Origin of the sequence: Micromonospora sp. CB01531 (assembly GCF_001905095.1) — a bacterium.
Taxonomy (GTDB): domain Bacteria; phylum Actinomycetota; class Actinomycetes; order Mycobacteriales; family Micromonosporaceae; genus Micromonospora.
The window spans coordinates 226,120-283,790 of sequence record NZ_LWLS01000001.1 but is presented as its reverse complement, the minus strand read 5'-3'; the positions used below and the strand labels follow the sequence as shown (position 1 = coordinate 283,790).

The window sequence follows — 57,671 nt, the reverse complement described above, 5'->3', positions numbered from 1 at the left end:
CAGGAACTGCCGGCCGGGTCGCAGGCGACCACGGTGACCGCCGGCGGTCGGGCCACCCGCGCGGTCGGGTCGTCCGGCGTGAACGAGATCACCTGGCGGCTGCGGTTGCCGGCGCGGAGCACCACCACGTTGAACACCGCGCTCAGCACGACCACCCAGGGGCGGTCGGTGACCGCGCCGGCCTGCGCGTACGGGACCGACGGGACCCGGCCGTACGACTGCGCCACGGCGACCTGGACGGGACCGGGCGTTCCCGTGGCGAAGGTGACCGCGGCCCCGGTGTGGCGGCGACCGCCGGTGCTGCTGGGCGCGCTCGCCGCGGTCCTGGTCGTCACCGTCGGCGTGCTGTTGTGGTGGTGGCAACGGCGCCGGCAGCGCTCCCGCGTGGCGACGGGCACCGGCGATTCGGCCCTCGCCCGCGGCGCGGGCGGCCCGGCAAGCCCCGCCGCGAGTGGCCCGGCGGCGGGTGCTCCGGCAACCCGTGGGACGGACGGTCCGGTGCACCCCGGAGCGGGCAGCCCGGCGGACCGCGGGACTGTCTACCCGCGCCCGGCCATGCCACCGCTGCCCGGGCAGCGTCGCAAGCCGCCGGTCTGGCTGCTGGTCGGGGTCGCGGCGGCGGTGCTGGCCGGCCTGGTCGGGGTGGGCGCGTGGACGGCCACCCAGCGGGTCTCCGCGATCGACACCAACAAGCAGCCGACCAGCGGTGCGTGGATCGGCCGGAGCGTCACCGGGGCGGTCGGCGTCCCGCTGCGGGAGGCGGCGTTCGAGTTCACCGTCTACCGGGTGGCCTGCGGCACGCAGGGCCTGCCCAGCGCCCAGGCGGGCGACCGGCAGTGCCTGGCTACGGTCGGGGTGCGCAACCTCACGCAGGGCGAGCAGACCTGGCACGGTCAGTTGCAACGGGCGTACCTGCCGGGCGGCAACTGGGTCGCCGCCGACGAGGACGCCACCCGGGTGGCCAACCTCGGGCGGGACGTCTTCGCCCAGCCGGTCGCCGCGGGCAGCCGGGTGCTCCTGCCGCTGGTCTTCACCGTGCACGGCACCGACCCGCCGAGGCAGTTGGAGCTGCGCAGCGGGGTCTTCTCCGCCGGGGTGCGGGTGGACGTGCCCTGACCTGGGGTCGGGCGGCGGTCGTACCCTGGGATGCGTGACCGCCGCCCTCGCCCCCGCCACCGTGCTCGACGCGGCCGACTGGCAGGCCCGGCGGCGGGCTCACGAGGAGCGGGCGGACGCCTGGCTGACGCCGCACCTGGCCCGCCGGCGCTCCGGGGTGAAGCACCCGGTGGAGGACTTCCTCTTCACCTACTACTCGTACCGTCCGGCGCAGTTGCGCCGCTGGCACCCGGGCGCGGGCGTGGTGCTGCGCGACGCGGACCCGGCCGAGTTCGGCCGGGACTACCGCGCGGGCGCCGACGGCCTCACCCTCGACACCGAGCAGGTACGCGCCCGGCGCGCCGAGTCGATCACCTGGATCCGTACGCTGCTCGCGGCGACCGCCGGCCGGCCGGCCCAGTTCGGCTGCTTCGGGCTGCACGAGTGGGCGATGGTCTACCGGCAGACCCAGGACGAGGTACGGCACAACGCCTGGCCGCTGCGGCTCAGCCCGGCGGCGACCACCGCCGTGGTGGAGGAGCGGGGCGTGCGGTGCAGCCACTTCGACGCGTTCCGCTTCTTCACCGCGCCGGCCCGGCCGCTGAACCTGCTCACCCCGACCCGGGAGAGCCAGCACGCGCTGGAGCAGCCGGGCTGCCTGCACGCCAACATGGACCTCTACAAGTATTCCTACAAGCTCTCGCCCCTGGTCGCCTCGGAACTCGTCGCCGACTGCTTCGAGCTGGCGAGAGCGATCCGGACCCTGGACATGCGAGCCTCTCCGTACGACCTCACCGAACTGGGCTACTCGCCCGTCAGAATCGAGACCATCGAGGGCCGGCACGAGTACGTGCTGGCACAGCGGTCGTTCGCGGAACGGGCCGCGCCGCTGCGCGCGCGCCTGATCGCGGAGTGCGACCAGCTCCTCGCCGCCTCGGACGGCTGACCAACGGGTTCAGCCCTCCGGGTGGCCGCGGTGCGCCGCCCACTCCGGCGCGAGGATCGACATGACGGTGGCGTCCACCCAGTCGTCGCCGTCTCGGAGCACCTGCCGCAGCGTGCCCTCGGCGACGAAGCCGACCTTCTCGTAGACCCGGCGGGCGCGCGGATTGAACGCGAACACCTCCAGCGAGATCCGGTGCAGGCCGAGCTGCTCGAAGCCGTACCCGACGATCAGCCGGACCGCCTCGGTGCCGAGCCCCCGGTTCCGGCCGGCCGGACCGATCAGGGTGCCGAAGTTGCAGCTGCCGTTGTGGCCGTCCCACTCGTTGAGGACCACCTCGCCGACGCAGGCCCCGGTCGCCTTGTCCACCACGGCCAGGTCGAGCCGGTCGGTCTGGCTGTTGCGGGTGCCGTACCAGGCTCGCAGCCGATCCGGGTCGAACGGCTCGGGCGGGCTGCCGGTAAGCCGCGCCACCTCCGGGTCGGCCAGGGCGACCTGGAACGCCGCGAGATCGTCGTCGACGAACGGGCGCAGGACGACCCGCTCGCCGGTGAGCGTGGGCTTGACGGAGAAGTCGACGGGCACCGGCGCATTCTGGTCGGCGGCCCGGTGGGCCACAAAATCGTTTTCCGCGCCGGGCCGGTTAGTCGCCGTCCACCCGGCGGTCGCGCTTGCGCTGGGCCTGGCGCTTCTTGTCGGCCAGCCGGCGCTCCTTCGCGGCGCGGGACGGGCGGGTCGGGCGGCGGGGCTTGGCGGGCGGGGCGACCGCCTCCCGCAGCAGGCCGGCCATTCGTTCGCGGGCCGCCTCCCGGTTGGCCAGTTGCGCCCGGTGCTCGCTGGCGGTGACGGTCAGCACGCCGTCGACCAGCCGCCCCGCGAGCCGGTCCAGCGCGCGGGCCCGCAGCGGGTCGGGCACGCTCGGCGAGCCGGCCAGGTCGAAGCTGAGCTCCACCCGGGAGTCGGTGGTGTTGACCCCCTGCCCGCCCGGCCCGGACGAGCGGGAGAAGCGTTCCCGCAGCTCGCCGGCGGGGACCACGAGCCGGTCGGTCACCCGCAGTCCGTCGTCCACGCCATGAGGCTATCGCCCGCCCCGGTGACTCGGCGTGGGAGTTACGGTCGGGGTGGGCGTCGGCCCGGCCCGCTCGTGGTCCGACCCGACCGCCGCGTACGCGGCCGCGCCGACGAGCAGCAGGGCGATCACGCCGAGCTTGGTGATGACCGCGCGGATCGCCAGCCAGGCGGTCCGCCGGGCGCCCGGGACGATGTTACGAGCGGTCTTGTAGTCCTTCCAGCCACGCTTCGCGCGGGCGTAGGACGCGCCGACGCCGGCGCCGATGGCCAGGCCCACCAGGAGGAGGGCCGCAGTGACAGCTTGCTCCACCCACGCCAGTATCCATACTCAGCGTAATATTTCCATGGCCCGATGGTCCCACGCCGGATATCCGACAGTTCACCCGATCCGGCGCGATCGTCCGGTAGGCCGGCGCAGGTCAACGTCCGGTCAGCCGCCCCGACCGATGATCGTGTCGGCGGTCTGCTGGACCTGGTCGATCGGGATGGCGAACCCGATGCCGATCGAACCGGTGCCGTCGATGGTGGCGATGGCCGTGTTCACCCCGACCACCTCACCCCGCGCGTTGACCAGCGGGCCACCCGAGTTGCCCGGGTTGATCGAGGCGTCAGTCTGCACGGCGGTGTGCCGGCCGTTGCCGATGCGTACCTGACGGTTGAGCGCGCTGACGATGCCGGCAGTCACCGTGCCGGACAGGCCGAGCGGGGAACCGACCGCCAGCACCGGCTCGCCGACCCGGGTGGTGTTCGGCTTGGCCAGCGGCAGCGGCGACAACCCGGCCGAGGCGGGCACCTTGAGCACCGCCAGGTCGCTGCCCGGCTCCCGACCCACCACCTCGGCGGTGAACCGCCGGCCGTCGGAGGTCTCCACGGTCACCGGACCGGCGCCCCCCTTGGCCAGGATGTGGTCGTTGGTCACGATGTGCTGCTCGTGGTCGATGGCGAAACCGGAACCGCTGGCCGACGCCCCGGACCCGCTGCCGACCATCACCGACACCACCCCCGGCACGGTCTTCTCGGCCGCGGTGACCAGTTCCGCCGGCACCGGCGCGGCGGACGCCGCCGCGGGCCCGGGCGCGTCCCGGCCGGCCACCCAGCTGCCGGCCGCCGCACCGGAGACCGTCGACAGGGCCACCACCGCGAGCGCGGTCAGCATCCGCCCGCGCCAGCCACGCCGCCCCGGACCCTGATCGGACCCGGGTACGTCCCAGCGCCCGCGCCCGTCCGGATCCAGCTCCGGCGAGACGAACCACGGGCCGCGTGGCTCGCCGAGTCCGGTCTGCACTGCCATACCTGGCTCCTCACGTGTCGTGCCGTCGTCGCGGACGGGTGGTACGGGTCAGGGCAGCCGGGAGAACCACCGCAGGGATCCGGCGGCCGCCCCCATGGCGAAGACCAGTCCCAGGCCGATGAAGCGGGCGGAGATGTCCTGCCGTTCCTTGCGATAGCCGACCGAGGTGCCGATGTCCTCGTAGACGGCGCGCAGCTCGGCGCTGGTGGACGCCTCGTGGAAGCCGCCCCCGGTCTCGTCGGCGACCGCCTTGAGGGTCTGCCCGTCCACCGGCACCTGGATCGCCCGCCCGCCCCGGTCGACGAAGCCGGACGGGGTGCCGAAGGAGATGGTGTGCACGGGGACCTTCGCCGCCACGGCCTGGGCGGCGGCCTCCATCGGGTCCATACCGGAGGTGTTCGCGCCGTCGGAGAGGATGATGATCCGGGCCGGCGGCGGATCCTTGGCCGCCTTGGCGTCCAGGCTCTTCACCGCGCCCAGGGAGGTGCTGATCGCCTCGCCGATGGCGGTGCCCTGGACGCCGGTGATCCCCTCGGCGAGCCGCCCGACGCCGTCGTGCAGTGCGTCCCGGTCGGTGCTCGGCGGGACCAGCACCGCCGCGCTGCCCGCGAAGGCGACGAGTCCGACGTTGAACTCCTTCGGCAGGCCGTCGACAAACCGGCGGGCGGCCTGCTTGGCGGCGGTCAGCCGATCCGGGTCGACGTCGCTGGCCAGCATCGAGGTGGAGACGTCCACCGCGACCATCACGGTGGCCCGTTCCCGGGGCACCCGCACCTCCGCGCTGGGCCGGGCGAAGCCGACCACCAGCAGCGCCAGCATGGCGAGGAAGAGCCCGGCCGGCACGTGCCGGCGCCAGGCCGGCCGGTGCGGCGCGACCCGGTCCAGCAGTCGCAGGTTGGTGAACCGGACCGCGTACCGGCTCTGCCTGCGCTGCATCATCAGGTAGCCGGCGACGAGCGCGGCGACGCCGAGCAGGAGCCAGAGCCGGGCGGGTGACTGCCAGGTCACGCGAAACCTCCCCGGTTCGGGGCCGGCGCGGCGGCCAGCCGGCGCTGGGCGTGCACGTGCCGCACGATGTCCGCACTCCAGTCCCGGTCGGTACGCAGCGCCAGGTGGTTGGCCCCGCACCGGCGCAGCGTGGCGCGTACCTGATCGCGTTGGGCGGTGGCGGCCTGCGCGTACCGCTCCCGCAGGGTCCGGTCGCCGGTCCACACCTCGCGCCGCCGGCCGGTCTCCGGGTCGACCAGGGTCACCAGGCCGACGTCCGGCAGCTCCAGCTCGCGCGGGTCGGTCACCTCCACGGCGAGCACCTGGTGCCGGACGGCGAGCCGGCGCAGGAGGACCTCCCAGGGCGGCGCGGCGTCCGGGTCGTCGGGCAGCCCGTCGAGGAAGTCGGAGACCACCACCACCAGGCCGCGCCCCCGGGCCACCCGCCCGACCCCGTCGAGCCCGTCGGCCAGCCCGGGTGGGGCGGCGTCGGCGGCAGGTCGCGACGCGCCGAACTGAGGCCGTCGGAGCGGTGCGGCGTCCGCGGCAGCGGGCTGCCCCGCCACGTCGTACCCGCCGACGCGCGGCGCGGCCAGCAGGGCGCGCAGCAGCCCGAGCAGGTGGGTACGCCCACCCCGGGCCGGAAACCGGCGTACGCCGTCCGGGGCGAGCACCAGCGCGCCGAGGCGGCTGCCGACGCCGGCGGTGAGGAAGCCGACCGCTGCCACGGCGGCCACCGCGAGTTCCCGCTTGTCCAGAGTGGCCGTGCCGTACTCCATGCTGGGACTGGCGTCGACCAGCAGCCAGGTGGTCAGCTCCCGGTCGGCGTCGACCTCGCGTACGTGCGGGACGGTGGTCCGGGCGGTGACCGCCCAGTCCATCCGGCGTACCTCGTCCTCACCGGGGCGGTACTCGCGGCTGCCGGCCACCTCGCTGCCCGGGCCGGGCAGCAGACCGCGGTACTGGCCGTGCAGCAGCCCGTCGAGCCGGCGGGTGACGGTCAGTTCCAGCCGGCGCAACCGCTCGTCGGGGGCGAGGTCCGCCAGGCCGGGATCGGGCAGGGCCGGTGCGGCCCGGCGCCTCATGCCGCCGCCAGGTCGGGCGCCGTCTCGGGGTGGCCGGCGACCACCCGGGGCGGCGGCACCGCCTCGATCAGCCGGCGTACCACCGCCTCGGCGGAGACGCCGTCGGCCACCGCGTCGAAGGAGAGCACCAGCCGGTGGGCGAGGACGTCGACGGCCAACTCCCGGACGTCCTCCGGAAGCACGTACTCCCGGCCCCGGATAAGCGCCTGGGCGCGGGCGGCGGCGACCAGGCCGAGGGTGGCCCGGGGACTCGCCCCGTACGCCAGCAGCGGCGCGATCTCGGGCAGCCCGAACCGGCCCGGGTCGCGGGTGGCGAGAATGAGCCGGACGACGTACTCGGCGAGCGCGTGGTGGACGAAGATGTCGCTGGCCCGGCGCTGGAGTTCGCGCAGCCGGGCCGGGTCGAGCACCGGCCGGGCCGTCGGCCGGTCACTGCTCATCCGGTAGAGGATCGCCAGCTCGTCGGCGTCGGTCGGGTAGTCGACCACGATCTTCATGAGGAAGCGGTCCCGCTGCGCCTCGGGAAGCTGGTAGACGCCCTCCGACTCGATCGGGTTCTGGGTGGCGAGCACCAGGAACGGGTCGGGGACGGACCAGGTCCGGCCGCCGATCGAGACCTGCCGCTCGGCCATCGCCTCCAGCAGGGCCGACTGGACCTTCGCCGGGGCGCGGTTGATCTCGTCGGCGAGCACCAGGTTCGCCATGATCGGGCCCAGTTCGACGTCGAAGGCCTCGGTGGAGGCCCGATAGATCCGGGTGCCGACGATGTCCGAGGGAACCAGGTCGGGGGTGAACTGGATTCGGGAGAACGTGCCGCCGACGACGGTGGCGAGGGTCTGCGCGGCGAGGGTCTTCGCGACCCCCGGCACGCCCTCGAGGAGGCAGTGGCCGTCGGCGATCAGGGCGGTGAGCAGGCGTTCGACGAGGCGATCCTGCCCGACGATCACGCGTTTGACCTCGAAGAGGGTCTGTTCCAGCTCGGCGCTGCTCGCATCGGCATCCACCGGGCTGGGCACGCTGGCCAGGGTGTCCGAGATGTCCGTCACGGTGCTTGCTTCCCGAGCCGGCCCGGCGGCAAACGTCGGATTATCGGCCCCTCGGCGGTTGTTCCTGAGCCGGACGGGGAGGACACCCCCAGTCGGGCACCAACCGGGTGAGCGGGTGCGGGCGGCGCAGCTGGGCGCAGACGGGCCGCCGTCGCGGCGGCCGGTGGCGGCGAACGGCGCTGGCCCCCGCTGGAGCGGGGGTCAGCGCGGCGGCTGCTGGCCGGGCTGCCGGGCGCCGGGCTGGGCGACCTCGGCCGGAGCCTTCGCCGCCGGGTGGGCGGCGGCCGCGATGCCCCCGCCGGCCAGGGTGAGGGTCAGGACGCCGAGCGCTACCACCGCCGCCTTGCGTCTGAGGAATATGGCCATGACAGGTCTCCCTTTTGTGACCGTGACGAGCTGGCCGACCCGCGATTGACAGGCCGGATGACTACTGCCGGAGAGCCGGGCCAGAAACCCGCAGGCCATCGGGAAGCCCGCGCATTTTCCCGCACCGTCAAGGTTGACACTCAACCTTCCGCACCCGGCTTGACCTGGCCTTACTACCGAGAGTCGCGACGTCTCAACCAGGTGGAAGTTAGCACCGTAAAATGCCGATGGTCAATAGCGGCTATTTGCGTGTCGGCTCGTGATTGGCGACCCGAAAACTGTGAAAGGTGAATCGGAGACCATTCGTGAAATGGTGTTGCGGGCACCGTGGCGGCACCGGCGCGGTACGGTGACGGCCGTGATCACCACCACGGACGCTGGACGGGCCGCCGCCCGGACGCGCCGGATCGCCACTACCGCCTGCTGGCTCACCGTCGCGCCGGTGGCCGCCTGGGCCGTGCTCCGCCTGGCCGGCCTGGAGCGCGGGCCGCTGGTGCAGGCGGTCGCCTTCACGCCGTACATCGCCGCCGCGTCCCTGGTGCCGCTGGTGCTGGCGCTCGCGCTGCGGCGCCGCGCGGCGGCGGTGGCCGCGGCGGTCATCGCGTTGGCGCTGGTCGGCGTGGTGGCGCCCCGCGCGGTCGCCGCCGGGCAGCCCGAGGTCGGTGGCCCCACGCTCCGCCTACTCACCGCCAACCTGCTGGTGGGCGGCGCCGACCCGGCGAGGCTGGTCGAGCTGGTCCGCGCGCACCGGGTGGACGTGCTGGCCGTGCAGGAGTTCACCCCCGGGATCGCGGCCGAACTGGACCGCCTCGGGCTGGCCACCCTGCTCCCCTACCGGGAGCTCAACCCCGAGGTCGGCACCACCGGCTCCGGGGTGTACGCGCGCTTCCCACTCAGCGAGGGCGGGTTTCGGCGCAACCCGGGCTTCGCCTTCACCCAGGCGTACGGGACCCTGGCGGTGCCGGGCGCGCCACCCCTGCGGGTGGAGTCCGCGCACCCGGCCGCCCCCTACGCCGTCGAGGCGCTCCCGGACTGGTGGACCGACCTGCGGGGGCAGCCGCCCGCCACGCCCCGGGGACGGCTGAGCATCCTCGCCGGGGACTTCAACGCCACTCTCGACCACGCGCCGCTGCGGGAGCTGATCGCCACCGGCTACGTCGACGCCGCCGATGCGGCCGGCGCCGGGCTCGCCGGCACCTGGGGCCCGTACGACGGGGACCTGATCCCGCCGGTCACCATCGACCACGTGCTGGTGGACCGGCGCATCGCGGTCCGCTCGGTGGCCGTGCACCCCGTCCCCGGCAGCGACCACCGGGCCGTCCTCGCCGAGCTGCGCCTGCCCGCCGCGTGAGCAGGGGCGTCTGGTTGACCTCAGGCATTGAGCGGGATCCCCTCCTTACACCCGGGCCCGGTCCAGGCCGTAGGTGAGCGCGTCGACGAGGGCGTGCCAGCTCGCCTCGACCACGTTGGGGTGTACGCCGACGGTGGTCCAGTCGCGGCCCGCGCCGGCGGTCTCCACCAGCACCCGGGTCACCGCCCCGGTGCCGTGGCTGCCCTCCAGGATCCGGACCTTGTAGTCGGCCAGCTCGAAGTCGCGCAGCTCCGGATAATGCCGGGCCAGCCCCACCCGCAGCGCCTCGTCCAGGGCGTTGACCGGACCGTTCCCCTCGGCGGTGGCGATCACCCGCTCGCCGCGTACCCGGATCTTGACGGTGGCCTCGGAGACCACCGCACCGTCCTCGCGGTGCTCGACCAGCACCCGGTAGGACTCGAGGGCAAACGGCCGGGGCGCGGCGCCGCCGGGCAGCTCGGCGCGGACCAGCAGCTCGAACGACGCGTCGGCGGCCTCGAACGACCAGCCGCCGGCCTCCAGCTCCTTGACCCGCCTGGTGACGGTGGACAGCGCCTCCGGATGGCCGGCCAGATCCAGCCCCAGCTCACGGCTCTTGAGCTCGATGCTGGCCCGGCCGGCCATCTCGGTCACCAGGATCCGCATGTCGTTGCCCACCACCGACGGGTCCACGTGGTTGTAGAGCAACGGGTCGACCTTGATCGCGCTCGCGTGCAGCCCGGCCTTGTGGGCGAAGGCGGCGGCCCCGACGTACGCCTGGTGGGTGTCGGGGGCGATGTTGGCGATCTCGGCGATGGCGTGCGAGACCCGCACCATCTGTTCCAGGCAGCCCTCCGGCAGGACGGGCAGCCCGAGCTTGAGCTGGAGGTTGGCGACCACCGCGAAGATGTCGGCGTTGCCGGGGCGCTCGCCGTACCCGTTGGCGGTGCCCTGGAAGTGCCGGACGCCGGCCTCGACCGCGGCGATCGTGTTGGCCACCGCGCAGGCGGTGTCGTTCTGGCAGTGGATGCCGAGCAGTTCCGGCGCCACGCCGGTGCGCGCGGTCACGTCGGCGATGGCGGCGGTGATCTGGGACGGCAGCATCCCGCCGTTGGTGTCGCAGAGCACGAACCGCTCGGCGCCAGCGGCCAGCGCCGCCTCCAGCACCGCCGCGGTGTACGCCGGGTCGTGCCGGTAGCCGTCGAAGAAGTGCTCCCCGTCGACGAAGACCCGCCGGCCCTGCCGCACCAGGTGCGCGACCGTGTCCCGGACCATCGCCAGGTTCTCCTCGGCGGTGGTGCGCAGCGCCCGCTCGACGTGCCGCAGGTCCGCCTTGGCGACCAGTGCCACCGCCGGGGTCTCCGCGTCGAGCAGCCCGCGCACCTGCGGGTCGGCGTCGACCGCCATCCCGGCCTTGCGGGTGGCCCCGAACGCGACCAGGATCGCGTGCTTGAGCTTCAGCTCGGTGCGCGCGCGCCGGAAGAACTCGGTGTCCTTGGGCACCGCGCCGGGCCAGCCGCCCTCGATGAAGCCGACCCCGAGGTCGTCCAGCAGGCGGGCCACCGCCAGCTTGTCGACCACCGAGTAGCTGAGCCCCTCGCGCTGGGCGCCGTCGCGCAGCGTCGTGTCGTACACCTGGAAGGTCATGGGAGTCCTCTTCTCGATCCTTGAGGGGAGCAACAAAAAGACCCCCCGCGGATGCGGGAGGTCTGCGCGCTCGGCGAGAGGGAAGCCGGCGCGCTAGCTGCCAATAATCAGGACGGAGCTGGTCACGGTCCGTACTCTGCCACCCCGGCCCCGGGTTTGGGAGGCATAATCCACATGCCGGGACGGTGACGGAGGGTGTTAGTACCCGATCGAGGGACGATCCGCGGCAGAACCCCCCGACTGGTGATCGACTTCACAAGTCATCCGGCCGCTATCAAGCGGAAACGACGCTGCGGCAATATCTGGAACCGATCCAGTTACCGGCCTCGCGCCGCTGACAAGCCGTTGTCAAGGAGGACCTGTGCTCACTGTCGGTGACCGCTTCCCCGAGTACGAACTCACCGCCTGCGTGTCGCTGGACGCCGAGAAGGCGTTCGAGACGATCGACCACAAGTCCCACCAGGGCAAGTGGCGGGTGGTCTTCTTCTGGCCGAAGGACTTCACCTTCATCTGCCCCACCGAGATCGCCGAGTTCGGCCGTCTCAACGGCGAATTCGCCGACCGGGACGCCCAGGTGCTCGGCGTCTCCGTGGACAACGAGTTCGTCCACTACGCGTGGCGCAAGGACCACCCGGACCTGCGCGAGCTGCCCTTCCCGATGCTCAGCGACATCAAGCGCGAGCTGACCGCCGCCTGCGGCGTGCTCGGCGAGGACGGCGTCGCCCAGCGGGCCACCTTCATCGTCGACCCGGACAACGAGATCCAGTTCGCCATGGTGACCGCCGGCTCGGTCGGCCGGAACGTCTCCGAGGTGCTGCGGGTGCTGGACGCGCTGCAGACCGACGAGCTCTGCCCGTGCAACTGGAACAAGGGCGGCGCGACCCTGGACGCCAACGCGCTGCTCGCCGGCGCCGGGGCCTGACCATGGGCCTGGACGCGGTCAAGGCGGCTCTGCCCGAGTACGCCAAGGACATCAGGCTCAACCTCGGCTCCACCATCACCACCTCGACGCTGAAGCCGGAGCAGGCCTGGGGCACCGCCCTGGCCTGCTCGGTGGCGGCCCGCAACCCGGTGGTGCTCAGGGAGATCGCCGCCGAGGCGGCCGGTCACCTGACGCCGGAGGCGGTCGAGGCGGCCAAGGGCGCCGCCACCATCATGGCGATGAACAACATCTACTACCGGGCCAAGCACCTGATCGGCGACGAGCAGTACGCGTCGCTGCCGGCCCGGCTGCGGATGCAGATCATCGCCCGGCCGGGGGTGGAGAAGGGCGACTTCGAGCTCTGGTGCCTCGCCGTCTCGGCGATCACCGGCTGCGGGGTCTGCCTGGAGTCGCACGACAAGACCCTGCGCACCGCCGGGTTCAGCCGCGAGCAGGTGCACGAGGGGCTGCGCATCGCGGCCGTCGTGCACGCCGCCGCGGTGGCTCTGGACGCGGAGGCCGCGCTGGCCTGAATCCGGCGGTGTAGGGATCTCCGCACCCGGGTACGAAGGGTCCGACAGGGCACATCCCCCGAGAAAGTCGAGAAAGGGAGTGAACGCCATGGAGCGGCTCGACCCTCGAACGACCCACGGGACGCCGGACCCGCTCACCTACGGTGATCAGGGCGCCTTCGTGGGCGGCACGCCCGCGGGACGCTTCGACCCGTGGAGCTACCGGGACGGGGCCGGGGTGACCGGCGTCGACCTGGTCGGCTACAAGGTGGAGGCGACTGACGGCGGGATCGGCAAGGTGGACCGGGCCAGCCACGAGGTGAACTCCAGTTACCTGGTGGTCGACACCGGACCGTGGATCTTCGGCAAGAAGGTCATGCTGCCGGCCGGCACCGTCAACCACGTCGACCACGACGAGCGAAAGGTATACGTCGACCGGAGCAAGGACCAGATCAAGGCCGCGCCCGAGTACGACGAGAGCACCGACACCGATCTGGCGTACCGGGACAAGCTCGGCGGGTACTACGACGACACCTACTCGTCGATCCCGCCGGGTACCGCCCGGTGACGGAGGGCGCCTGCCACTGACGGCCGGCGGGGCACATCGGGGCCCCGCCGGCCGTTACCGTGTCAGGGGTGGATGCCACGGACACCCCTCAGCGCAACCCCTTCCCCGCCCTGTTCAACTTCCGCGACGTCGGCGGGCCGACCGGCCACGACGGGCGGACCGTCCGCCGGGGCCGGCTCTACCGCTCCGACTCCCTGCACCGGATCGACGAGACCGACCGGGAAATGTTCACCGCCCTCGGCATCCGTACCGTCATCGACCTGCGCCGCCCCACCGAGGTGGCCCGCGACGGCCGGGTGCCCGCGTACGACGGCCTGACCTACCGGCACATCCACCCCGAGCACGACGACTGGGCCGGAATCTCCTACGACCCGCAGGAGAGCCTGTCCCGCTGGCTCGCCGACCGGTACGCGGCCCTGGCCCAGACGGGCACCGCCGGGCTGGCCGAGGCGATCGGGCTGATCGCGGACAGCGCCACCGCGCCGGTGGTGGTGCACTGCGTGGCCGGCAAGGACCGGACCGGGATCGTCTGCGCGCTCACCCTCGCGGTGCTCGGCGTGGCCGACGAGGACATCGTCGCCGACTACACGTTGAGCACCGAGGCGTCCGAGCGGTTCAGCGCCTGGGTCGCCGCGGCGCTGCCCGAGACCGCGCAGCCGCCCCGCCCGTACCTCGCCTCCCCCGCCGAGGCGATGACCATCTTCCTCACCGAGCTGCGCGCGGGCCACGGCTCCGTGGAGGGCTACCTGCACCACGCCGGCGTGACCGACGCGCAGCTGACCGCCCTCCGCGCCCACCTCCTCGCCTAACCTCCACCCCTCACCCCCACGAGTTGATGAAAAAGCTTGCGTCTGATTCCGGCGTCGCGCCGACGCGAACTTCTTGATCAACGCCTGGGGTGCCGCCGGACGCAGGCCGACGGTGGCGGGCATAACGAGATACGGCCGGCACCGTCGGGGACGGTGCCGGCCGTGCCGGATCCAGGGGCAGGTCAGAGGACTCGCTGCACCCAGCCGTGCCGGTCCTCGGCGCGGCCGCGCTGGATGTCGACCAGCCGCTGCCGCAGGGCCATCGTGGAGCGTCCGGACTCCCCACCGCCGATGAGGAACTCGCCGTCGGGGAAGCGCACCCCGCCGATCGGGGTGATCACCGCGGCGGTGCCACAGGCGAAGACCTCGCGCAGCCGGCCGCTGGCCGCGTCCGCCTGCCAGTCGGCGAAGCTGACCGGCCGCTCCTCGACCCGGTGCCCCGACTCGGCCGCCAGGGTCAGGATCGCGTCCCGGGTGATGCCCGGCAGGATCGTGCCGGTCAGCGGCGGGGTGACCAGGGTGTCGTCGTCGTAGACGAGGAAGACGTTCATGCCGCCCAGCTCGTCGACGAAGCGCCGCTCCACCGCGTCCAGGAAGACCACCTGGTCACAGCCCGCCTCGATCGCCTCGGCCTGGGCCACCAGCGAGCTGGCGTAGTTGCCGCCGCACTTGGCCGCGCCGGTGCCGCCCGGGGCCGCCCGGGTGTAGTCCGGGGAGACCCAGACCGTGATCGGCTTGACCCCGCCCGGGAAGTACGCCCCCGCGGGCGAGGCGATCACCGCGTAGAGGTACTCGTTGGCCGGCCGCACCCCGAGGAAGACCTCGCTGGCGAACATGAACGGCCGCAGGTAGAGGCTGCTGTCCTCGGCCTCGGGGATCCACTCCCGGTCGATCTCGACCAGCCGGCGCAGCGACTCGACGAAGGTCTCCGCAGACAGCTCGGGCATCGCCAGCCGCCGGGCGGAGGCGGCGAAGCGGGCGGCGTTCGCCTCGGGGCGGAACAGGGTCACCGACCCGTCCGCGCCCCGGTACGCCTTCAGCCCCTCGAAGATCTCCTGCGCGTAGTGCAGGACGGCGGCGGCCGGGTCCATCGGGATCGGCGCGCGCGCCTCCACCCGGGGGTCGTACCAGCCCTTCCCATCGGCGTACCGGATCGTCACCATGTGGTCGGTGAACACCCGACCGAACCCGGGGTTCGCCAGCAGGGCGGCCCGGTCGGCGGCGGATACCGGCGCGGGATTCGGACGGATCTCGAAATCGAGCTTGTCACCACCGCTCATCGCGCTGACCTCCCTGCGGGTCCACGGCATGCGTTGTCGCAGGCCGACGTCATTGGTGCCAGAAACTTACCCCGAACGGTCGTTCAGCGGATAGCTCCTGCCCGCCACATCGAGCGCACCGAACGGCGACTCGGGATGGTTGGGCGGAGCGGGCCCGGGGACGGGTCTGGCGGCCCGACGCCGGGCCGTGGACGGCCCTGGTCAGGCTACGGCGTAGCCGGCGAGCCGGTCGCCGACCTCCTCGGTGCGCAGCGGCGCACCCGGCGTACGGCTGGCCAGCTCGGCGCCGACCGCGGCGGTTACCCGCGCGGCGGCGTCGGCGTGGCCGAGCTGGTCGAGCAGCAGCGCGGCCGAGAGCACCGCGGCGACCGGGTCGGCGACGCCGCGGCCGGCGATGTCCGGCGCGGAGCCGTGCACCGGCTCGAACATCGACGGGTAGCGCCCCTCCGGGTTGATACAACCGCTCGCCGCCAGGCCGATGCCGCCGGTCACCGCGGCGGCGATGTCGGTGAGGATGTCGCCGAACAGGTTGTCGGTGACCACCACGTCGTATCGCTGCGGGTTGGTCACCAGGAACATCGCGGCGGCGTCGACGTGCTGGTACTCGGTGGCCACGTCGGGGTGCTCGGCGGCGACGGCCTCGAAGGTGCGCGCCCACAGCGAGCCGGCGTGGGTCAGCACGTTGGTCTTGTGCACCAGGGTGACCTTGCGGCGCTCCCGGCGGCCGGCCCGGGCGAAGGCGTCCCGGATCACCCGCTCGACGCCGTGCCGGGTGTTGAGGCTCTCCTCGGTGGCCACCTCGGCCGGGGTGTCCCGGTGCAGCGAACCGCCGGCGCCGGCATACAGGCCCTCGGTCCCCTCGCGGACCACGACCAGGTCAACCTCGCCCGGCTTGACGGCGGCCAGCGGGGCGGGCACGCCCGGCCAGAGCCGCGACGGACGCAGGTTGACGTACTGGTCGAAGGCGAAGCGGAGCTTGAGCAGCAGGCCACGCTCCAGCACGCCCGGCGGCACGGTGGGATCGCCGACCGCGCCGAGCAGGATCGCGTCGTGCCCGGCCAGCTCGTCGAGGACCGAGTCGGGCAGCACCTCTCCGGTGCGGTGGTAGCGAGCGGCGCCGAGGTCGTACTCGGTGGCCGTCACGCCGGGGAGCACGGCGTCGATGACCTTGCGGGCCTGCGCGACCACCTCGGGTCCGATCCCGTCTCCGGCCACCACCGCGATCCGTGCCACCACACGCTCCTCAACTTGTCGGTCCCGGCAACGGTACGCCGTCGTCCCGGTTCCCGGTACGCGCCTTCCAACATTCGGGAAAGCCGGATGCTCAGGAGTCTCCCAGGTGGCATTCATGGTGCAGTCATCTCCGCTGCCTATGGTCGGAGACGTCCGGGTCGGACGGGGGCCCAGGACCGGCTTCGCCGCGGCGCTGCGGCGTCGTCAGCGAGGGAGCGGATGCGATGCGGATCGACGAGCAGCGACCGGCCCGGTGGGCCGACGAGCAACCCCGGACCCGGTGGATCGACCAGGCCGCCTTCAGCCACCGCCCCGACCTGCGCCTCGGCGCCCGCAGCCACCGGCTGGACCGGGCCGGCGGCACCGCGGTCGACCGGATCAGCGTCCGGCACACCGTCCGCACCTCCACCGCCGAATACTCTCTGCTCTTGAACGCGCCCGAGTGGCTGGGCCACCGGGGCGTCGGCGAGGCGCTGCGGGACGCGGTCGCCGAACTGCGCGCCATCGACCTCACGTACGGGCCGAACCAGCCGGACAGCCTGGTGTCGAAGCTGCGGCGGGGCGAGATCAGCCCCGAGTCGTACCCGCCGCTGGCGGACCTCGTGAACCGCTGCGCCGCCATGCGGGCGGCGACGGACGGGTGGTTCGACGCCTGGGCGGTGCCGGGCGGCTTCGACCCGGGTGGCCTGCTCAACGGCTGGGCGGTGGAACGCGCCGCGGCCCGGTTGCGCGCCGCCGGCGTCCACGACTACGCCGTGCTCTGCGGCGCCGACCTCACCGTACGCGGGCACGCCGCACACGGCGGCCCGTGGCGGGTGGCCGTGCACCATCCCACGGACGCGCAGCGGGCGCCGCTGGTGCTGGAGATGACGGCCGGCGCGGTGGGCACCTCCGGGGTGTCCGGGCGCCAGGGGCACGTGGTGGACCCGCACACCGGTGAGCCCGCCGACCAACTCGTCGCCGCCACCGTGGTGGGACCGGACCTCACGGTGGCCGACGCCTACGCCACCGCCCTGTACGCGGCCGGGCCGGCCGGGCTGGCCTGGTTCCGCAACGGTTCGGACTACCGGGCGCTCTTCGCCCACCGCCGGCGCTGAACGCGTCGACACTCGACACCCGTCGCCCCGCCTTCGCATCCGGGACGCGGTCCGCGATCGGCCCCCACGGTCTCGGCAACGACCGTGGGGGCCGATCAGCGACGAGTGCGCGTGGCTCGCGCAACCGAGGGGTGCGGACCTGATTGGGCCGGTCGTCCGACCGCGTCACCCGAAGACGGGCCGGAGTCTCAACTCAGTCCGTGACCGCACAGGTACGCTAGCCAATCGACGTAACTCGACGCAAGAGGCTCCACAGCGGACCGTCATCCCAGCCCCCGCACACTGGCCTGCGGCGGGGCAGGCGTGACGGCGCGGACCGGGGATGGCACGCTGTCCGCCGTGAGTTTCGATCTGAGCGTGTGGGCCCTGCCGGCCGGAGCCACGCCCGACGACGTACGGGCGGCGGTGCAGCGGTGCCGCGAAGGGCGGCACGGCGAGCGTCGCCCCGACCCGAGGGTGGTCGGTTTCTACCGGGCGATCACGGCCGCCTATCCCGACCGCCCGGGCACGCCCTGGGAGGTCGCCCCGCTGCACGCGGCCGCCGACCACGTGGAGATGAACCTCATCCCCACCTGCGAGGACCAGGTGCTGCTCGACATCGAGCGGCTGGCCGGCGAGCACGACCTGATGCTCTACGACGTCCAGGACGGCACGGTCTACCCGCCGCCCACCCGCGTCGCCCGCTGATCGCCCGGTACGACAAGGGGCCCGGCCGTGCGGCCGGGCCCCGGGTTCGTCGTGTGTGGACTACTCGTCGCGCAGATCGGCCGCGCTGGCCGCGACCGCGCCGATCGAGTCGGCGGCCGAGCTGAGCAGGTCCGCGCCGAGCGCCTGGTCGACGGTGAGCGTCATCAGCGTCTCGCCACCGGCCTCCCGACGGGCGACCTGCATGGCGGCGATGTTGACGCCGGCCTCGCCGAGCAGGGTACCGACGGTGCCGACCACGCCCGGCCGGTCGACGTAGCGCAGGAAGACCAGGATGCCCTCCGCGCCGATCTCGACGTCGAAACCGTCCACCTCGGTCAGCTTGAGGACGTCCCGGGCGCCGGCCTGGGTCAGGGTGCCCGAGACGCTGACCGTCCGCCCGTCCGGCAGCGCGCCGCGTACGGTCACCAGGTTGGGGTGGTCGATCGTCTCGGCCTGCGCGGTCAGGGCCACCTCGACCCCGCGCTCGGCGGCCAGGTGCGGCGCGTTGACGTAGGTGACCTGCTCCTCCACCACCGAGCTGAACAGCCCCTTGGTGGCGGCAAGCTTGAGCACCGACACGTCGTGGTTGACGATCTCGCCGCGCACCTCGACGGTGACGCTGGCGGCCACCCCGCCGGCCACCGCGGTGAAGGCCCGGCCCAGCTTCTCGGCCAGCGGCAGCAGCGGCCGGACGTCCTCGGCGACCACCCCGCCGGCCTGCACGTTCACCGCGTCCGGCACGAACTCGCCCTGGAGCGCCAGCTTGACGCTCTTGGCCACGGCCAGGCCGGCCTTGTCCTGCGCCTCGTGGGTCGAGGCGCCCAGGTGCGGGGTGGCCACCACGTTGTCGAAGGCGAACAGCGGGGAGGAGGTGCAGGGCTCCTTGGCGTAGACGTCGATGCCTGCGCCGCCGACCCGGCCCTCGGCGATCGCGTCCGCCAGCGCCTGCTCGTCGACCAGGCCACCCCGGGCGGCGTTGACGATCCGCACGCCCGGCTTGACGATCGCCAGTTCCTTCTCGCCGATCAGACCCACCGTCTCCGGCGTCTTGGGCAGGTGGATCGAGATGAAGTCGCTCTCCCGCAGCAGTTCCTCCAGCCCGACCAGGCGGACGCCGAGCTGGGCGGCGCGGGCCGGCTGGATGTACGGGTCGTACGCGATCAACCGGGTGCCGAAGGCGGCGATGCGCTGTGCGAAGAGCACGCCGATGCGGCCGAGGCCGACCACGCCCACGGTCTTGCCCTGGATCTCCACGCCGGTGTACTTGGACCGCTTCCACTCCCCCGCCTTGAGCGCCGCGCTGGCGCTGGCGGTGTTGCGCGCCACGGCGAGCAGCAGCGCGACGGCCTGCTCGGCGGCGGAGACGATGTTCGAGGTGGGCGCGTTGACGACCATGACGCCCCGGGCGGTGGCGGCCGGCACCTCGACGTTGTCCAGGCCCACGCCGGCCCGGGCGACCACCTTCAGGCGCGGCGCGGCGGCGATCGCCTCGGCGTCGATCTGGGTGGCGCTGCGTACGATCACCGCGTCGGCCTCGGAGAGCGCGGACAGCAGGGCCGGACGGTCGGTGCCGTCGACGTGGCGCACGTCGAAGTCGTGCGCAAGCACCTCGATGGCGGCAGGGGCGAGTTCTTCGGCGATCAGTACGACAGGATTCATCGGTCCTCGTAGACGCTCGTATGCGGTCGGCCTGGTACGCCCGGACGCCGCGCTGCGTCCCGCGCTGAACCGTGCCGTGGCCGTTCGGTGCCGGCTACGCACCTATCAGCGATCGTAGGGTGCACCCCGGCCGGCATGTCCCGGAGTATGGGGTGAGCGGCCTCACACAGCCGCCCGTATCGCGTTGCCACGCCGGCTGGCCCGGCCCGCCCCGCTCCGGAGCGGCCCGCAGTTGGCCGAGGCGTTGGTCACCCGGTCCCAGCAGGTGAACCTCCTCAGCCACGGCCCGGCGCGCAGTCGCCGCGACGCGCCCGCCCCCGTCCACGACGAGGCCGTCCCGATCGAGGAGAGGGCGGGATGACGGCAGTGGCCGCGTCCGGCGCCGGGGAGAGCGCCGGGCGCGGCCACCCGCCTTGTCGGAGCCGTCAGGCGGTCTCGGTGATCGGCCGGTCGACCCAGCTCATCATGGCGCGCAGCTTCTGCCCGGTCTCCTCGATCGGGTGCGCCGCGCCCTCGGCCCGCCACTTGGCGAAGTTCGGCCGGCCGGCCTCGTCCTCGGCGACCCACTCGCGGGCGAACTCGCCAGACTGGATCTCGCCGAGGATCTTGCGCATCTCCTCCTTGACCCGGGAGTCGATGACCCGGGGGCCGCGGGAGAGGTCGCCGTACTCGGCGGTGTCCGAGATGCTGTAGCGCATCCGGGCGATGCCGCCCTCGTACATCAGGTCGACGATGAGCTTCAGCTCGTGCAGGCACTCGAAGTAGGCCACCTCCGGGGCGTACCCGGCCTCGGTGAGCACCTCGAAGCCGGTCTGCACCAGCGCCGCGGCGCCGCCGCAGAGCACCGCCTGCTCGCCGAACAGGTCGGTCTCGGTCTCCTCGGTGAAGGTGGTCTTGATCGCACCGGCCCGGGTGCCGCCGATCGCCTTCGCGTAGGCCAGGGCCAGGCCGAAGGCGGCGCCGCTGGCGTCCTGCTCGACGGCGACCAGGCAGGGCACGCCCTTGCCGTCGACGTACTGGCGGCGGACCAGGTGACCCGGGCCCTTCGGGGCGACCATCGCCACGTCCACGTCGGCCGGCGGCTTGATCAGGCCGTACCGGATGTTGAAGCCGTGGCCGAAGAAGAGCGCCTTGCCGGGGGCGAGGTTGGGCGCGATCGCCTCGGCGTACAGACCACGCTGGGCGGTGTCCGGCGCCAGGATCATGATCACGTCGGCCTCGGCCGCCGCCTCGGCCGGCGTGAGCACCCGCAGGCCCTGCTCCTCGGCCTTCGGCCGGCTCTTCGAACCGGCGGGCAGGCCGATCACCACGTCGACGCCGGAGTCGCGCAGCGACAGCGCGTGGGCGTGGCCCTGGCTGCCGTACCCGATCACGGCGACCTTGCGGCCCTGGATCAGACCCAGGTCGGCGTCGTCGTCGTAGTACACCTCAACGCTCATTTACTTCCCTTTCGTACGGCGGTGCCCGGCGGCCCGTCGTGGACTTGTGCGGTGGTTTCCAGCGGCGCGCGGCGCCGGCACGGTCGGGTCTCAGGCGGCGCGCAGCGCCGGGCCGGCGGTGATGGAGCGCGAGCCGCGCCCGATCGCCACCGTGCCGGACTGCACCATCTCCTTGATGCCGAAGGGTTCGAGGTCGCGCAGCAGCGCGTCGAGCTTGTCCGGGGTGCCGGTGGCCTCGATGGTCAACGTGTCCGGGGCGACGTCGACCACCCGCGCCCGGAACAGGTTCACCGTCTCCAGCACCTGGCCGCGTGCGTTGCGGTCCGCGCGGACCTTGACCAGCAGCAGCTCCCGGGCCACCGAGACCTGCGGGTCCAGCTCAACGATCTTGAGTACGTTGACCAGCTTGTTGAGCTGCTTGGTCACCTGCTCCAGCGGGGACGACTCGGCGTTGACCACGATGGTGATCCGGGAGACGTCCGGGTTCTCGGTCTCCCCCACGGCGAGGCTGTCGATGTTGAAGCCGCGCCGGGAGAACAGCCCGGAGACCCGGGCCAGCACACCCGGCTTGTTCTCCACGAGCACGGACAGCGTGTGCATGGTCATTTAGAGTTCGTCCTCGTCGAAGGCGGGGCGGACGCCCCGGGCGAACATGATCTCGTCGTTGCTGGTGCCGGCGGCGACCATCGGCCAGACCATGGCGTCCTTGCCGACCACGAAGTCGATGACCACCGGGGCGTCGTTGATCGCCATGGCCGCCTCGATGGTCTTGTCCACGTCGGCGGCGGTCTCGCAGCGCAGGCCGACGCAGCCGAGCGCCTCGGCGAGCTTGACGAAGTCCGGGATGCGGTGCTTGTGGGTGCCCAGCTCGGTGTTGGAGTAACGCTCCCCGTAGAACAGGGTCTGCCACTGCCGGACCATGCCCAGGTTGCCGTTGTTGATCACGGCCACCTTGATCGGGATGCCCTCCAGGGCGCAGGTGGCCAGCTCCTGATTGGTCATCTGGAAGCAGCCGTCGCCGTCCACTGCCCAGACCGTGGTGTCCGGCTTGCCGACCTTGGCGCCCATCGCCGCCGGGACGGCGTATCCCATGGTGCCGAGGCCGCCGGAGTTGAGCCAGGTGTACGGCTTCTCGTACGAGATGAACTGGCTGGCCCACATCTGGTGCTGGCCGACGCCCGCCACGTAGACGGTGTCCGGGCCGGCGATCTCGCCCAGCCGCTTGATCACGTACTGCGGCGACAGGGTGCCGTCGGCCGGCTCCTCGTACCCGAGCGGGTACCGCTGGCGCAGGTCGTCGAGCTGGTTCCACCAGTCGCCGAGGTCGGCCGCCGGCCGGGCCGCCTGCTCGGTGGTGACGGCGGCGATCAGCTCGTCGATCACGTGCCGGGCGTCGCCGACGATCGGCACGTCCGCGTGCCGGTTCTTGCCGATCTCGGCCGGGTCGATGTCGGCGTGCACCACGGCGGCGTCCGGCGCGAACGAGTCGAGGCGGCCGGTGACCCGGTCGTCGAAGCGGGCCCCGAGCGCCACGATCAGGTCGGCCTTCTGCAGGCCGTAGACCGCGGCGACGGTGCCGTGCATGCCGGGCATGCCCAGGTGCTGCCGGTGCGAGTCGGGGAACGCGCCGAGCGCCATCAGGGTGGTGGCCACCGGGATGCCGGTCAGCTCGGCCAGCCGGCGCAGCCCCTCGGTGGCGCCGGCCTTGAGCACGCCGCCGCCGACGTAGAGCACCGGGCGGCGGGCGGTGGTCATCAGCCGGGCCGCCTCGCGGATCTGCTTGCCGTGCGGGTGCAGGGTCGGTCGGTAGCCGGGCAGGTCGAGGGTGGGCGGCCAGGCGAAGGTGGTCGGCGCCTGGAGGACGTCCTTGGGGATGTCCACCAGGACCGGACCCGGCCGGCCGGTCGCGGCCAGGTGGAACGCCTCGGCCAGCACCTGCGGGATCTCGTCGGCGGTCTGCACCAGGAAGTTGTGCTTGGTGATCGGCAGGGTGATCCCCTGGATGTCCGCTTCCTGGAAGGCGTCCGTGCCGATCGCCGGACGCGCGACCTGGCCGGTGATCGCCACCATAGGCACCGAATCCATGTACGCGTCGGCGATCGGGGTGACCAGGTTGGTCGCGCCCGGGCCGGAGGTGGCCATGCAGACCCCGACCTTGCCGGTCGCCTGGGCGTACCCGGTGGCGGCGTGGCCGGCGCCCTGCTCGTGACGGACCAGGATGTGCCGGACGGTGGAGTCATAGAGCGGGTCGTACGCCGGCAGGATCGCGCCGCCCGGAATGCCGAAGACAACGTCGACGCCGAGGGCCTCAAGTGACCGCACCAGCGATCCGGCGCCGGAGACCTGCGCCGAGGCGGGCTGCCGTACGGCCGGGGCGGACCCGTTGCGGGGGGTGGTGGCGGGGTCGGCGGCAGCGGCCGGCTCGGTGGCCGGGCGGGCTCGCCGGACGGAGTGGGCGAGGGTCTCGGGCGTGGGTCTCGTCATGGCGGTTCAAGCCTTCGGCTGGAGTGGGTGATGCGTTTCTCAGGGTGGAACGCGGGCGTCCCGGCGATGGTCCGACGGCAACAAAAACGGCCCACGTGCAGATGCACGGGGCCAGCGCACTCTCGCTCAGGGAGAGTGCGCTCAGGTAAGTACTCGCAGCGACCGGTTAGACGACATGTGGCTAAGCCTGACGCATCTCACGCGATGAGTCAACTGATCCCACATTTTGGTTAACGGACCTCGGCGTGTCGGCCCCCGACGCGCCCCCGACAGCCGGTGCGACCTGTGCAGATCCCTCGTTCGGGGGACGCGGGACGGGCACCGACGCCGGTGGATCTGACCGGAGCCGGGGCAGCAGCGGGGAGGCCGGGCGGACCGGCGCGGGCGGCGGGGCCGGCGGCACCGAGGTGGGCCGGGCGCCGGGCGAGGTGGCCGCCTCCAGCATCGCCTCCAGGTGCTCGGCCGGCACCCCCCAGCCGAAGAGCGCGCCCTGCCCGAACCGGCAGCCCGCGGCCACCACCGCGGCCAGCTCCGTGGGGGTGGTCACACCCTCGGCGATCACCTCCAGGCCGAGCTGATGCCCGAGGCGCATGACGATGTCCACCATCGGGGCGAACGCCGGGCCGTCCCGGCCGACCGGACGGACCGGCTCGTGCTCGGCGACCAGACTGTGGTCGATCTTGAGGATGTCGATCGGGAGCCGGCGCAGCTGCCCCAGCGAGGAGTAGCCGGCGCCGAAATCGTCCAGCGCGATCCGTACGCCGGTGCGCCGCAGCGCGGCCAGCCGGCGGATCAGCTCGTCCAGGTCGGTGGCGACCGCGTGCTCGGTGACCTCCAGCACCAGCCGCTGCGGCGGTACGTGGTGGGCGCGCAGCGCGTCGGCGACCTGGACCACGTACTCCGGAGCGTGCAGCTCGCGGGGCGAGACGTTGACCGAGACCCAGACGTCGTGCCCGTCGGCCAGCCAGCGGGAGAGCTGGTAGCAGGCCTGGTGCAGCACCCAGGCGCCCAGCTTCGAGATCATCCCGCACTCCTCGGCCAGCGGGATGAACTCGTCCGGCCGGACATTGCCCAGTTTGGGGTGGTGCCAGCGGAGCAGCGCCTCGGCGCCGACCGGCCGGACCGACGGCAGCGAGGCCACCGGCTGGAACGCCAGGCGCAGCTCGTCGCGCTCGATCGCGCCGCGCAGCTCGTGCTCCAGCATGGTGCGCCGGCGCAGCAGTTGGTCGTACGTGGCGTCGTAGCGCTCGACCCGGTTCTTGCCCCGCTGCTTGGCGTAGCGCAGCGCCAGGTCGGCGTTGCGCAGCAGCAACTCGACGTCGGTCTCCCCGCTGCTGCGGGCCACCCCGATGCTGACCGAGAGGAAGACCGGCCCGTCCGCCTCCTCGTACGGGCGGCCGAGCACCCCGAGCAGCCGCTCGGCGACCGGCCCGGCGTCGCTCGCGCCGTGCATCAGCACCGCGAACTCGTCGCCGCCGAGCCGGGCGGCCAGATCGCCCGGGCGCAGGTTGCCGCGCAGCCGCCGGCCGACCTCGGCCAGCACCGCGTCGCCGACGTCGTGCCCACGCATGTCGTTGACGTTCTTGAAGCCATCCAGGTCCAGCCCGAGCAGGACGCAGGGGACCCGGGCCTCGGCGCACCGGTGCAGCGCCCGCAGCAGGCCACGCCGGTTGGCCAGGCCGGTGAGCGGGTCGGTGTGCGCCAGCTCACGGAAGTGGGCCTCCCGCTCGGCCAGCCGGTCGGCGTAGTTACGTACGTCGTTGAGGGCGAGATATTGCCGGGCCACCAGGGCGAAGCCCTCGACGCTGCCGGCGACGATGCCCATCGCGTCGAACCCGCCGCCCTGGACCAGGTGGTACATCGCCGACGCGGCCATCGCAAGCATCGGCACGAAGGCGTACTCGCCGTCGCGGCGGATCAGGTCGACGTTCACCTGCCCGGGCAGGTCGACCCGGTGCACGGCCAGGGCGATGGCCAGCAGGCCCGCGGCCAGCACCGCGGCGCCGGCGTGCACCATCACCGGACCGCCCTGACAGAGCCCGGCGGAGACGCCCAGTCCGCCGCCGGTCATCCCGGTCAGCCCGGCCCCGAGCAACGCGAGCCGGCCGCGCGGCGGCGCGGCCCGCAGCACCACGATCAGGGTCAGCCCGGCGGTGACCGCCGCGCTCACCGTGGCCAGCCCGATGGGTACGCAGGCGATCGGGGTGGCCGCGCCGAGCAGCCGGGTCGGCGGGCTGAACAGCACCCAGCCGACGAACCAGAGCGCGCTGGCCATGATCAGGCCGTCGAGCAGCAGCCGGGCGGTCGCCGTCCGGGTCGCCGCGGCGCCGGGCAGCCGGAGCAGCGCGGCGCCGAGGGTGAGCGCGCTGAGCGTGCTGCCCACCGACACCAGGGTCGCCCAACCGGTCCGCTGCCCCTGCTCGTGGGCCCAGTGCGGGGTGGCGACCAACGCGGCGGCCACCCCGACGAGGAGGGTGAGCAGCGCGATGCCGGCGGCCGCGGCGAGCAGCAGATGGGCCTGCCGGTGGGGCCCGACCCGGCGGCGGGCCGACCCGGCGAGCAGCGCGGTCCCGGCGGCGGCGGCGAGCCCGCTCAGCACCGCGACGGTGACCATCCCCGGGGACGACTGCACGACCTCAACTGTGCCGGATGTGAGCACCCCTTGGGGCACCGGGTGTGCATCTGTTGGGACACGGCGCGCGCGGCCGGGGGCCGCCGGGACGACAGTGTCAGACTGGTAGTCATGCCTGAGCTGCGGTCGAGGACCTCCACCCACGGTCGGACGATGGCCGGCGCCCGGGCCCTGTGGCGGGCCACCGGGATGACCGACGACGACTTCGGCAAGCCGATCGTCGCCATCGCCAACAGTTTCACCCAGTTCGTCCCCGGTCACGTACACCTCAAGGACCTCGGCGGCCTGGTCGCCGACGCGGTGGCCGAGGCCGGCGGGGTGGGCCGGGAGTTCAACACCATCGCCGTGGACGACGGCATCGCCATGGGCCACGGCGGCATGCTCTACTCGCTGCCCAGCCGGGAGCTGATCGCCGACGCGGTGGAGTACATGGTCAACGCGCACTGCGCGGACGTCCTGGTCTGCATCTCCAACTGCGACAAGATCACGCCGGGCATGCTGCTGGCCGCGCTGCGGCTCAACATCCCGACCGTCTTCGTCTCCGGCGGGCCGATGGAGGCCGGCAAGACGGTGGCGATCGAGGGCGTGGTCCACTCCAAGATCGACCTGATCGACGCGATGATCGCCGCGTCGAACGAGTCGGTCACCGAGGACCAGCTCGGCCAGATCGAGCGCTCGGCCTGCCCGACCTGCGGCTCCTGCTCCGGCATGTTCACCGCCAACTCGATGAACTGCCTCACCGAGGCGATCGGCCTGGCGCTGCCCGGCAACGGGTCGACCCTGGCCACCCACGCCGCGCGCCGGTCGCTGTTCGTCGAGGCCGGCCGCACCGCGGTGGCGATCGCCAAGCGCTGGTATGACCAGGACGACGCCTCGGTGCTGCCTCGATCGATCGCCAGCCGGGCCGCCTTCGAGAACGCCGTCGCGCTCGACGTGGCCATGGGCGGCTCGACCAACACGGTGCTGCACCTGCTCGCCGCCGCCCGCGAGGCGGAGCTGGACTTCGGGGTGGCCGACATCGACGCCATCTCCCGCCGGGTGCCCTGCCTGGCCAAGGTCGCGCCGAACTCGCCGCAGTACCACATGGAGGACGTGCACCGGGCCGGCGGCATCCCCGCCATCCTCGGCGAGCTGGACCGGGCCGGCCTGCTACACCGGGACGTGCACGCGGTGCACTCCCCCAGCCTGCAGCAGTGGCTGGCCGACTGGGACGTGCGGGGCGGCTCGGCCACCCCCGAGGCGGTCGAGCTGTTCCACGCCGCCCCCGGCGGGGTGCGCACCACCGAACCGTTCTCCACCACCAACCGCTGGTCGTCCCTGGACACCGACGCGGCCGGCGGGTGCGTGCGGGACCGGGAGCACGCGTACAGCGCCGACGGCGGGCTGGCCATCCTGCACGGCAACCTGGCGCCGGACGGCTGCGTGGTGAAGACCGCCGGGGTGCCCGAGGAGTGCCTGACGTTCCGCGGGCCGGCCAAGGTCTACGAATCGCAGGACGACGCGGTGTCGGCGATCCTGGCCAAGGAGGTCGTCGCCGGGGACGTGGTGGTGATCCGGTACGAGGGCCCGAAGGGCGGCCCGGGCATGCAGGAGATGCTCTACCCGACCTCGTTCCTCAAGGGCCGCGGGCTGGGCCGCTCCTGCGCGCTGCTCACCGATGGCCGGTTCTCCGGCGGCACCTCCGGCCTGTCCATCGGCCACGTCTCCCCGGAGGCGGCCTCCGGCGGCCTGATCGCGCTGGTACGGGAGGGCGACGAGATCGTCATCGACATCCCGGCCCGGTCGATCCACCTCAACGTGCCCGACGAGGTGCTCCAGGCCCGCCGGGTCGCCGAGGAGAAGCGGGACCGGCCATTCACCCCGGCCGACCGGCAGCGGCCAGTGTCCGCGGCGCTGCGCGCGTACGCCTCGATGGCCACCTCGGCCAGCGACGGCGCCTACCGCCGGGTGCCGGAGTAGCAGGAGGGGTCCCTGGTCAACGCCTGCGGCATGGCAGGGGCCCCTTCCGAACGCCAGTCCCGGTAGGGTCGCGCGTCGTGCAGACGACCATGAGCTACGCGCGACGGATCCGGCCGGTCATCGACCGGGTGTACGTGGGTGCCCGCTGGGCGGCCCGGGCCCGGATGGAGGCGTTCTACGCGGAGCGGGGCGCGGACCTCGGCGCGGAGAACAGCTTCTACTCCGGGGTGCTGGCCCGGCCCATGCCGGCCGACGCGCTCGCCGACGGACTCGCCTACACCGACGGCGACATGAGCCGCGAGCTGGCCCAGGGTGTGCTGAAGGTGGACGCCGAGGGGACCTGGCACCTGACCGAGCTGGGCCGGGAGCTGACGCTGTACGCGCAGCGGGCGACCGCCGAGGCCGCCGAGGAGCTGTGGTCCTCCGGGCCGCCGATGCTGCCCGGCCTGGCCTCGGTGCCCCGGCTCGCCGAGCTGGTCGGCCGGGTGCTGGCGCACGGGCTGGCCACCGGCGGGCCGGCGTTCCACGCCATGACCCCGCCGTACGAGCCGGACGACGCCTCACCGGCGCTGCTGCTCACCACCCGGCTCGGCTCGCTGCGCCACCACCGGGCCGACGCGCACCGGGCGGCGTGGCGGGCCGCCGGGCTGACCGCCGAGCAGATCAAGGCCCTGCCCGACGGGCCGGAACGCGCAGCGATCGAGGCCGACACCGACCGCCGGGACGCGCCCGCGTACATGGTGCTCACCGAGGACGAGCGGTGGGAGCTGCTCGCCGGCCTGGGCGCGCTACCGAGCTGAGGGCGCAGGCCCGAGGGCGACCGTGCGGGCGTACCGGATGGCGGCTGGGGTGTCCGGGAAGACCAGGCCCGCGCGGCGCAGCTCGTCGGCCACGCCCAGGGCGTCCAGCACCTGGTCGTGACCGGGGGTGATGCCGGAGAGCAGCACCACGGTCCCGCGCGCCCGGAGCCGGTCGATGGCGTCGCCCAGCACCTGCGCACCGGTGGCGTCCATGGTGGACACCCGGGACATTCGCAGGATGACCACCCGCACGTCGGCGACGTCGGACAGTTCGAGCAGGAAGGTGTGCGCGGCGGCGAAGAAGAGCGGCCCGTCCAGCCGGTAGGCCACGATGTGCTCGGCCAGCAGGGCGTGTTCCTCGGCGCTGTGCTCGCCTTGGTCGAGCGGGACCTGCTCCAGCCGGGCGCTGCGGGCCACCGCACGCAGGGCGAGCACGACCGCCACGGCGAGGCCGACCGCCACCGCGGTGACCAGGTCCCAGATCACCGTGACGGCGAAGGTCAGCACGAGCACCACCGCGTCGCCACGGGTGGCCCGGGCGATCGCCCGGAGCGAGCCGGCCTCCACCATCCGGACGGTGGTGGCCAGCAGCACCCCGGCCAGGGCGGCCAGCGGGATCCGACCGACCAGCGGGGCGGCGGCCAGCACGATCGCCGCGAGGGCGACCGCATGGGCCAGGGCCGCCAGCTTGGAACCCGCACCGGCGCGGACGTTCACCGCCGTCCGGGCGATGGCGGCGGTGGCCGGGATGCCGCCGAACAGCGGCGACGCCAGATTGGCCAGGCCCTGCCCGAAGAGCTCCCGGTCCGGGTCGTGCCGCTGGCCGACGGTCATCCCGTCCGCGACGGTGGCCGAGAGCAGGCTCTCCAGCGCGGCGAGCGCGGCGACCGCGAGCGCGCTGGGCAGCAGCACCCCGATCGCGCCGAGGTCGAGGAAGCCCAGCGAGGGGGCGGGCAGGTGCTGCGGCAGGGCGCCGATCCGGATCAGGTCGACCGGGGCGAACTCGGCGAGGACCGTCGCCGCACCGACCCCGAGCAGCGAGAACGGTAGTCCGGGCCGCCACCGCGAGCCGAGCAGCATGAGCGCCGCGACGCTGAGGGCCACGGCCACGGCCGCCGGACGGGGGTGTGTGACGAACCGGGCGACGGCGTCCGCGGCCACCGCCCAGACCTTGTCGCCGTGGGCGTCGGTGATCCCCAGTGCGGCGGGCACCTGCTGGAGCGCGATGACCACGGCGATGCCGGCGGTGAAGCCCTCGATCACCGGGGCCGGCAGGTAGCGGACGTACCGGCCGAGCCGGGCGAGGGCGAGGGCGATCAGCACCAGCCCAGCCAGCGCGCCGACCATGAGCACCCCGCCGGCGCCGAAGCGCTGCACCACCGGCACCAGCACGACGGTCATCGCCCCGGTGGGGCCGGAGACCTGGAGGTTGGACCCGCCGAACACGGCGGCGACCGCCCCGGCGACCACTGCGGTGACCAGCCCAGCCTGCGCGCCCAGGCCGGAGGTGACACCGAACGCGAGGGCCAGCGGCAGCGCCACCACGGCGACGGTCAGCCCGGCGAGCAGGTCGCGCCGGGGTGAGCGGCGTACGGCTGCCCAGTCGGCCCGGCCGGGCAGCAGCCTGAGCAGGCGTGCCGCGACCTGGCGGCCGGCCCGCCGCACGCCGTGCTTGCGACTGGCGTCGGCGGCGGCCGGGGTGGTGTCCCGGCCCAGTGCTGCCGCGTTCACCGGTCGGCCTCGGAGGCGCGCAGTTCGTCGAGGAGGGCGTCCCGGTCAGTGAGGACCGCGCCGAGGATCCGCCGACCGGCAGCCAGCAGGTCGGCCACGTCGGGAGTGCTGAGGGAATAGATGACCAGCGGCCCGTCCCGGTAGGAGGTGACCATGCCGGCCCGGCGCAGCACGGCGAGTTGCTGGGAGAGGTTGGACGCCTCGACGTCGATGGCGGCGAGCAGGTCACGGACCGGCTTCGGCCCGTCCTGAAGCAGTTCGAGCACCCGGATGCGGACCGGGTGCCCGAGGGTGCGGAACAGCTCCGCCTTCGCCTGATACAGCGGCACCGACACAGCAACCCCTCCCAAATCCATGAAGACTTTAGCACTTGAGGAAACCTTCAAGTCGAGGTCGCAATCTCGAACAGGGCCAGCACGACGGCGACCAGCCCATTCCTTTCACATGTCGTTGACGCAGCGCAGCACCGGTCGGGTGGTCAGCGCGGCCAGGTCGAGCGGCACGTCCGCGCGCACGGTGAACGCCGCCGAATCGCCCGGCAGCAGGGTGACGAGAGCGTCCCTGATCAGCTTAGCGATCCTGAGTCGGATGGGGTTTCCGGGATCGTTTCCCACCGTGGTGGGGTCGCGTGGGCGTGGAGATGGAATCCCGCGCCCAAGGCGGCTCCGCGTGGCCGGTGGCCGGCGGTGGGTGTGCTGATCGTGTTCACGCCCTGGTGTCGGTGGGCTGCGCGGGGCAGCTTCCGGTCCGTTGGTGCGTGTCCCTCCGGACGCTTGCCCGCCTGGCCGTGGGGCCGGGTGGGGGAGGGTGCCCCGCGTCGCCTGGGCGCGGGGCGTGAAGCGTGGGGCCGGGTGGGGCCGGTCTTCGACCGGTCCCTCCGGCTGGCATTAGCAGCGCTGGGGGTGACGACGGCGCTGGCTTCGAGGGTGTCGACGACCGTGCGGATCACCATGGCGCCGGTGGTCTTGTCGGTGATGGTTTTGGCTTGGTGGGTGAGTCCGCGGGCGGCGATACGCCGCCAGGCGCCGTTGTCGCGGTCGCCCTGCCACCGGCAGGACTGGTTGGGGCAGATAGCCCACTTCCAGCCGGCCACGGTCGGCTTGTCGGGGGCTCTACGGTGCCGCAGCGGGGTCAAACATTGAGGGCAGTGTTTGGACGTGTTCCGGGCGGGGACGGTGACCACGGCGATCCCATGCTCGGCGGCGAGGTGCCGCATCCGATCGCTGATCTTTCCGCGGACCTGCTGGGACAGGCGGGTATTCAGGGTGCGCCCCATGCCCTTGGCTTCCATCGACCGCAGGTCTTCCAGGTAGATCGCCGTCGCCCGGGCGGCGATCGCCTGGTCCACCGTCCACCGGGCGGCAGCCCACGCGAGCGCGTCGTTCAAGTTTTGGCGGCGGGCGGACACGTGGCGGATCTCGCCGGCCAGCACCTCGTGCTTCGCTCTCAGCTGCTCGTCAGGGCGGCCGCCGAGCAGCCGCGCGTACTGGTCGGCCTTCGCATGCAGCCGCTCACTGTGGCGGCGCAGGCGGTGCTGCTTGGCCAGGATGCCGGCGGCGCGGAACTGTCCACCAGCCCCCAACGCCGTGATCCGGCCATCCTTACCCAGTCGTAGGGCACCGGCGCTGATCAGGGTGTTGAGACCCCAGTCCACACCGACCGCTACGGTATGGCCGGTGCGCGCGGCTTTCGGCACCGGGTGCGTGTATGCCATGTCGGCACGCACCGTCCCGTCGATGAGGCGCAGGGTGGGCAGGTGCAGCACCGCCGCGGCGGGAACCGTGGACGGCAGCCGGGTCGGACACTCGACCCACGTCCAGTCCCGATACCCTCGCGGATCCGGTCGGGTGGGCAGTTGCAGCCGCAGCAGCGCCTTCGCCGGGTCGGTGTCGCTGCGCTCGATGGTGGCCTGCTGCCGATCACACGCGGCCAGCAGCAACATCCGCGGAATCCTCGGGACGCCTTCGAGTTCGAACACGTCCACCGGCAGCCGACCATTGGCCTTGCCGAACGTGACGACCTGCCGGGTGCGGCCCTTGATGACGCTGGACGGCAGATGCTGCCCGCCCGGGATCGCCTGGCGGACCTGATCCCACTCCGCGGGGGTGCGCCTACACGGATCGGCCGGCCACACCGCCAGGACCCCGGCGGTCACACCGGCACGCCACACCGCCGAACGAAGAACACGCCCCGCCTGCTCCTGCGCCATCCGCACAACCCGGTCATTAACCCGCACACCCCCAGGCGCGGTCACCGCCCAGCCCAGCCGCCGCAACGCCATCCACGCGTTCGACGGCAACCTCCGCCCACCCGCATCCACCCCGCAGGCCAGCACCTCCACATCCACGCTGTTCCAATGCTCGCCGATCAGCGCGGCCACCATGCCCGCCACCAGATCAGCACACCAACCGACCCGTCGCGCCAGCACCGCCGCAGACAGGACCTCACCGGTTTCCTCATCCACCCCCGCGCGGAGCACAGCACGGGCACACGCAGTCCGGACCGTCTCGCCTTCGCCCAGCCGCAGCTTCCCGCTCACCGGCTCAACGACCCACCATCGATCGAGCAGAACCAACGCTCACGACCGGCCCACGTCACCGGAATCCTCCCCGAACCAGCCCACACACCAAGCATCACCGGTGAACACCGACAGACGCGCCGTGGTCTGTGAGAATCGAAGAAGGTCCACACGACCAACCTATGATCACTGACGATTCATAATCAAGTTGGTCAGCCTGGTCGACCTCCGCCGACGGGTGCAGCCGGTCCGGGAAGAGCGTCAGGTCGCGCAGCACCGTCCGCGCGCTCACCTGCACCAGCTGACCGCCGTCGACCGGCTCGACCGTCGCGTCCAGCTCCGCCGCCGGCCACTCGATCTCGCGGTCCTCGGCGAAGAACCAGATCGCCCGCTCCGCCGAGTCCCAGGGCTCGGCGACGAGCAGCTCTCGCCGGGCCTCGTCCGGCCGCGCCAGCTCCGCCGGCAGCGCCACCACCATCGAGGAGTACGCGGGAACATCGAGCTCCACCGCGGTCGTCGCCCTCGACTCCCACCCCAGGGTGAGCCGGGTGACCATGGCCGGCACCTGCCACGCCTCGCCGGTCTCGTTCACCGCCACCAGGGCCAGCCCCCCGTCCCGCGGCTGCACGGTGAGCAGCCGGTCCGCGTACGCCCGGCGCAGCGCGTACCAGAGGGGCTTGCGGCGGCCGTCGCCGTCGACCGCCGACCACGAGGTGACCGGCCAGCAGTCGTTGAGCTGCCAGACGACGGTGCCCATACACACCGGCCGGTGGGACCGGAAGTGCTCGACACCGAGCTGGACGGCCCGGGCCTGGTTGAGCTGGGTGAGGTAGTGCCAGTCGTCGAAGTCGGCGGGCACCGGCAGGTGGGCGTCCAGCCCGCGCCGCAGCTTCAGGTCCCCGTCAATCGCCTTCTGGTGGTGGACCATGCCGGGTGAGTCGGGCGCCAGCGGGTCGTCGGAGAGGGCCCGGCGCGGGTCGCGTACGCCGGGGGCCCCTGGTAGCCGAACTCGGCGACGAACCGCGGCACGTACTCCCGGTACTTCCGGTAGTCGTCGGTGTTCCACACGTCCCAGATGTGCGTGGTCCCGTACGCCGGGTCGTTCGGGTGCACGTCCTCCCGGCCCGACCACGGGCTGCCCGGCCAGTACGGCCGGGTCGGATCCAGCTCGCCGACGATCCGGGGCAGCAGCACCAGGTAGTAGCCGCGCCCCCAGGTCCGCCCGGCGAGCGGTTCCTGCCAGTCCCAGTCGTGCCAGCCCCAGATGTTCTCGTTGTTGCCGGTCCAGAGCACCAGCGACGGGTGGGCGGCCAGCCGGGTCACCTGCTCCCGCGCCTCGGCCTCGACCTCGGAGCGGAACGGCTCCTCCTCCGGGTACGCGGCGCAGGCGAAGAGGAAGTCCTGCTGCACCAGCAGGCCAAGTTCGTCGGCGAGTTCGTAGAAGTCCGCCGACTCGTACTGGCCACCGCCCCAGACCCGCAGCAGGTTGACGTTCGCCCCGACCGCCTGCGCGAGACGTTCGGCCAGCCGCTCCCGCGTGACGCGGTTGGGAAAGGCGTCGTCGGGGATCCAGTTGACTCCCCGGACGAAGACCGGCACCTCGTTGACGTGCAGGGTGAACGCGGAGCCGTGCGCGTCGGGGGCGGTGTCCAGGCGTATCGAGCGGAAGCCGATCCGGCGGGACCAGCCGTCCAGCGCCCGGCCGTCCGCGGCGCGCAGGGTCACCTCGAGGTCGTAGCGCGGCTGCTCGCCGTACCCCACCGGCCACCATCGCTCGGGGTCGCGGACGGTGAGGGCCAGCACGGCTCTGCACTCCCCCGCCGGGACGGTGACCTCGGTGGCGCTGCCCCCCACGGTGGCCTGCACGGTGACCGGCGCGTCCGCCACCCGCTCCACCTCGACGTGCAGCTCCACCCGGCCGGTGTCGCCGTCAACCGTGGTCAGCGGGCGGACGGTGGCCAGCCGGGCGACCGACCAGGCGTGCAGCCCGATCTCCTGCCAGATGCCGGCGGTCACCAGCGTGGGACCCCAGTCCCAGCCGAAGTTGCAGGCCGTCTTGCGGATGAAGTGGAACGGCTCCGGGTACGCGTTCGGCCGGTCACCGAGCCGGTCCCGCTGCGCCTCCGCGTAGCGGTACGGCGAGTCGAAGCGGACGGTCAGCGTGTTCGAACCGCCCCGCAGCAGCGGCCCGACGGCGAACCGGTAGCCGCGGTGCTGATTCTCGGTGCGGCCGACCTCGGTGCCGTTGAGGGCCACCGTGGCAACCGTGTCCAAGCCGGCGCAGACCAGGTCCACCCGCTCGGCGTCGCCCGGCCACCAGTCGAAGGTGGTCTCGTAGACCCAGTCGGTACGCCCGATCCAGCCCAGCCGGGTCTCGTTGTCGTCCAGGAACGGGTCGGGGATGAGGCCGGCGGCCAGCAGGTCGGTGTGCACGCAGCCCGGTACGGTGGCCGGCACCGCCACCTCGGCGACCTCCGGCGGCACCTGCGGGCCGGGCCCGGCCCGCAGCACCCAACCCTCGTGCAGCGCTCGACGGCTCACGGCTTCACCGCGCCTTCCCCATGATTCCGCAGACGATCTGGCATCCACCGAGGAACAGCATCACCAGCCGGGCGGACGGTGGCAATGCACGCGCCTGCTGCTGGACGGTGCAACGGCCGACCATCGCCGGCCGGGTCATCGCGGGGCGGCCGGAAACTCCTCGAACCACGCCTCCACCCGCTCAGCGGTGGCCGGGCGGGCGAGGGCGAAACCCTGGCCGTAGCGGCAACCGGCGCGGCGGGCCTCGGCCACCTGCGCCTCGGACTCCAGCCCTTCGACCACCACCTCCAGGCCCAGCCGGTCGCCCAGGTTGGCCACCACCTCGATCAGCGGGCGCTGCCCCTCCGTGGCCGGACCGACCAGGTGCGGACCGACCTTGAGCAGGTCGATCGGCAGCCGACGGAGCTGGGCCAGGGAGGCGTGCTCGGCCCGGAAGTCGTCCAGCGCGGTCCGCACCCCGAGGGAGCGCAGGCCGGCGAGCCGGGCCACCACGGTGGACAGTTCCGCGCCGACCGCGGGCTCGGCCACCTCCACCACGAGGCGTTCCGGCGGCACGTCGTACGCGGCCAGCGCGGTCGCGGTGCGGGTGACGAAGTCCGGCGCGGCAAGCTCCCGGGGCGTGACGTTGACGGCCATCCACAGTTCCCGGCCCCCGCCGGACCAGGCAGCGAGCTGCCGGCAGGCCCGGTCGAGCACCCATCGCCCCACCTCGCCGACCAGATCGAGATCCGCCGCGACGGGCAGCAGCTCGTCCGGCAGCACCGTGCCCAGCACCGGGCTGCGCCAGCGCAGCAGCGCCTCGGTGCCCACCGGGTGCCGGTCGGCCAGGGCCAGCACCGGCTGGAAGACCAGATCCAGTTCGCCCCGGGCGACCGCGCCGGGCAGCTCCCGTTCCAGGTCCAGCCGGCGGACCAGCTGCTCCTCGAGGTAGGCGTCGTACCACTCGACCCGGTCGCGGCCGAGCTGCACCGCGCGGCGCCGGGCCAGGTCGGCCTGGCGCAGCACGTCCTCCGCATCGCCGCCGCTGGTCTCGGCCAGCCCGACGCCGACCTGGAGCCGGATCGCCCCGGCGGGCCGTGGGTAGGGTGCGCCCAGCGCGGCCAGCAGCCGGGTGCCCAGCGCGAACGCGAGCACCGGCCCGACGTCGGTCAGCACGGCGAACTCGTGATCGGCGAGCCGGGCCACCAGATCGGTGCTGCCGCAGCCGGCCCGGATCCGGCCGGTGACCTGGACCAGCACCGGCGCCTCCACGGCCCGGCCGTCCGGCGCGTGCAGGTCGATGACCAGCAGCGCGCCACCCGTCCGCCGGGCCAGCTCGCGCAGCAGCCCGGCCCGGTCGACCGGGGCCATGGTGGACGCCGGGCCGGCCGGCCGGTCGTCGCCGACCAGATCGCGCAGTCGCGCCTCACGGGCGGCCAGCCGGGCGACGCGCCGGCGCTGGTCGGCGGCGGTGAGCAGTTCCCGGAGCACCATCGGCGGGATGACCGCCAGCCCCAGGGCGACCGCGGTGCCGGTGAACTCGCCCACCGTCCACAGGTGATGACCGGCCGCGAGCGCCGCGATGCCGGCCGGGGCGGTCAGCCCCGGCCAGGCGACCGGGAACCCGCCGGGTCGGGGTCGCTCCCCGGCGGCGCTGCGCCGGGCGCCGCTGGCGGTGAGCAGCGCGCCGACCAGCAACAGGGGCGCGACGCCCAGGACGGCGCGGTCCGGCGCGCGGTAGGCGAGCAGCACCACGAGGAGGGCCAGCCCGGCGAGGGTGGCCGCCGCTCCGGCTTGGCAGCGCGCCGCGCCCGGGCGGCGACGCCGGTTCGCCAGCGCGGCCACCAGCAGCACCGCCAGCCCGGTCGCGCCGGCGACGCTCGCGGTACGCGCCACCGAGGGCACCTCGCCGGGCGGCAGCAGCACCCAGCCCGCGAAGACCAGGCTGAGGCCGAGCCCGAGGACGTCGACGGCCCGCCGGAGCCGCTCGGCCCCGGTGAGCCGGGAGCGGCCGGGGAGCCGGAGCAAGGCCACGGCGTACAGCGGGGCGGCCACCGCGAGGCCGGCCAACGCGACCGGCAGCCGGTGCGCCGGGTCGGTCAGCGGCAGCACGGCGACGGTCAGCCCGGCGGCCAGCACCGCGGCGTCGAGGATGGTGGCGACCCGGCGGGTCAGCGCGGCGCGCCGGACCTGCCGACCGGTCCGCGCCCGGGCGGGGCGGGCCGGGTCGCGCGCCACCGGCGGGTTCGGCCCGTGCTGGCCGGCCGGGACCAGATCGCCTTCGGCGCGGCGGGTCGGGTCGGGAGCCGGCGCGTCCGGTCCGGCTGTTGTGGGCGGGGCGCCGGCCAGCCAGGCCAGCCGCACGCAGGCCAGTGCGCAGCCGCCAGCGACGGCGAGCGCCACGCCGGACAGGGCCGGGACGAGGCCGGCGGCCCCGGCGAGGACGAACAGCGTGCCGGCGAGCGCCACGACGAGGTCGGCGAGCGGTGGCCGGCGATGATCACCGGCGGGGTGGGTGACGGGCACGGCGGGCGCCTTCGTGAGGGGGACACGGGGCGGGAGCGACTGCGGGCGGGCGGGGTCAACGGTGGGCGGCGGCGACGGGCATGACCGAGGCCGGCGGGAACCGGCACGGCCACGCCGAGAAACGATCCCGGGCACGGCTGGTTACGGATGCCGCACGTGATGCCGCTCACATCTATGCCACCAGCCACCGGCCACCGGCCTCCCGCCCGGCCGGCACCCGCCCGGCCAGGGGTGCGATCATCGGAGGGTGAGCCGCGCCGACACCATCCGTTTCCGCCACAACCAGGCGATCCTGGTCGCCGCGATCGTCGCGTTCCTCGGCGCGCTACCCCTGGCCACCGCCCGCTGGTGGCTGCTCTGGGTCCTGCTGATCCCGCTGGCGGTCGCGCTCTGGGCCTGGCGGGGCGGCACCGACGCGGACTCCCATGAGCTGCGGCTGCGGGCGCTCGCCGGGCAGCGGCGGATCCCCTGGGCGCGGGTCGCCGAGCTGACCGCCGACGCGCGGGGCCGGGCGGTCGTCCGGCTCGACGACGGAGAGCTGCTGGTGCTCCCCGCGGTACGCGCCGCCGACCTGCCCCGGCTGATCTCCGCGACCGGGCACGAGCTGTCCGACACCGCCGGCTGAGCCCGACCCCGACGAGAGCGGCCGGGACGGACTGAGCCGGCCGGGGTCAGTAGCCGTCCACCACCCGGTTCACCAGCGGCTCCCCGGCCACGAACCGGCGCACCTGCTCGCCCACCAGCCGGTACGCACGCGGCAGCAGCCCGCGGACCGAGCCGGCGACATGCGGGGTGAGCAGGACGTTCGGCAGCTCCCACAGCGGATGGTCGGCGGGCAGCGGCTCGGGATCGGTGACGTCCAGCGCGGCCCGCAGCCGGCCGGAGGCCAACTCGGCGACCAGCGCCGGCGTCCGGGCCACCGGGCCGCGGGCGGCGTTGACCAGCAGCGCGCCGTCCGACATCGCGGCGAGGAACTTCTCGTCGACCAGTCCCCGGGTCTGCTCGGTCAGCGGCACCAGCAGGACCACCACGTCCGCCTCGGGCAGCAGGGCGGGCAACTCGTCCACCCCGTGCACCCCCTCGGCGGGGCGCGGGGTCCGGGCGACCAGGGTGAAGGTCACCTCGAACGGGGCCAGTCGGGCCTGCACCGCGGCCCCGATCGACCCCGCCCCGACGATCAGCACCCGCTTGCCGGCCAGCTCGTCGGTCGGGGCCACCGCGTCGTACGCCCACTCCCGGCGGGCCTGCGCCCGGGCCAGCGGGCCGAAGCCGCGCAGCACCGACAGGATGGCGGTGACCACCCACTCGGCGGTGCTGGTGTCGTGCACGCCGCGGGCGTCGCTGAGCGTCACCCCGTCGGGGATCTGCCCCACCCAGGCGTCCGCCCCGGCGGACAGGAGCTGCACCACCGCCAGGTCGGGCAGCTCGGCCAGGAGCGGGGCGGCGGCCGGACCGGCGGAGAGGAACGGCGGCACCCAGAACCGCACGCCGGCCGGGGAGGACGGGAGCCGGGCGGGGTCCTCCAGCAGCTCTATGGTGACGCCCGGAGGCAGCTCACCGAGGAGGGCGGGACCGGCCCGGTGCGGGATCCAAACCTTCACGATCACCGACGATAGTCGCCGACGGGCGCGCCCTGCTCGCGGTGGCCGTCCGCGCGGCCTCAGCCCGGCTACCCTGGGTCGGGTGAGCGCGCCTCCCCCGTACCCCCGCACCGGTCGCCGTCGGGCGGCGCTGGCGGCGTCCTGCGCGGCGCTGCTGCTGGGCACCGCCGGCTGCGCCTTCGGCGAGCCGGATCCCGACCCGGCCGGCCAGCCGCCCAACCTGCCGACCCCGTCGGCGACCGCCGGCCCGGGCGGCGCCGGCCAGCAGGTGGTCACGACGGTGCTGGCCAAGGGCCTGGCGGTGCCGTGGGCGATCGCGTTCCTGCCCGACGGCGGCGCCCTGGTGACCGAGCGGGACAGCGGCCGGATCCTCCAGGTCGGCCCGGAGTCCGGGCCGGAGGGGATGAACGTCACCGTGGTGCAGAGCGTGCCGGACGTCGCGGCCGGCGGCGAGGGCGGGCTGCTCGGCATCGCCGTCTCCCCGTCGTACGCGAAGGACCGCACGGTCTTCGTCTACTACACCGCCGCCCAGGACAACCGGATCGCGAAGCTGGAGCTCGGCGGGCGGCCCACCCCGATCCTCACCGGCATCCCCAAGGCCGGCAACCACAATGGCGGCGGCGTCGGCTTCGGCCCCGACGGCTACCTCTACGTCAGCACCGGCGACGCCGGGAACACGGCCAACGCGCAGGACCCGAAGAGCCTCGGCGGCAAGATCCTGCGGATCACGCCCGACGGCAAGCCGGCTCCGGGTAACCCCACCGCCGGCTCACCCGTGTGGTCGCTCGGGCACCGCAACGTCCAGGGCTTCGCCTGGACGCCGGACAAGCGGATGTACGCCGTCGAGTTCGGCCAGAACACCTGGGACGAGATCAACCAGATCAACAAGGGCGGCAACTACGGCTGGCCACAGGTGGAGGGGCGCGGCGACGACAAGCGCTACGTCAACCCGGTCGTGCAGTGGCGGACCGGCGAGGCCTCCTGCTCCGGGCTGGCCGCGGCGGAGCGCCTGCTGGTCACCGCGTGCCTGCGCGGGCAGCGGCTCTGGCTGGTCGAGCTGGCCCCGACCGGGACCGTTCTCGGCCAGCCCCGCGAGCTGCTGACCGGCAAGTACGGCCGGCTCCGGGCCGCCGCGGTCGCCCCGGACGGCTCGGTCTGGGTGACCACCTCCAACCGGGACGGCCGGGGCAAGCCGGTCCCGGAGGACGACCGGATACTGCGGCTGGTCTTCGCCGACGGCGGGGCCGGACGCAGCTGACCGGTCACGCCGACCGGCACCGACGACAGGTCAGAACGTCCGGGCATGGCCCGGGTTTACCAAGATCCAGCATTGGGCAGGTCAGAATCTGAGCATGGACGGCCAGGAGAACGAGCAGCGCAGGACCGGGGACGAGGCAGCCCCGGCGATCGGGCGCGCCCGCCGCTGGGCGTCCCGACGGTGGTGGCGGCTACGGCCGAGTGTCCGACTGCGCCAACTCGGCGCGGTGCTGGCCCTGCTCGTGGTCACCCTCACCGGGATCATCGCCGGCACGTACGCCGGCGGGCACGTGGGCACCGACATCGGGCCGTTCCGCGCGCACCTGAGCCTCAGCCCGTCGCTGAGCGGTGGCACCACCATCGACATCCCGCCGCTGGGCGCGTTGAAGCTGGACAGCCACAACGGGCCGACCTACCTGACCGTGGAGCTGGGCGCGCTGGACCAGCGGCGGACCGAGGCGCTGATCGACGACCCGGCGAGCATCAGCCGGGCCAGCCAGTCCGCCGTGGAGGACGTCCGCGCCGGCGTGATGCGCCTCGGGCTGAAGACGCTCGCCTCGGCGGTGCTGGCCACCCTGCTGCTGGCCGGGCTGGTCTTCCGGGACGTACGCCGGATGGCCTGGGCCGGCGGCCTGGCGCTGGTGGTCACCGCCGGGAGTCTCGGGCTGGCCGCCGCCACCGTCCGCCCGCAGGCGATCGAGGAGCCGCGCTACGAGGGGCTGCTGGTCAACGCACCGGCGATCGTCGGCGACGCGCGCCGGATCGCCAACGACTACACCAAGTACGCCGAGCAGCTCCAGCGGCTGGTCGGCAACGTCAGCAAGCTCTACACCACCGTCTCGGCGCTGCCGGTGTACGAGCCGGCCCCCGGCACCACCCGGGTCCTGCACGTCTCCGACATGCACCTCAACCCGACCGGCTGGTCGCTGATCCGGACCATCGTCGAGCAGTTCGGCATCGACGTGGTGATCGACACCGGCGACATCACCGACTGGGGCAGCGAACCGGAGGCGTCCTTCGTCGGCTCGATCGGCCTGCTCAAGAAGCCGTACGTCTACATCCGCGGCAACCACGACTCGGCGCGGACCGCCGCGGCCGTGGCCAATCAGCCGAACGCGATCGTGCTCGACAACTCCACGACCACGGTGTCCGGGCTGACCATCGCCGGCATCGGCGACCCGCGGTTCACCCCGGACAAGGAGACCTCACCGGCCGGCAGCGGACTCACCGCGCAGGTCGCCGACCAGGTGATCGGGGTCGGCGAGCAGCTGGCCACCACGGTGCAGAACTCGCCGACCAAGGTGAACATCGCCCTCGTGCACGACCCGGCCTCGGCCGGGCCGCTCTCCGGCACCTGCCCGCTGGTGCTGGCCGGGCACCTGCACGAACGGCAGGTGTTGAAGCTGCCGCAGTCGCCGGGCAAGGAGCCGACCACGCTGATGGTGGAGGGCTCCACCGGCGGCGCCGGGCTGCGCGGCCTGGAGGGCGAGAAGCCCACCCCGCTGACCATGACGGTGCTCTACTTCGACCAGCAGAAGCTGCTCCAGGCGTACGACGAGATCACCGTGGGCGGCACCGGCCAGTCGCAGGTCAACCTGGCACGGCACGTGATCAGCGACCCGGCGAAGGGCGAGCAGGTGCCGGTCACCCCGACTCCCACCCGGGGCGCCCCGGTGCCGGCCGGTCCGAGCCCGGGCAGCCCGACCGCGAGCCCGACCCGCTGAGGCGTCAGCGCAGCGAGAGCGCGGCCAGGGCGGCGTTGACGATGCTGCCCGGCAGCAGGTCGTGCAGCTCGTACAGCTCGTGGACGCTGCCCGACTGGCCGAACTCGTCCACCCCGAGCGGCACCGCCGGGGCGCCGAGCGCCGAGCCGAGCCAGGCCATCGCGTGCGAGGCGGCGTCGTGCACGGTCACCACCGGCACCCGGTCGGCGAAGGCCGACCGCAGCGCGCCGGGCACGCTCGGCACGGTCGCCGTCCGGACGCCCTGGCGCAGGGTCCGCTGCCAGGCCCGGTAGAGCCGGTCCAGCGAGGTGACGTCCACGACGTGCGCGGCCACCCCCTCCTCCGCCAGCTCCGCGGCGGCCGCCAGCACCTCCGGCAGCACCGCGCCGGAGGCGGCGAGCTGCACGACCGGGGCGTCGGCCAGCTGGGGGTACGCCTCGTGCGCGTCCACCAGCCGGTAGGCCCCGGCGACCACCTGCCGGCGCAGCACCGCGTCGCCGATCCGGGCCCGGGCCGCCTCGAAGGGCGCCTGGTCGATGGGACGGGTGCTGAGCCGGAAGTAGTACGCCCCGTCCTCGGCGGGCGCGGCGGTGGCGGCGGGCGCGGCTCCCCCGGCGATCTGGCCGAGCGCGTCACAGAGCAGCCAGTCGAGGCTGCCGGCGTACGCGGGCTCGATGAAGGTGACGCCGGGCAGCTCCAACCCCACCGAGGCGGTAATGGTGGACTGGTGGGCGCCGCCCTCCGGGGCGAGGGTGATGCCGGACGGGGTGCCGGCGACCACGAACCGGGAACCCGAGTAGGTGCCGTAGAGGAAGGCGTCCAGGCCGCGCAGCACGAACGGGTCGTAGACCGTGCCGACCGGCAGCAGCGGCTGGCCGGACAGGTCCCACGACAGGCCGAGCTGGCCGAGCAGCAGGAACAGGTTCATCTCCGAGATGCCCAGCTCGATGTGCTGGCCCGCCGGGCTCTCCGTCCAGCGCAGCATCCGGTCCTCCGTCCAGGAGCGCTGCGCGGTGGGGGCGAAGACGCCGGTCTTGTTGATGAACCCGGCCAGGTTTGTCGAGGTGGCCACGTCGGGCGCGGTGGTGACCAGGTAGGGCGCGACGTCGGCGTCCCGGGCCAGGTCGACCAGCACCCGGCCGAAGACCTCCTGGGTGGCGACGGGCTTGTTGGCGCGTACCTTGGTGGTCTCCGGGACGGTGACCCCCAGCGCCCGCTCGCGCGGCCCGCGGGACAGCGCCTCCCGGCGCTCGCCGGCCCGGATGCCGGCCGGGGAGGCCGGGTCGAGGCGGTCCCACTCGGTCTCGCGGGTCAGGCCGTGCGCGGCGCGCAGCGCGTCGACCTGCTCGGTGCTGAGCAGCGCCGAGTGGTTGCGCGGGTTGCCGGCGATCGGCAGCCCCCACCCCTTGACCGTGTACGCGAAGACCACGCTGGGCCGGTCGGTGACCGCGTCGCACTGAGCGTACGCGTCGAGCATCGCCTCGAGGTCGTGCCCGCCGAGGTCGGTGACGAGCGGGCCCAGCTCGTCGTCGGGGACGTCGGCCACGAAGGCGGACACCTCGGCCGGCGCGCCATCGAGGAACTGCTTGCGCAGGGCCGGCCCGGCCAGCCCGAACAGCGACTGGTACTGCTCGTTCGGCATCAGGTCGATCCAGTCGCGCAGCGCCTCGCCGCCCGGCCGGGCGTACGCCTCGGCGAGCTTGCGGCCGTACTTGACCTCGACCACGTGCCAGCCGGCGGCCTCGAACTGGCCGCGCCACTGGTTGATCCGGATGCCCGGGACGACCCGGTCCAGCGACTGGCGGTTGAAGTCAACCAGCCACATCACGTTGCCCAGCCCGGTGGTGGCCGGGTCGGCGACGGCCTCCCAGATGTTTCCCTCGTCCAGTTCGGCGTCGCCGATCAGCGCGATGAACCGGGAGTGCGGACGGGCGCCGAAGTGCGCGTCGACGTAGCGGCGGGTGACCGCGGCGAACAGCGGCGCGGCGGCGCCCAGGCCGACCGAGCCGGTGGAGAAGTCCACCCCGTCCGGATCCTTGGTCCGCGACGGGTACGACTGCAGCCCGCCGCGCGCCCGCAGCTTCGGCAGGTACGACCGGTCCAGGTTGCCGAGCAGGTACTGGATGGCGTGGAACACCGGCGAGGCGTGCGGCTTGACCGCGACCCGGTCCTCGCCGTCCAGGTGAGCGAACCAGAGCGCGGTCATCGCGGTGACCAGGGAGGCGCTGGACGCCTGGTGGCCGCCGACCTTCACCCCGTCACCGGTGTCCCGGTCGTGGTTGGCGGCGTCCACGATGCGGGTGGCGAGCCAGAGCACCCGCCGCTGGATCTCGTCGAGAACGTCGAGGTCGTGCTGGTTCACGGTGACTCCATCCGGGCGTCGCCGTTGACGCCCTTCGCGGGGGTGCGCAAGTCGGCGCGCTAGCCGGGGGGATCCGGGAAGGGCCGCCGCCGGATCGCGACGGCGGCCTTCACGGGGGTGTCAGGCGGGGATCCCTCTGCCGAGCGCCAGGCGTCAACAGGACCCTTCGCCTCAGCCCTGGACGCCGAGGCGCGCCAGGATCAGCTCGCGGACGGTCCGGGCGTCCGCCTGGCCGCGGGTGGTCTTCATGACCGCCCCGACCAGGGCGCCGGCCGCGGCGACCTTGCCGCTGCGGACCTTGTCGGCGACCTCCGGGTTGGCGGCGATCGCCTCGTCCACCGCGGCGGTGAGCGCGCCGGTGTCGGAGACGACCTCCAGGTTCCGGTTGGCCATGATCTGGGTCGGCGAGCCCTCGCCGGCCACCACGCCCTCCAGGACGGTACGGGCCAGCTTGTCGGTGAGCTTGCCAGCGTCGACGAGGCCCTGCAGCTCGGCGACCTGCGCCGGGGTGGCCCCGACGTCGGCCAGCTCGACACCGGTCTCGTTGGCCCGCCGGGACAGCTCACCGAGCCACCACTTGCGGGCGGCGGCCGGGGTGGCGCCGGCGGCCACGGTCTGCTCGATCAGTTCGACCGCGCCGGCGTTGAGCACCGACTGCATGTCCAGGTCGGACAGCCCCCACTGCTCCTGCAGCCGGCGGCGGTGCAGCCGGGGCAGCTCCGGCAGGGCGGCCTTCAGCTCGACCACCCAGGCCGGGTCCGGCGCGAGCGGGACCAGGTCGGGCTCCGGGAAGTACCGGTAGTCGGTGGCGGTCTCCTTGGAGCGGCCCGACGTGGTGTCGCCGGTGTCCTCGTGGAAGTGCCGGGTCTCCTGGGTGATGCTGCCGCCGGCGTCGAGCACCGTGGCCTGGCGCAGCATCTCCGAGCGGACCGCCCGCTCGACCGAGCGCAGCGAGTTGACGTTCTTGGTCTCGGTGCGGGTGCCCCACTCCTCGCCCGGCTTGTTCAGCGAGGTGTTGACGTCGCAGCGCAGCGAGCCCTCCTCCATCCGGACGTCGGAGACGCCCAGCGAGCGGATCACGTCGCGCAATTCGGTGACGTACGCCCGGGCCACCTCCGGCGCGAGCGCGCCGGTGCCGGGGATCGGCTTGGTGACGATCTCCACGAGGGGAATGCCGGCGCGGTTGTAGTCGACCAGCGACTCGGTCGCGCCGTGGATCCGGCCGGTGGCGCCGCCGACGTGCAGCGTCTTGCCGGTGTCCTCCTCCAGGTGCACCCGCTCGATGCCGATCCGCACGGTCTCGCCGTTGACCTCGACGTCCAGGTAGCCGTCGACGCAGAGCGGCTCGTCGTACTGGCTGATCTGGAAGTTCTTCGGCATGTCCGGGTAGAAGTAGTTCTTCCGGGCGAACCGGCACCACTCGGCGATCGAGCAGTTCAGCGCGAGGCCGATCCGGATCGTCGCCTCGATGGCGGCCTTGTTGGCCACCGGCAGCGAGCCCGGCAGGCCGAGGCAGACCGGGCAGACCCGGGTGTTCGGCTCGCCGCCGAAGTCGGTCGGGCAGCCGCAGAACATCTTGGTGTTCGTGCCCAGCTCGACGTGGGTCTCCAGGCCGATCACCGGTTCGTAGCGCGCGACGACCTCGTCGTACGCGGGCAGTGTCGTCGTCATCTGAGCTCCAGGCGCGATCCGGACGGAACCGGTCCAGCCTAGTCGGGCCGACGGCGGTCACCTCGCCCGGGTTTCCACCCAGGCCGGTACGTGTCGCGGTCCGGCCGGGGCCGCCCGCCCGAGGTGCGGTCCCCCGGGCGGGCCCCGAGGTCAGCGCTCCTCGACCAACCCGAGGTACATCACCTGCGGATCGACCGGATTGAAGGCGAGGCCGGCGATGCCGTCGTGGGAGTTGTGCTGCGAGGTCAACCGACCGGTCGACACGTCGTACTGGTAGAGATCGGTGCCGTAGCCACCGAACCACGTGCCGTACGCGAAGTACAGCACGTCCGGGTCCACCGGGCTCGGCCACAACGGGGTGCCGTTGATCAGGGTCGCCTGCGCGCCGTCGAGCACCGACACGAAGCTGCGGCCCCCGTCGGTCGAGCGCCAGATGTGCCGCGCGGAGTTGTCGTTCTGGCTGAGGTCGTAGCCCTCCAGCCACACCGTCCGCGGATCAACCGGCGAGAAGGCGACGGAGAAGCCGTTCGCCTGCGGGGTGGCGCCGACCCCGGCCGACCGGGTCCAGCTGCGGCCACCGTCGAACGTCACGTAGCTGCCGTGGCCCATGGTGCCCACGATGAGGTGATCCCGGTCGGCGGGATCGACGGCCGCCTGGTAGACGAACTCGTCCTGGCCGGCCGGCACCCCGACGGCGGCCCAGGTGGCACCGCCGTCGTGGGAGTCGTAGACCTGCCCGGCCTTGCTGACCGCCCGCAGGTCCCGCGCGTCGGTCCGGTCCACCGCCAGTCCGACCACGCCGTCGCTCGGGACCGGGCCGGCCACCTCGGCGACCTGGTCGCCCTGCACCCGGTAGATCGGCTGGTCGTTCACGCCGTACGCGTAGGCGTTCCCGTCCGGCCCGGCGGCGAGGTAGTACGCCGCCAGGCTCAGCCCGGTGTCGGCGATCTGCTGCCAGGTGCAGCCGGCGTCGGTGGACCGCTGGATCGCCGTCTTCGAGATGGCCACCAGCGTGTTCGGCGTGCTCAGGGCGACGAGCCTCGGGTAGGCGACCGGGGTGAGGGGGGTCGTGGTGCGGGCCAGGACGCCACCGTCGTTACGCGTGAAGGTGACCGAGCCGTCGCCCTGCACCACGCCGCACTGCGGGCGGTGCCACCCGTCGGCAGCGGCGGCGGGCGCCGCGGTGGCGAGGTTGACGGCACCGGCGGCCGTGACGGCCAGCGCGAGTGCACCGCTGAGTCGGGAGAAGATCATGAAGCATGTCTAGACGTGGACATGCACCGATCGCCACAGTTTCGGGTGTCCGAGCCCGGCCATGGCCTGTGTCGGACACCCGCGAGGCGGGAAGGGGCTCGGATGTTCGAGTCGTTGGGTCTGAACCCGGTGGAGGAATCGGTCTACCTGGCCCTCCTGCACAGACGGCAGTCGAGCGTGCCGGAGCTGGCCCGGCAGGTCGGGGAGAGCGTCCGGGTGGTCCGCGCGGCGACCGAGCGCCTGGAGGAACTCGGCTTCGTCAGCCGGCTGGTCGGTGCTGGCACCCGGCTGCTGCCGACCCGTCCGGACGTCGCGGTGAACGCCCTGGTCGTGCGGCGCACCGAGGAGTTCACCCAGGTACGCCGAGCCGCCGAACAGATGGCGGAGGAGTTTCCGCAGGAACTGCCGACCAGGCCGGACGAACTGCTGGAGATCGTCACCGGCCGGGCTGCCGTCGAGGCCCAGTTCGTCCAGCTCACCTACGGCGTGACGAAGGAGCTGCTGGTCCTGGATCGCCCGCCGTACGCCCAGGAGGTGGCGTCGGCGAACGTGTCCGAGAACGAGCTGCTCGGTCGGGACGCCAGCGTGCGGGGCATCTACGCCCCCGAGGCTTTCGAGCTGCCCGGCGCCTACGAGCAGGCGATGGCGGCCGTGGCGGCCGGGGAACAGGCGCGGGTGCACACGGACGTGCCGCTGAAGCTGGCGATCGGCGACCGCTCGGTGGCGCTGCTGCCGCTGGCCAGCGAGCGGGCCATGGACGCCGCGCTGGTGATCCGCGCGCCCATGGTCGTGTCGGCGCTGGTGAAGCTCTTCGAACTGCTCTGGGTGCAGGCCACGCCGCTGCCCGCCTGGGACCCGGAGCAGCCCGCGACGGGAGCCGACGAGCCGGATTTGCGGCTGCTGGCCCTGCTCGCCACCGGGCTCAAGGACGAAGCCATCGCCCGCGAACTCGGCGTGAGCGTGCGCACCCTGGGACGCCGCTCGTCCGCCCTGCTGGCCGCGCTCGGCGCCCGTACCCGCTTTCAGGCCGGGCTGCAGGCCGGCCGGCGGGGCCTGGCCTGACCGGGCGTCACCCGCGGGTCAGGGATCGCCGGCGGCGCTCGTAGGCCAGGAGGAGGAGCATCCCACCGACGGCGATCACCGCGACGCCCAGCAACAGCATGGTTCGCGTGTCGGATCCGGTGACAGGGAGCCCGGGTCCGGCCGTGGCCGACGGCGACGCCGATGACGGGGACGGCGATGCCGATGACGTGGGCGTCGGGGACGGCGAGGACGGCCCGGCATCGATGACGAGAGTGACCTCGTCGGTGGCGCTCGACGCGGTGCCGGTCGCCTTCACCGTGAAGGTGAAGCTGCCCTCGGCCTCGGGGGTGCCGCTGAGCACGCCGTCCGGAGCGAGGGTCAGCCCGTCGGGCAGGTCGCCGGCGGTCACGCTGAACTTGATGTTGGAGTCACCGGTGGCGGTGAACCGGAACGAGTACCCCTCGCCCACCGTGCCTCGGGGCGGTTCGCCCGAGGTGATGGTGGTGGCCGGATCGGCGATCACGACGGTGATGTCCTGGTCGGCGTAGAAGCCGTTCGTGTCGGTCATCCGGACGGCGAAGGTGTAAGTCCCCGGGGTGGTCGGCGTACCCGAGAGGTTGCGCGTGACCGACGACAACGCCATCCCCACCGGCAACGAACCCGACCGCAGCGACGCGCTGTAGGGAGCCATGCCACCCGACGCCGTGAACGTGTACGTCGGGTACGCCTGCCCCGTGTACCAGGGTGAGGTGGGGGTGCCCGAGGTGATGGTGATGGTCGGCGCGACCACCACGACGGTCACCTCCTGGTCGGCGTAGAAGCCGTTCGTGTCGGTCACCCGGACGCCGAAGGTGTAGGTCCCCGGGGTGGTCGGCGTACCCGAGAGGTTGCGCGTGACCGACGACAACGCCATCCCCACCGGCAACGAACCCGACCGCAGCGACGCGCTGTAGGGAGCCATGCCACCCGACGCCATGAACGTGTGCGTCGGATACGGCTCGTAGGCGGTGACCGGCGAGGTGGGCGCGCCCGAGGTGATGGTGATGGTGGGTGCCTCGACCACGACGGTCACGTCCTGGTCGGCAAAGAAGCCGTCCGCGTCGGTCACCCGGACGCCAAACGAGTAGCTGCCCGGCGTGGTCGGCGTACCCGAGAGGTTGCGCGTGACCGACGACAACGCCATCCCCACCGGCAACGAACCCGACCGCAGCGACGCGCTGTAGGGAGCCGTGCCACCCGACGCCGTGAACGTGTGCGTCGGATACGGCTCGTACGCGGTGACCGGGGACGTCGGCGGACCGGAGGTGATGGTGATCGTCGCGGCAGCCGCCGGCTGCGCCGTGCCGAGCAGCAGCAGCATGAATGCCGACACGATCATTATCGGTCGCAGCGTCTTCATCGCCCGTCCAGGATTCGATCGAGGTACGCCGGGATTCGCGTTCACCGGCGCGAGGCGACCTTATCCAATCAGGACAGGCAGGAAGGCGTAATGGACCGAACGGTGACCGCGTGTTGCCAATCGGCGTTGCGTTCGGCTGTCGCAGCGCCCGTTCCCGGACAAGACCGTGCCCCTCGCGGGGCGGCCTGTCGGCCGCCCCGCGGGCGGGTCACAGGGCCGGTGGGGCGAACGTGCCGACCGTGGACTCCAGCGCGGCGGCCACCCGGTACATCCGGTCGTCCGCCATCGTCGGGGCCATGATCTGCAGACCAACCGGAAGCCCCTCGGAGAGGCCGCACGGGACCGAGATGGCCGGCCCGCCGTACAGGTTGGTCGGGATGGTGAACAGGTCCGCCAGGTACATCTGGTACGGGTCGGAGGTACGCGCCCCGATTGGGAAGGCCACGAACGGGGTGGTCGGCGAGATCAGCGCGTCCACCTGCTCGAACGCCGCGGTGAAGTCCCGGGTGATCAGGGTGCGGACCTTCTGCGCCTGCCCGTAGTAGGCGTCGTAGTAGCCCGAGGAGAGCGCATACGTGCCGATCATGATGCGCCGCTTGACCTCCGGGCCGAAGCCGGTCTCGCGGGTCAGCGACATGACCTCCTCCAGCGACCGGTTGCCGTCGTCGCCGACCCGCAGGCCGAACCGGACGCCGTCGAACCGGGCCAGGTTGGAGGAGCACTCGCTCGGCGCGATCAGGTAGTAGGCCGGCAGGGCGTACTTGAAGTGCGGGCAGGAGACCTCGACGATCTCGGCGCCCAGCTTCGCCAGCGCCTCCACCGACTCGCGGAACGCGGCCATCACACCCGGCTCGGCACCCTCGCCGGTGAACTCGGTGACCACACCGAGCTTCACCCCGGTCAGGTCGCCGGTCGCGCCGAGCTTCGCCGCACCCACCACGTCCGGCACGGTGGCCGGGATGGAGGTGGAGTCGCGCGGGTCGTGCCCGCCGATCACCTGGTGCAGCAGTGCGGCGTCCAGCACCGTACGGGCGCACGGACCGGGCGTGTCCAGCGACGAGGAGAAGGCGACCAGGCCGTACCGGGAGGTGCCGCCGTAGGTGGGCTTGGCGCCGACCGTGCCGGTGACCGCACCGGGCTGGCGGATCGAGCCACCGGTGTCCGAGCCGATCGCCAGCGGCGCCTCGAACGCGGCCAGCGCGGCGGCGCTGCCGCCACCCGAGCCGCCCGGGATCCGGGTCAGGTCCCAGGGGTTGTGGGTTGGACCGTAGGCCGAGTATTCGGTGGAGGAGCCCATGGCGAACTCGTCCATGTTGGTCTTGCCGAGCATCACCGTGCCCGCGTCGCGCAGCCGCTGCACGATCGTCGAGTCGTACGGCGGGCGCCAGCCCTCCAGGATCTTCGACCCGACCGTGGTCGGCACACCCTTGGTGGTGAGCACGTCCTTCACGGCGACCGGCACGCCGGCCAGCGGGCCCAGCTCCGCGCCGGCCGCCCGCCGCTCGTCGACGGTGCGGGCAGCGGCCAGCGCGCCCTCGGTGTCGACGTGCAGGAAGGCGTGGACCTGGTCCTCCACGGCGGCGATCCGGTCCAGGTGGGCCTGGGTCACCTCGACGGCGGAGGTCTCCCCGCTCGCCACGAGCCCCGCGATCTCCGTCGCGGTCAGCCTGGTCAGGTCGCTCATGAAGCCACATCCTCATCCAGGATCCGCGGGACGCGGAACCGCTGCTCCTCGGCGTCGGGCGCACCCGACAGCGCCTCCTGCGGGGTCAGGCACGGCGCCACCACGTCCTCCCGGAGGACGTTGGTCAGCGGCACCGAGTGGGAGGTCGGCGGGATGTCCGCCGCGGCGACCTCGCCGACCTGGGCGACCGACTGGAGGATCACGCCCAGCTGACCGGCGAACGTGTCCAGCTCCTCCTCGGTGACGGCGAGCCGCGACAGTCGCGCGAGGTGCGCGACCTCCTCGCGGGAGATGGCGGCCATCGGGTGCCCCCTTCGTGGCTGTCCTGCTGCGTCTTCGGTGTGCCGGCCGCGCGTTCGTCGGTGGCGATGACGCGCGGTGACCGGAGCGAGTCTATTGTCCTGCGGTCGCGTCGACGCCTCCGACTCCCCCTCCGGGCCCGTCACCGGGCCGGTCGGCGCGGCCCCTCCGCTTCCGCGGCCGCCATCGGGTGGACCGGGCGGTACCGGGACAGCCAGGCGACCAGCTCCTCGGCCGGCATCGGCCGGGCGTAGAACCACCCCTGGGCCACATCGCAGCCGGCGGCGTGCAGCAACCGCCAAGTGCGCTCGTCCTCCACGCCCTCGGCCACCACACGCAGCCCGAGCGCCCCGGCCAGCTCGATCATCGACCGGACGATCGCCGCGTCGTCCGGGTCCTCCGCCATCCCGAGGACGAACGACCGGTCCACCTTCACCTCGGACAGCGGCAGCCGGCGCAGGTGCTGCAACGACGAGTACCCGGTACCGAAGTCGTCCAGCGCGATGCCGACGCCGATGCGGTGCAGCTGGGAGATGCTGGCCAGCACCCGCCGTGGGTCGGCCATCAGGGCGCCCTCGGTAATCTCCACCTGGAGCCGGTCCGGCGGCACGCCGTACCGGGCCAGCCGGTCGGCGATCTGCTCGGCGATCTCGCCGGTGTGCAGATCACGGACGCTGACGTTGAGCGCGGCGCGCAGCGTGAGGCCGGCCGCCGACCACTTCGCCAACTGCTCCGTCACGTCGTCCACCACCCGGCGGGTGAGCAGCCGCATCACGGCGCTCTGCTCGGCGACCTGGATCAGCTCCCCCGGGTCGACCATGCCCCGGCGCGGGTGTCGCCAGCGCAGCAGCGCCTCCACCCCGACCACCTCGCCGGTCGCGATGGCGATCTGCGGCTGGTAGTACATGGTGATCTCGCCCGGATCCCCGGCCTGGTCGTCCCCGCCGCCGACCTTCCGGTCCGGGACCTCGCCGAGCGCCTCCGGAAACCGGTCACCGGCGACGCCCACCGACGCGTTGGCGCCGACCGTGCGGGCGGCCCGGCGGCGGATCGGATCGGCGTTCGTGACGATCCGGTTGATCAGCTCGTCCTCGTGCCGCAGGTCGACCCGGGCCGGTCGACGACGCAGCCGCCAGCGCCCCGACCCCTGGCCCGGCCGGGCAGCGACGCCGCGCCGGCCGCCGTTGCGGGCTACGCCGTCGGCCCGAGCCGGGGCGGGCAGGCCGGACGCGGTGGCGAGGGCGGCGCCGTCGCCACCGCGTACGCCGGGCGGTGCCGCGACGGGCGAGGTCGGCGTGCTCTCCAGCACCCGGCGCAGGTCGGCCAGGAGGCCGAGCCGTTCCGCCGAGTTGTGGTCGGACTCGGCCGCGTAGACGGCGACGGTGTCGTTGCGGTGCTTGGCGTCGTACATGGCCACGTCGGCGTGGCGCATCAGGGTGGCGAAGTCCTCGCCGTGCTCCGGGAACATCGCGACGCCGATCGAGCCGCCCACGTCCAGCGGCAGCCCGTCCAACGGGACCGGCTCGGCGAGCGCGGCGACCACCCGGTCGGCCAGTTCCCGGGCCTGGTCGGCACCGGTGAGCCGGGGTACGACAATGGCGAACTCGTCGCCGCCGAGGCGGGCCACCAGGTGATCCTCGTCCACCACGTCGGTCAGCCGGGCGCTCACCTCGACCAGCAGCCGGTCCCCCACCGCGTGCCCGAGGGCGTCGTTGACGTGCTTGAACCGGTCCAGGTCGAGCAGCAGCAGGGCGAGGTGGGCGTCCGGCTCGCTCCGGGCGGCCCGCTCGGCGTGCAGGTGCACCTGCTCGGCCACCTCGGCCAGCAGCGCCTTGCGGTTGGGCAGCCCCGTGAGCGGGTCGAGGGCGGCCAGTTGCTCCTGCTCGGCGGAGAGCCGGGCCATCCGGTAGACGGCGAAGAGCGGCACCAGCACCAGTGGGATCAACGCGGCGCTGGCCCGGGCGGCGGCGACCAGCACCGGGGCGAGCAGCAGCAGCGAACCGGTGGAGAGCAGCTCGTAGGCCAGGCCGAGGCGGACCCGGGGCCACCAGCGGGCACCGAAACGCAGCCGGATCGCGAAGGTGACCAGGCCGTAGTTGACCGCGAACCAGGCCGCGGCGGCACCGCCCACCGCCGCGACGTCCGCCCAGTGCAGCTGCCCGCCGTCGAAGAGGTCGCCGGCACCGAGCCGGGTGACCAGGAACGCGGCGCCGAGCGCGCAGGCGTACTGGGCGGCGTTGAAGCCGGTCCGCCAGAGGGCGTACCCGAGCCGCCAGCCGGAGACGGCCACCGCCACGGCCTGCACGGCGACGGCCGGGCCGAGCCCCCAGCCGAGCAGGATCGCGAAGGTGAAGCAGGTCGACGGGAAGACCGCCGAGGTCCGACGCCGGCCGGGCGGGACGAACGGGCGGGCGTCACAGGCGACGGCGAGCGCCGCCATGGTCCAGAAGGCCGGCGGCATGTCCGACAGCCGTTCCGGCAGCCCGGCCAGCGGTCCGGCCGAGACGAGCACGGCCAGCACCCCGACCACGGCGACGAAACCGAAGAACGGCGTACCCCGCCCGGGCGGCACGGAGTTACGCGGGTCGCCGGTCTCCATCGCACCTCCCGGGAGCGGCCCTCGGGCGTGCGCCGTCACACGCCGTACGCCAATGAAACGCCCTCAGGCCCGGATTCCCGCCGCGACAGTCACGAATCGGTCGTAGTCGTAATTAACTTGGTATCCGCGCCTCGACCTCGCGGAGATCCACTTCGAGCCCGCCCTCACTCCTCGACGCGGGCCACCGCCCGGGCCGCGTCCGGGCCGGACTCCAGCAGCACCCGGAACCCCGCCTCGTCGAGGACCGGCAGCTTCAGGCTGGCCGCCTTGTCGGCCTTGGACCCCGGGTTCTCCCCCACCACGACGAAGCCGGTCTTCTTAGAGACCGAGCCGGTGACCTTGCCGCCCCGGCTCTGGATCGCCTCGGACGCCTGGTCGCGGCTGAACCCGGCCAGGGTGCCGGTCACCACCACGGTTACCCCTTCGAGGGGGCGCGGCCCCTCCTCGCCGGCCTCCTCGGCCATCCGCACGCCGGCCTCGGCCCACTTGCGCACCACCTCGCGGTGCCAGTCGACGGCGAACCACTCCTTGATGCTGGCGGCGATGGTCGGGCCGACCCCGTCCACCGAGGACAGCTCCTCCTCGCTGGCCGCCTCGATCGCCGGGACGGACCGGAAGTGCCGCGCGAGGGCCTGCGCCGCGGTCGGGCCGACGTGCCGGATGGAGAGCGCCACGAGCACCCGCCACAGCTCCCGCTCCTTGGCCACGGCCAGGTTCTCAAGCAGCTTTGTGGCGTTGCTGCCGAGGCTGCCGTCCTTGTTGACGAAGAACGGCGAGCGGGCGAGTTGCTCGGCGTCGAGGTGGAACAGGTCGCCCTCGTCCTGGATGATCCCGGCGTCGAGCAGCGCGGCGGCACCCTTGTAGCCGAGCACCTCGATGTCGAAGCCGCCCCGGCCGGCCAGGTGGAAGACCCGCTCGCGCAGCTGCGCCGGGCAGCTGCGCGAGTTGGGGCAGCGGATGTCGACGTCGCCCTCCTTGGCCGGCGCGAGCGCCGTGCCGCAGGACGGGCAGGTGGTCGGCATGACGAACGGGTGGGCGTCGGCGGGGCGCAGGTCGACCACCGGGCCGAGCACCTCGGGGATGACGTCGCCGGCCTTGCGCAGCACCACGGTGTCGCCGATCAGCACGCCCTTGCGCTCAACCTCGCGGGCGTTGTGCAGGGTGGCGTACGCGACGGTGGAGCCGGCCACCTTGACCGGCTGGAGGACGGCCCGGGGCGTCACCCGGCCGGTCCGCCCGACCTCGACGTCGATGTCGAGCAGCTTGGTGTTGACCTCCTCCGGCGGATACTTGAAGGCGATCGCCCAGCGTGGCGCGCGGCTGGTCGAGCCGAGCCGCCCCTGGATGGAGACCGGGTCGACCTTGACCACCACACCGTCGATCTCGTGCTCGACGTCGTGCCGGTGCTCGGCGTAGTAGGCGATGTACTGGGCCACCCCGGCGAGGTCGGGCACCACCCGCCAGCGGTCGCTGGTGGGCAGCCCCCATGCCTTGAGCGCCGCGTACGACTCGGACTGGGCCGTCGGCTGGAAGCCGTCCCGGGCGCCGATGCCGTGCACCACCAGGCGCAGCGGGCGGGAGGCGGTGATCCGGGGGTCCTTCTGGCGCAGGCTGCCCGCGGCGGCGTTGCGCGGGTTGGCGAACGGCGCCTTGCCCTGCTCGACCAGGCCGGCGTTGAGGTCGGCGAACGCGGCGACCGGGAAGTAGATCTCGCCGCGCACCTCCAGGAGGTCGGGCACGTCCGGGAAGTCGTCGGACGGGGTCAGCCGGCCCGGCACGTCCCGGATGCTGCGCACGTTGGCGGTGACGTCCTCGCCGGTGCGCCCGTCGCCCCGGGTGGCGGCCCGGACCAGGCGGCCCTTCTCGTAGGTCAGGTTGATGGCCAGCCCGTCGACCTTGAGCTCACAGAGGTAGGGCGCCGGGCCGCCGGCGTCCCGCTCGACCCGCTCGGCCCAGGCGGCCAACTCCTCGTCGGCGAAGGCGTTGTCCAGCGAGAGCATCCGCTGGGCGTGGGTGACCGGGGTGAAGTCGGTGGAGAAGGTCCCGCCGACCCGCTGGGTCGGCGAGTCGGGGGTGCGCAGCGCCGGATATTCCTCCTCCAGCGCCTCGAGCTCGCGCAGCAGCTTGTCGAAGTCCGCGTCCGGGATGGTCGGCGCGTCGAGCACGTAGTAGCGGTACTGGTGCTCGGTGAGCTCCTGGCTCAGCGTGGCGTGCCGCTCCCGGGCCTCCGGAGTCGGCTCGGCGCCCGCCGCCGCCTCCTGGGCGGGGCTGACCGTCTGGGGAACCGCGTCCTCGGACACGCTGCCGCTCTCGGACACGCTGGTCGACCTCCCGTGATCGTGTGACCTCCGCACCGTAGCGGGCAGGGCTGACAACCGTCCTCCCACCCGCCCTGACCAGGCACGCGACACCAGCATGCGCCGAGCCCCCGGCCCCCGACCACCCGCCGGTTCACCGGGCGGGGCGGATCGGTCAGTCGTGGGGGGTGGCGAGAGTGGTGAGCTGGTCGGCGTACTCGATGCGGGTGGACCAGTCGGCGGGCCACGCGGACATGCCACGG

Annotated in this window: 48 protein-coding genes (2 of these 48 only partly in view); 15 read left to right on the top strand and 33 right to left on the bottom strand. The window is 73.3% G+C overall.

Features of this window, described 5'->3' with window-relative positions; all coding sequences use genetic code 11:
• Positions 1-1,116, top strand: partial view of a hypothetical protein gene (locus A6A27_RS01320; RefSeq protein ID WP_073832467.1) — the 3' portion only. It extends 342 nt beyond the left edge of the window; 1,116 of the gene's 1,458 nt are visible here — the last part of the coding sequence; the start codon falls outside the window, past its left edge; the stop codon is at positions 1,114-1,116.
• Between the two features lie 34 nt (positions 1,117-1,150).
• Entirely contained in the window at positions 1,151-2,041 is an 891-nt protein-coding gene (locus A6A27_RS01315; RefSeq protein WP_073832466.1) for a 3-methyladenine DNA glycosylase, read from the top strand.
• A 9-nt stretch (positions 2,042-2,050) separates the two neighbouring features.
• On the opposite strand, the gene A6A27_RS01310 is transcribed toward A6A27_RS01315, so the two are convergent.
• From A6A27_RS01310 to A6A27_RS44060, 8 genes are all read right to left on the bottom strand, one after another.
• Positions 2,051-2,623, bottom strand: a complete 573-nt coding sequence (locus A6A27_RS01310; RefSeq protein WP_073832701.1) for a GNAT family N-acetyltransferase — start codon at positions 2,621-2,623, stop codon at positions 2,051-2,053.
• Between the two features lie 58 nt (positions 2,624-2,681).
• On the bottom strand, positions 2,682-3,107 hold the full coding sequence (arfB, locus tag A6A27_RS01305; protein WP_073832465.1) for an alternative ribosome rescue aminoacyl-tRNA hydrolase ArfB: 426 nt from the start codon (positions 3,105-3,107) through the stop codon (positions 2,682-2,684).
• Positions 3,108-3,116: 9 nt separating this feature from the next.
• Entirely contained in the window at positions 3,117-3,419 is a 303-nt protein-coding gene (locus A6A27_RS01300) for a hypothetical protein (protein WP_073832464.1), read from the bottom strand.
• 120 nt (positions 3,420-3,539) lie between these two features.
• On the bottom strand, positions 3,540-4,400 hold the full coding sequence (locus A6A27_RS01295) for a S1C family serine protease (RefSeq protein ID WP_073832463.1): 861 nt from the start codon (positions 4,398-4,400) through the stop codon (positions 3,540-3,542).
• Between the two features lie 48 nt (positions 4,401-4,448).
• Entirely contained in the window at positions 4,449-5,408 is a 960-nt protein-coding gene (locus tag A6A27_RS01290) for a VWA domain-containing protein (protein ID WP_073832462.1), read from the bottom strand.
• On the bottom strand, positions 5,405-6,472 hold the full coding sequence (locus A6A27_RS01285) for a DUF58 domain-containing protein (protein WP_073832461.1): 1,068 nt from the start codon (positions 6,470-6,472) through the stop codon (positions 5,405-5,407). Before A6A27_RS01285 ends, A6A27_RS01290 begins: the two co-directional genes overlap by 4 nt.
• Positions 6,469-7,518: an AAA family ATPase gene (locus A6A27_RS01280; RefSeq protein WP_073832460.1), complete on the bottom strand. Its 1,050-nt coding sequence runs from the start codon at positions 7,516-7,518 to the stop codon at positions 6,469-6,471. Before A6A27_RS01280 ends, A6A27_RS01285 begins: the two co-directional genes overlap by 4 nt.
• A gap of 201 nt (positions 7,519-7,719) precedes the next feature.
• On the bottom strand, positions 7,720-7,884 hold the full coding sequence (locus tag A6A27_RS44060; protein ID WP_158073927.1) for a hypothetical protein: 165 nt from the start codon (positions 7,882-7,884) through the stop codon (positions 7,720-7,722).
• A 358-nt stretch (positions 7,885-8,242) separates the two neighbouring features.
• Here A6A27_RS44060 and A6A27_RS01275 point away from each other — a divergent pair, with 358 nt between their 5' ends.
• Positions 8,243-9,235 carry an endonuclease/exonuclease/phosphatase family protein gene (locus A6A27_RS01275; RefSeq protein ID WP_073832700.1) on the top strand — a complete coding sequence of 331 codons (993 nt, stop codon included), beginning with the start codon at positions 8,243-8,245 and terminating at the stop codon, positions 9,233-9,235.
• Positions 9,236-9,280: 45 nt separating this feature from the next.
• On the opposite strand, the gene cimA is transcribed toward A6A27_RS01275, so the two are convergent.
• Positions 9,281-10,861: a citramalate synthase gene (gene cimA / locus A6A27_RS01270; RefSeq protein WP_073832459.1), complete on the bottom strand. Its 1,581-nt coding sequence runs from the start codon at positions 10,859-10,861 to the stop codon at positions 9,281-9,283.
• Between the two features lie 361 nt (positions 10,862-11,222).
• Here cimA and A6A27_RS01265 point away from each other — a divergent pair, with 361 nt between their 5' ends.
• The 4 genes from A6A27_RS01265 (at position 11,223) to A6A27_RS01250 (ending at position 13,672) form a co-directional block, all read left to right on the top strand.
• On the top strand, positions 11,223-11,783 hold the full coding sequence (locus tag A6A27_RS01265) for a peroxiredoxin (RefSeq protein WP_073832458.1): 561 nt from the start codon (positions 11,223-11,225) through the stop codon (positions 11,781-11,783).
• Between the two features lie 2 nt (positions 11,784-11,785).
• Positions 11,786-12,316, top strand: a complete 531-nt coding sequence (locus A6A27_RS01260) for a carboxymuconolactone decarboxylase family protein (protein WP_073832457.1) — start codon at positions 11,786-11,788, stop codon at positions 12,314-12,316.
• 88 nt (positions 12,317-12,404) lie between these two features.
• Positions 12,405-12,863 (top strand): PRC-barrel domain-containing protein, encoded by a 459-nt coding sequence (locus A6A27_RS01255; RefSeq protein ID WP_073832699.1) that lies wholly within the window; start codon positions 12,405-12,407, stop codon positions 12,861-12,863.
• Positions 12,864-12,922: 59 nt separating this feature from the next.
• On the top strand, positions 12,923-13,672 hold the full coding sequence (locus A6A27_RS01250; protein ID WP_073832456.1) for a tyrosine-protein phosphatase: 750 nt from the start codon (positions 12,923-12,925) through the stop codon (positions 13,670-13,672).
• 182 nt (positions 13,673-13,854) lie between these two features.
• On the opposite strand, the gene A6A27_RS01245 is transcribed toward A6A27_RS01250, so the two are convergent.
• Entirely contained in the window at positions 13,855-14,952 is a 1,098-nt protein-coding gene (locus A6A27_RS01245) for a branched-chain amino acid aminotransferase (protein WP_073832698.1), read from the bottom strand.
• A 201-nt stretch (positions 14,953-15,153) separates the two neighbouring features.
• Positions 15,154-16,185 carry a 3-isopropylmalate dehydrogenase gene (locus tag A6A27_RS01240; protein ID WP_073832697.1) on the bottom strand — a complete coding sequence of 344 codons (1,032 nt, stop codon included), beginning with the start codon at positions 16,183-16,185 and terminating at the stop codon, positions 15,154-15,156.
• A 224-nt stretch (positions 16,186-16,409) separates the two neighbouring features.
• On the opposite strand from A6A27_RS01240, the gene A6A27_RS01235 reads away from it, so the two are divergent.
• The gene (locus A6A27_RS01235) at positions 16,410-17,282 is read left to right on the top strand and encodes an FAD:protein FMN transferase (protein WP_073832455.1); all 873 of its coding nucleotides are present in this window, start codon (positions 16,410-16,412) and stop codon (positions 17,280-17,282) included.
• Between the two features lie 339 nt (positions 17,283-17,621).
• Positions 17,622-17,969 (top strand): hypothetical protein, encoded by a 348-nt coding sequence (locus A6A27_RS01230; RefSeq protein ID WP_198940145.1) that lies wholly within the window; start codon positions 17,622-17,624, stop codon positions 17,967-17,969.
• Between the two features lie 60 nt (positions 17,970-18,029).
• Here the strand turns inward: A6A27_RS01230 and serA are convergent, their stop codons facing one another.
• The 5 genes from serA to A6A27_RS01205 form a co-directional block, all read right to left on the bottom strand.
• On the bottom strand, positions 18,030-19,628 hold the full coding sequence (gene serA, locus A6A27_RS01225; protein ID WP_073832453.1) for a phosphoglycerate dehydrogenase: 1,599 nt from the start codon (positions 19,626-19,628) through the stop codon (positions 18,030-18,032).
• 425 nt (positions 19,629-20,053) lie between these two features.
• Positions 20,054-21,067 (bottom strand): ketol-acid reductoisomerase, encoded by a 1,014-nt coding sequence (gene ilvC, locus A6A27_RS01220; protein WP_073832452.1) that lies wholly within the window; start codon positions 21,065-21,067, stop codon positions 20,054-20,056.
• A gap of 90 nt (positions 21,068-21,157) precedes the next feature.
• Positions 21,158-21,673, bottom strand: coding sequence for an acetolactate synthase small subunit (ilvN, locus tag A6A27_RS01215; RefSeq protein ID WP_073832451.1), 516 nt, complete (start codon positions 21,671-21,673; stop codon positions 21,158-21,160).
• Complete coding sequence (locus A6A27_RS01210) at positions 21,674-23,551, bottom strand: acetolactate synthase large subunit (RefSeq protein ID WP_073832450.1); 1,878 nt, start codon at positions 23,549-23,551, stop codon at positions 21,674-21,676. It lies immediately after the preceding gene.
• 181 nt (positions 23,552-23,732) lie between these two features.
• A complete protein-coding gene (locus tag A6A27_RS01205) occupies positions 23,733-26,183 on the bottom strand; it encodes a putative bifunctional diguanylate cyclase/phosphodiesterase (protein ID WP_073832449.1) in 2,451 nt (816 codons plus the stop codon).
• A gap of 111 nt (positions 26,184-26,294) precedes the next feature.
• On the opposite strand from A6A27_RS01205, the gene ilvD reads away from it, so the two are divergent.
• Together ilvD and A6A27_RS01195 are read left to right on the top strand one after the other, a co-directional pair.
• Positions 26,295-28,142, top strand: a complete 1,848-nt coding sequence (ilvD, locus tag A6A27_RS01200) for a dihydroxy-acid dehydratase (RefSeq protein ID WP_073832448.1) — start codon at positions 26,295-26,297, stop codon at positions 28,140-28,142.
• A 77-nt stretch (positions 28,143-28,219) separates the two neighbouring features.
• Entirely contained in the window at positions 28,220-28,942 is a 723-nt protein-coding gene (locus A6A27_RS01195; RefSeq protein ID WP_241825024.1) for a hypothetical protein, read from the top strand.
• On the opposite strand, the gene A6A27_RS01190 is transcribed toward A6A27_RS01195, so the two are convergent.
• From A6A27_RS01190 to A6A27_RS01170, 7 genes are all read right to left on the bottom strand, one after another.
• Complete coding sequence (locus tag A6A27_RS01190; protein WP_143193828.1) at positions 28,931-30,607, bottom strand: SulP family inorganic anion transporter; 1,677 nt, start codon at positions 30,605-30,607, stop codon at positions 28,931-28,933. The two genes, A6A27_RS01195 and A6A27_RS01190, sit on opposite strands and share 12 nt — an antisense overlap.
• Before the next feature lie 62 nt (positions 30,608-30,669).
• Positions 30,670-31,008, bottom strand: a complete 339-nt coding sequence (locus A6A27_RS01185) for an ArsR/SmtB family transcription factor (RefSeq protein WP_073832445.1) — start codon at positions 31,006-31,008, stop codon at positions 30,670-30,672.
• A gap of 105 nt (positions 31,009-31,113) precedes the next feature.
• Positions 31,114-31,287 carry a hypothetical protein gene (locus A6A27_RS44055; RefSeq protein ID WP_158073926.1) on the bottom strand — a complete coding sequence of 58 codons (174 nt, stop codon included), beginning with the start codon at positions 31,285-31,287 and terminating at the stop codon, positions 31,114-31,116.
• A complete protein-coding gene (locus A6A27_RS01180; protein ID WP_073832696.1) occupies positions 31,239-33,212 on the bottom strand; it encodes a zinc ribbon domain-containing protein in 1,974 nt (657 codons plus the stop codon). Before A6A27_RS01180 ends, A6A27_RS44055 begins: the two co-directional genes overlap by 49 nt.
• Positions 33,213-33,306: 94 nt before the next feature.
• Positions 33,307-34,119 carry a hypothetical protein gene (locus A6A27_RS45595; RefSeq protein WP_241825023.1) on the bottom strand — a complete coding sequence of 271 codons (813 nt, stop codon included), beginning with the start codon at positions 34,117-34,119 and terminating at the stop codon, positions 33,307-33,309.
• Positions 34,083-35,732, bottom strand: coding sequence for a glycoside hydrolase family 2 protein (locus A6A27_RS01175; RefSeq protein WP_241825022.1), 1,650 nt, complete (start codon positions 35,730-35,732; stop codon positions 34,083-34,085). Before A6A27_RS01175 ends, A6A27_RS45595 begins: the two co-directional genes overlap by 37 nt.
• 135 nt (positions 35,733-35,867) lie before the next feature.
• A complete protein-coding gene (locus tag A6A27_RS01170) occupies positions 35,868-38,237 on the bottom strand; it encodes a bifunctional diguanylate cyclase/phosphodiesterase (protein ID WP_241825021.1) in 2,370 nt (789 codons plus the stop codon).
• Positions 38,238-38,484: 247 nt separating this feature from the next.
• Here A6A27_RS01170 and A6A27_RS01165 point away from each other — a divergent pair, with 247 nt between their 5' ends.
• On the top strand, positions 38,485-38,862 hold the full coding sequence (locus A6A27_RS01165) for a PH domain-containing protein (RefSeq protein ID WP_073832444.1): 378 nt from the start codon (positions 38,485-38,487) through the stop codon (positions 38,860-38,862).
• Positions 38,863-38,908: 46 nt separating this feature from the next.
• Here the strand turns inward: A6A27_RS01165 and A6A27_RS01160 are convergent, their stop codons facing one another.
• On the bottom strand, positions 38,909-39,838 hold the full coding sequence (locus A6A27_RS01160) for a 2-hydroxyacid dehydrogenase (RefSeq protein WP_073832694.1): 930 nt from the start codon (positions 39,836-39,838) through the stop codon (positions 38,909-38,911).
• Between the two features lie 82 nt (positions 39,839-39,920).
• On the opposite strand from A6A27_RS01160, the gene A6A27_RS01155 reads away from it, so the two are divergent.
• Both A6A27_RS01155 and A6A27_RS01150 read left to right on the top strand, forming a co-directional pair.
• A complete protein-coding gene (locus tag A6A27_RS01155) occupies positions 39,921-41,096 on the top strand; it encodes a PQQ-dependent sugar dehydrogenase (RefSeq protein WP_073832443.1) in 1,176 nt (391 codons plus the stop codon).
• Positions 41,097-41,190: 94 nt separating this feature from the next.
• Positions 41,191-42,819, top strand: coding sequence for a metallophosphoesterase (locus A6A27_RS01150; protein WP_073832442.1), 1,629 nt, complete (start codon positions 41,191-41,193; stop codon positions 42,817-42,819).
• A gap of 4 nt (positions 42,820-42,823) precedes the next feature.
• On the opposite strand, the gene A6A27_RS01145 is transcribed toward A6A27_RS01150, so the two are convergent.
• From A6A27_RS01145 to A6A27_RS01135, 3 genes are all read right to left on the bottom strand, one after another.
• Positions 42,824-45,181 (bottom strand): transketolase-like TK C-terminal-containing protein, encoded by a 2,358-nt coding sequence (locus A6A27_RS01145; protein WP_073832441.1) that lies wholly within the window; start codon positions 45,179-45,181, stop codon positions 42,824-42,826.
• A 171-nt stretch (positions 45,182-45,352) separates the two neighbouring features.
• Positions 45,353-46,852, bottom strand: coding sequence for an Asp-tRNA(Asn)/Glu-tRNA(Gln) amidotransferase subunit GatB (gene gatB, locus A6A27_RS01140; RefSeq protein ID WP_073832440.1), 1,500 nt, complete (start codon positions 46,850-46,852; stop codon positions 45,353-45,355).
• A gap of 150 nt (positions 46,853-47,002) precedes the next feature.
• On the bottom strand, positions 47,003-48,106 hold the full coding sequence (locus tag A6A27_RS01135) for a VPS10 domain-containing protein (RefSeq protein ID WP_073832439.1): 1,104 nt from the start codon (positions 48,104-48,106) through the stop codon (positions 47,003-47,005).
• A gap of 102 nt (positions 48,107-48,208) precedes the next feature.
• Between A6A27_RS01135 and A6A27_RS01130 the strand changes: the two genes are divergently transcribed.
• Positions 48,209-49,168, top strand: coding sequence for a helix-turn-helix domain-containing protein (locus tag A6A27_RS01130; protein WP_073832438.1), 960 nt, complete (start codon positions 48,209-48,211; stop codon positions 49,166-49,168).
• 7 nt (positions 49,169-49,175) lie between these two features.
• Here the strand turns inward: A6A27_RS01130 and A6A27_RS01125 are convergent, their stop codons facing one another.
• The 6 genes from A6A27_RS01125 to A6A27_RS01100 all read right to left on the bottom strand — a co-directional run.
• Positions 49,176-50,528, bottom strand: coding sequence for an Ig domain-containing protein (locus tag A6A27_RS01125; protein ID WP_083672363.1), 1,353 nt, complete (start codon positions 50,526-50,528; stop codon positions 49,176-49,178).
• Positions 50,529-50,736: 208 nt separating this feature from the next.
• The gene (gatA, locus tag A6A27_RS01120; RefSeq protein WP_073832436.1) at positions 50,737-52,212 is read right to left on the bottom strand and encodes an Asp-tRNA(Asn)/Glu-tRNA(Gln) amidotransferase subunit GatA; all 1,476 of its coding nucleotides are present in this window, start codon (positions 52,210-52,212) and stop codon (positions 50,737-50,739) included.
• On the bottom strand, positions 52,209-52,514 hold the full coding sequence (gatC, locus tag A6A27_RS01115) for an Asp-tRNA(Asn)/Glu-tRNA(Gln) amidotransferase subunit GatC (protein ID WP_073832435.1): 306 nt from the start codon (positions 52,512-52,514) through the stop codon (positions 52,209-52,211). The genes gatA and gatC overlap by 4 nt, the downstream gene beginning before the upstream one ends.
• Before the next feature lie 140 nt (positions 52,515-52,654).
• The gene (locus tag A6A27_RS01110; protein ID WP_073832434.1) at positions 52,655-55,111 is read right to left on the bottom strand and encodes a putative bifunctional diguanylate cyclase/phosphodiesterase; all 2,457 of its coding nucleotides are present in this window, start codon (positions 55,109-55,111) and stop codon (positions 52,655-52,657) included.
• Positions 55,112-55,275: 164 nt separating this feature from the next.
• A complete protein-coding gene (gene ligA, locus A6A27_RS01105; RefSeq protein ID WP_073832693.1) occupies positions 55,276-57,411 on the bottom strand; it encodes an NAD-dependent DNA ligase LigA in 2,136 nt (711 codons plus the stop codon).
• A 172-nt stretch (positions 57,412-57,583) separates the two neighbouring features.
• Positions 57,584-57,671, bottom strand: partial view of an ADP-ribosylglycohydrolase family protein gene (locus A6A27_RS01100; RefSeq protein ID WP_073832433.1) — the 3' end only. It continues 926 nt past the right edge of the window; only the last 88 of its 1,014 coding nucleotides appear in the window; its start codon lies beyond the right edge, outside the window — the gene reads right to left on this strand; the stop codon is at positions 57,584-57,586.

Coding starts and splice junctions, on each gene's coding strand:
- A6A27_RS01295 (WP_073832463.1), bottom strand. CDS start 4,400: ATGGCAGTGCAGACCGGACTCGGCGAGCCACGCGGCCCGTGGTTCGTC.
- A6A27_RS01285 (WP_073832461.1), bottom strand. CDS start 6,472: ATGAGGCGCCGGGCCGCACCGGCCCTGCCCGATCCCGGCCTGGCGGAC.
- A6A27_RS44060 (WP_158073927.1), bottom strand. CDS start 7,884: ATGGCCATATTCCTCAGACGCAAGGCGGCGGTGGTAGCGCTCGGCGTC.
- cimA (WP_073832459.1), bottom strand. CDS start 10,861: ATGACCTTCCAGGTGTACGACACGACGCTGCGCGACGGCGCCCAGCGC.
- A6A27_RS01260 (WP_073832457.1), top strand. CDS start 11,786: ATGGGCCTGGACGCGGTCAAGGCGGCTCTGCCCGAGTACGCCAAGGAC.
- A6A27_RS01255 (WP_073832699.1), top strand. CDS start 12,405: ATGGAGCGGCTCGACCCTCGAACGACCCACGGGACGCCGGACCCGCTC.
- A6A27_RS01245 (WP_073832698.1), bottom strand. CDS start 14,952: ATGAGCGGTGGTGACAAGCTCGATTTCGAGATCCGTCCGAATCCCGCG.
- A6A27_RS01235 (WP_073832455.1), top strand. CDS start 16,410: ATGCGGATCGACGAGCAGCGACCGGCCCGGTGGGCCGACGAGCAACCC.
- serA (WP_073832453.1), bottom strand. CDS start 19,628: ATGAATCCTGTCGTACTGATCGCCGAAGAACTCGCCCCTGCCGCCATC.
- ilvC (WP_073832452.1), bottom strand. CDS start 21,067: ATGAGCGTTGAGGTGTACTACGACGACGACGCCGACCTGGGTCTGATC.
- ilvN (WP_073832451.1), bottom strand. CDS start 21,673: ATGACCATGCACACGCTGTCCGTGCTCGTGGAGAACAAGCCGGGTGTG.
- A6A27_RS01210 (WP_073832450.1), bottom strand. CDS start 23,551: ATGACGAGACCCACGCCCGAGACCCTCGCCCACTCCGTCCGGCGAGCC.
- ilvD (WP_073832448.1), top strand. CDS start 26,295: ATGCCTGAGCTGCGGTCGAGGACCTCCACCCACGGTCGGACGATGGCC.
- A6A27_RS45595 (WP_241825023.1), bottom strand. CDS start 34,119: ATGGTCCACCACCAGAAGGCGATTGACGGGGACCTGAAGCTGCGGCGC.
- A6A27_RS01150 (WP_073832442.1), top strand. CDS start 41,191: ATGGACGGCCAGGAGAACGAGCAGCGCAGGACCGGGGACGAGGCAGCC.
- gatB (WP_073832440.1), bottom strand. CDS start 46,852: ATGACGACGACACTGCCCGCGTACGACGAGGTCGTCGCGCGCTACGAA.
- A6A27_RS01135 (WP_073832439.1), bottom strand. CDS start 48,106: ATGATCTTCTCCCGACTCAGCGGTGCACTCGCGCTGGCCGTCACGGCC.
- A6A27_RS01130 (WP_073832438.1), top strand. CDS start 48,209: ATGTTCGAGTCGTTGGGTCTGAACCCGGTGGAGGAATCGGTCTACCTG.
- A6A27_RS01125 (WP_083672363.1), bottom strand. CDS start 50,528: ATGAAGACGCTGCGACCGATAATGATCGTGTCGGCATTCATGCTGCTG.
- gatA (WP_073832436.1), bottom strand. CDS start 52,212: ATGAGCGACCTGACCAGGCTGACCGCGACGGAGATCGCGGGGCTCGTG.
- gatC (WP_073832435.1), bottom strand. CDS start 52,514: ATGGCCGCCATCTCCCGCGAGGAGGTCGCGCACCTCGCGCGACTGTCG.
- A6A27_RS01110 (WP_073832434.1), bottom strand. CDS start 55,111: ATGGAGACCGGCGACCCGCGTAACTCCGTGCCGCCCGGGCGGGGTACG.